Below are 43,347 nucleotides of genomic sequence, written 5' to 3'. Positions count from 1 at the left end.
GCTTGCTGGACACGTCGTAGGTCACGCGGGAGATATGCTCTATCTCGTTGATGATGCGGTTGGAGACCTTCTCGATCAGCTCGTAGGGCAGCTGCGCCCAGCGCGCGGTCATAAAGTCGACGGTTTCCACCGCGCGCAGCGCCACCACATATTCGTAGCGGCGGCCGTCGCCCACCACGCCCACGGACTTGACCGGCAGGAATACCGCAAACGCCTGGCTGGTCTTGTGGTACCAGTCCGCCCTGTGCAGTTCCTCGATAAAAATCGCGTCCGCCTCGCGCAGGATATCCGCGTATTCCTTTTTCACTTCGCCCAGGATACGCACGCCTAGCCCCGGGCCCGGGAATGGATGCCGGTATACCATGTCGTAGGGCAATCCCAGTTCCACGCCGATCTTGCGCACCTCGTCCTTGAACAGCTCGCGCAACGGCTCCACCAGTTGGAGCTGCATTTCCTCCGGCAGGCCGCCCACGTTGTGGTGGGACTTGATCACGTGGGCCTTGCCAGTCTTGGCGGCAGCGGATTCGATGACGTCCGGGTAGATGGTGCCCTGGGCGAGGAACTTCACATCCTTGATCCTGGTCGCCTCGCGGTCGAAGATTTCGATGAAGGTGTTGCCGATAATCTTGCGCTTGGCCTCCGGTTCGTCCTCGCCGGCGAGGCGATTTAAAAATTCATCCTCGACGTCGACGCGGATGACTTTGACCCCCATATTCTCGGCGAACATCTTCATTACCTGGTCGCCTTCGTTTTTGCGCAACAGGCCGTTGTCCACGAACACGCAGGTGAGCTGGTCGCCGATGGCCCGGTGCAGCAGCGCCGCCACCACCGAACTGTCCACGCCACCGGACAGGCCCAGCAGCACCTTTCCGCCGCCCACCTGTTCGCGCACGCGGGCGATGGAATCCTCGATAATATTTTCCGGGGTCCAGAGCTTTTCGCAGCCGCACAACTCGATCACGAAGTGTTCGTAGATGCGCATGCCCTGCAAAGTGTGAGTCACTTCCGGGTGGAATTGCACACCGTAGAAATTTTTCTCCGCACAGTAGATACCGGCGATGGGGCAGGATTCCGTGGAGGCCATCAGCTCGAAGCCGGGGGGCATTTCGCTGACCTTGTCGCCGTGGCTCATCCACACATCCAGCAGGGCATTGCCCTCTGCATCGAGGTGATCCCTGATATCGTGCAGCAGCGCCGACTGGCCTTCCACCTTGACCTGGGCGAAACCGAACTCGCGGATATTGCTGCCCTGCACCGCGCCGCCCAGTTGGTGGGCCATGGTCTGCATGCCGTAGCAGATGCCCAATACCGGCACCCCCAGTTCGAACACCGCCTGCGGCGCCCGCGGCGAGCCCTCTTCGGGGACCGATTCCGGACCGCCGGCGAGAATAATGCCTCGGGGATTGTACTCGCGGATTTCCTCGCCGCTCATATCAAAGGCGCGAATCTCGGAGAACACTCCCAGTTCACGTACGCGGCGGGCAATCAGCTGGGTGTACTGGGAGCCGAAGTCGAGGATCAGGATGCGGCTGGCGTGGATGTCTTGGGTCATGGCTTACTCAGAATTTGCGAGGAGAGTTCCTAAACCACAAACGGACCCGGAGGTCCGTTTGTAAAAACTTGGTGTCTTTTGTAGGAGCGGCCCATGGCCGCGATCGAGGTTCGGCTTAGCCGGGGAAATCGATCGCGGCCATGAGCGGATGGCCGCCCCGCCGCTCCTACAGTTGGTCCCGAGTCCCGGTCCCGGTCCCGGTCCCGAGAAAAATTATCTCCCATTGATCGGGTAGTTGGGCGCTTCCTTGGTAATCTGCACATCGTGTACATGGGACTCGCCCATCCCCGCGGCAGTCACCCGCACGAACTGGGGCTTGGTGCGCATGGTCTCGATGTCCACGCTGCCGGTGTAGCCCATGGCGGAGCGCAGGCCGCCCATCATCTGGTGCACGATCACGGACAGCGGCCCTTTGTAGGGCACGCGTCCCTCGATGCCCTCCGGCACCAGCTTTTCCGCGCCCTTGCTGGCGTCCTGGAAGTATCGGTCGGAGGAGCCCTGGTTGCGGGACATGGCGCCCAGGGAGCCCATGCCGCGGTAGGATTTGTAGGTCCGCCCCTGGTACAGCTCCACCTCGCCCGGCGCCTCCTCGGTGCCGGCAAACATGGAGCCCATCATCACCGCGTGGGCGCCGGCGACGACGGCCTTGGAGATATCGCCGGAGAAGCGGATACCGCCATCGGCGATCAGCGGCACGCCGGTGCCTTCCAGCGCCTTGGCAACTTCGGCGATGGCGGTAACCTGCGGCACGCCGATACCGGTGACGATGCGGGTGGTGCAGATGGAGCCGGGGCCAATACCCACCTTGACCGCGTCCGCGCCGGCCTCCAGCAGCTCCAATGCCGCCTCGCCGGTGGCGATATTGCCGCCGATCACATCCACCTGCGGGTGCATCTGCTTGATGCGCCTTACCCGCTCGATCACATTGCGCGAGTGGCCGTGGGCGGTGTCCACCACCAGCACATCCACGCCGGCTTCCACCAGGGCGGCAACCCGATCGTCGGTATCCGGGCTGGTGCCCACGGAAGCACCCACGCGCAGGCGGCCGTCGCTGTCTTTGCAGGAATTGGGGTACTGTTCCGCCTTATTGAAGTCCTTCACGGTAATCAGGCCGCGCAGCTCGAAATTGTCGTTGACCACCAGCACCTTCTCTATGCGGTGGCGGTGCAACAGCTCCTGCACCCTTTCCGGAGCCGCACCCTCGGGAGCAGTCACCAGGCGTTCCTGCGGGGTCATGATACTGGCCACGCTGACGTCCAGGTCGGTCTGGAAGCGCACATCGCGGCTGGTGACGATACCCACCAGGTTGCCCTTTTCCATTACCGGTACGCCGGAGATATTGTGGTGGGTGGTCAGGGCGATCAGTTCGCGCACCGTGGCGTCGGACTCGATGGTGATGGGGTCTTTCACCACCCCGGCCTCGAACTTCTTGACCGCGCGCACCGCCAGCGCCTGGTCCTCGATGGACATGCTTTTGTGGACGATGCCGATACCCCCCTCCTGGGCCAGCGCTATCGCCAGGCGCGACTCGGTCACGGTATCCATGGCGGCGGACACAATGGGGATATTCAGGGCGATATTGCGGGACAGGCGGGTCTTAAGAGACACATCCTTGGCGGTTACTTCGGAGTAACCGGGCACAAGCAGGACGTCGTCGAAAGTGAGAGCTTCGCGCGCGATGCGCAGACCGGATTCAGACATATGACACTCAAACCTCAGGGTGCGGGATTGGGTATCGGCGCGATTATAGCCGCAATCCCCATGCCGGAGAAAGCCCAATCGTGCTTTTCAGACAAACCACTTTTACCGGTTTATACATTGCTGCAATATTGGCCCGCAAAATTTCCATTCGGGAGTCCAAAATGCCAACCGAGCCGCCTAAAACCCATAGCAACCGCAGCGTCCTGTCGGTCGGCGACCTGAACCGGGAGGTCAGGCAGCTGCTGGAGGGCAGCGTGCCCCTGCTGTGGGTGAGTGGCGAGATCTCCAATTTCGCCGCTCCCACTTCCGGCCACTGGTATTTCACCCTCAAAGACAGCCGCGCCCAGGTCCGCTGCGCCATGTTTCGCGGCCGCAACCGCACGGTGCGCTTCCGCCCCGAAAACGGCCGCGAGGTACTGCTACGGGCCCGGGCCAGTCTCTACGAGGGCCGCGGAGAATTCCAGCTGATCGTTGAACATATGGAGGAAGCCGGCTTCGGCGCGCTGATGCGCCAACTGGAGCAGTTGAAAGCGAAGCTGCGGGCGGAGGGGCTGTTTGATCTGGAACGCAAGAAACTGCTGCCGTCGCTCCCCGCCAATATCGGCATCATCACCTCCCCCACCGGGGCCGCCATCCGCGACATGATTCACGTGCTCGGCCGGCGCCACCCCGCCGCCGAGATCGAACTCTGGCCGGTACAGGTCCAGGGCCGCGGGGCGGCGGAACAGATTGCCCGGGCCATCCGCCTGGCGGGGCAGTCGGGCCGGCACGACCTGCTGATCGTCGGCCGCGGCGGCGGCTCCCTGGAGGACCTGTGGCCCTTCAACGAGGAGATCGTGGCCCGCGCCCTGGCCGACAGCCCCATTCCCACCATTTCCGCAGTGGGCCACGAAACGGATACCACCATCACCGACCTGGTCGCGGACCTGCGCGCCCCCACCCCGTCGGCGGCGGCGGAAATCGCCAGCGCCAACGCCGCCGAGCTGGCCCAGCGGGTTCAGCGCGCCAGCCATCATCTGCTGCGCGCCCTGCGCCACCAGCTGCGCCATCTGCGCCAGCAGGTGCAACTCACCGGCAACCGCCTCCGCCACCCGCGCGAACAACTGCAGAATCGCGCCCAGCGTCTCGACCACCTGGAGATGCGCCTGGGGGTTGCCGCCCGCCGGGCCCTGGACACCCTGCGCCACCGCCTGGACAGGGGCCTGCGCGACTTCGCCGGCTGCCACCCGGAGCGCCTGCTGCGGGACCGCAGAGAGCAGTTGCAGTCGCACCGGGAAAAACTGCAGAGGGCGATACAACTGCGGCTGGACCAGGACCGAGACCGCCTGGTTCACACCGGCCAGTTGCTGCACAGCGTCAGCCCGCTGGCGGTACTAGAGCGGGGTTACGCCATAGTGCGCGACGACCGCGGCCGGGTGATCAAGGACGCCGCGGAGCTGCAGCCCGGCGACAGGGTGCACGCGCGCCTGGCGCGGGGCGAGTTCAGTGCAGAGGTGACGAAACCGGGACAAGCGGAGGGCGGGCACTAAGGTTCGCCCCTTGCGCTTTCGTTTATTACGCACCTGAGAGCCTCCTCCCCCCGGCGACCAACCACCCCGCAGCGACGCTAGAATTTGGCTGTCCCCGGCTGCCGGAGCCATAAATGCTTGGTCGCAGTATTCTCGTCTGCCTGCTGTTTACCGTCGTATTCGCCGCACTCGGCGGCTGCGGCGAGGCGAAGCTGAAACTCGACCTGGGCCCGGAAGAGGAAACCGTCCGGGAACCCACGCCCCGCGAGCGCTTCGCCTTTTCCAATTACCGTGAAACCGGCGACCTGGACAAGATCCGTGAGCGCGGGGTTATCCGCTTCGTCAGCCTGACCGGCCCCCGGGAGGATTACCTTCCGCGAACCGCGGTTGTCTCCCAGCAACATTTCGACCTGGCCAACAGGTTCGCCAAGCACCTGGGGTTGGAGGCCAAATGGATACAGGCGGACACGCCGGAACTGGCCATCGAACTGGTGGAACAGGGCTATGCCGACGTCCTCGCGGACAACTTTACCGAGACTGAAGAAAGGCGCGAGCGCATTCAGTTCTCGGTGCCGGTAATGCATGTCTACCAGCAGTTGGTAACCGCCGGAAAGAAGCCGGATATCGACGAACTGTCAGAGCTGCGCAATACCAGGATCGTGGTGCTCAAAGGCAGTGTGCACGTGAAAACGGCGCAGGATTTGATCGCGAAGTTTCCCCAGGCCGAGCTCACCATGGAAGCCCTGCCGCTGAATGACAACGTGGATGCGCTGATGGATCACACCCAGGAGCACCGGAATACCCTGGCCATATTCGACAGCAATGTGATCGATCGCATGCGCGACTATCGCGACGATATTCAGGTGATCGCCAATGTCTCCGAGCTGGACCGCATCGCCTGGGGCGCGCGGAAAAACTCTCCTTTCATGCACCTGGCCCTGAACAACTTCCTCACCATGAACCTGGTCAGGAGAGAATACAGGCGCGTCTCCGACTGGAAAGCCATCAAGGAATCCGGCGTTGTGCGCCTGCTCACCCGCAACAGCCCGTTCAGTTATTTCCTGTGGAAAGGTGTGCTGATGGGGTTCGACTACGATATGGCCAAGGCCTTTGCCGACCAGCACGACCTGGAACTCCAGGTCGTGGTGGTGCCCTACCAGTACGACATCGTAGAGTGGCTCGAGGAGGGGCGCGGCGATATCGCCGGTGCCGCCCTGAATATTACCCGGGAGCGGATCGACCGGGGTATGGCATTCAGCACCCCCTACCTGGAAATGCCGTTGCAGGTTGTCAGCAATAAAAAGGACCCCCCGATCGCCACCCTTATGGACCTCAACGGGCGCACCCTGACCATGCGCACGCATTCCTCTTTCATCGAGTACGGGGAAGTGCTGAGAGACAGCGGCATCGATGTCCAAGTGGAAATCGCAGACCCGGAAGTCTCCTACCAGCAGCTGATCGATATGGTGGCAAGCGGCGAGGTGGACGCAACCCTGGCGGACTCCAGCGGCATCGCCGTAGAGGCGGTTCTGCTTCCGGAACTACAGCCCGGCGCAGTGATCACCGACCCCCTGCCCCAGGCCTGGATGATGCTGGCGCAAAACACCGAGCTGCTGAAAAAGGTCAACGACTTTATAAAAAAATTCCGCAAGAGCGACGAGTACAAACAAAAATACAAGGCCTATTTCAAGCCCAATAACCGCTTCGCGCAGAGAATACAGGCGCGTATCGTACCGGGGCAGGATCTTTCCCCCTTCGATGCCCTGGTCAAGACCTCCGCCGCGGAACACAGTTTCGACTGGCGCATGGTGGTGGCGCAGATGTGGCAGGAGAGCAACTTCAACCCCAAGGCGGTTTCCCCGGTGGGCGCCCAGGGACTGATGCAGGTAATGCCGCGCACGGCGGAGGAAATGGGCTATCCCCCGCCGCTGTTCGATCCCGAACGGGGCATCCAGGCGGGGGTCAAATACCTGAACTGGGTGCGCGACCGCTTCGACCCCAGTCTCTCGCTGGACAACCTGCTGTGGTTTACCCTCGCCTCTTACAACGCGGGTTACGGGCACCTGCTGGACGCCCAGCGGCTCGCCGGGGAGCTGGGACTGGACCCCAACGTATGGTTCGGCAACGTCGAGCAGGCGATGCTCAAATTGTCGGAACCGCGCTATTTCAACAACGCCCGCTACGGCTATGTGCGCGGCGCCGAACCGGTGCAGTATGTGCGCAATATCAGCAACCTGTACAAGGCCTATACGGACGTGGCTCCCAGCGAAGTGGCGGCGCGGTGGCTGATGTCCGATATTATCCGCCGGGAGTCAGCACAATCTTGCCAATATGCCCGCTGGACTCCATCAGCCGGTGCGCATCGCCCGCCTGCCTTAGCGGAAAAGTGGCGGCAATCTGGGGACGGATTCTGCCCTCCTCGATCAAGGGCCAGACTTTCCTTTCCAGGGCACTGGCTATGGCCGCCTTCTCCTCCGCTGTCCGCGGCCTCAGAGTAGAGCCGGTGAGAGTCAGGCGCTTGAGCATCACCGGCAGCATATTCACCTGTACCCTGGCCCCCTGCAGGAAGGCGATGTTCACGATACGGCCGTCGCGGGCGGCGAGCTGGATATTGCGGTCGACGTAACCCCCGCCCACCATATCCAGGATTACGTCGGCGCCGTGGCCGCCAGTGGCCTCGCGCACCACTTCGACGAAGTCTTCCGACTTGTAATTGATCGCCCTTTCCGCCCCGAGCTTCTCGCAGGCGGCGCATTTCTCCGCACTGCCGGCGGTGGCGAATACCCGCGCGCCGAAGTTTTTACCCAGTTGGATCGCCGCGGTGCCAATGCCGGAAGAGCCGCCGTGCACCAGCAGTATTTCCCCCGCTTTCAATTCCGCGCGATCGAACACATTGCTCCACACGGTAAAGAAGGTTTCAGGCAATGCCGCTGCCTCCAGCATGGAAAGCCCCTCGGGCACCGGCAGGCACTGCGTGGCGGGCACAGCGACAAACTCCGCGTAGCCGCCGCCGTTGGCCAGCGCGCACACTCTGTCACCGGGCTTCCAACGCTGCACCTTATCCCCGAGTGCGACAATTTCCCCGGCAACTTCGAGCCCCAGCACCGCTGAGGCTCCGGGAGGGGGCGGGTACAGGCCCATGCGCTGCACGACATCCGGGCGATTGACGCCGGCGGCGGCGACCTTGATCAGTACCTCTCCGGCCGCGGGCTGCGGCTTCTCCCCTTCCGCCAGTTGCATCACTTCGGGGCCACCGTGTTCGGGCAGGTCGATATAGCGCATGGGGTTTTCTCCGCTGTCATTTCTCCGTAGCAGATAATGATCGCGGCCATGGGCCGCGATCAAGCTGCCGGATAATTTTATGCGGAATCAAAGATCGTAGGTCAACTCCACTCCCACCACCTGCCCCTTGTTCAGCGGGGTGAAGCTGGCACCCACACCGCCCAAAGTAATCGGCAGTTGGGTATTGTTGCCCTCGCTGACTTCGTCCAGCATGTTTTTGCCGAACAATGCCAGATGGTAGTTGCCCCCGCTGGGTCTGTAGCCGACGCTGAAATCCAGCATATCCACTTCGCTCAGCATTCCCCGGTTGTTGTCGGTATAGGGCGAGGCGTCACGGTGGTTGAAGTTGATGCGTGAAGTCAGGGTTCCGGCGGAGCCCAGCGCCAAGTCGTGCACCAGCCCCACGCCGTAGGTCCAGGGCGCGAGGCGCGGAATATCCAGGCCCAGATCCACCTCGTCGACCACGCCGTCGCCGCTGATGTCGCCGTTGACCCTGTCGTAATCACCGTCCACATAGCCGAGACTAAAAGATAACAACAGGCTGTCGCTGACCGCCGCCAGGGTCTCCAGCTCGGCGCCGCGGATAGTCGCGTCGGCGGTGTTGCGGATAATCTGCGCCACACCGGTCAGCGCATCCGGCAGGTTCTCCTCGCGCTGCATGTCGTCGATGGTATTGTGGAACAGCGCCATATTGGTCCTCAGGCGGCCGTCAAGCCATTCGGCCTTGGCACCGACCTCAAAGCTGGTCTGCTCTTCCTGGTCGGTGACCTGGGGCGGATATGGCATGCCCGTCGCCGGATTGATACCGGCGTTGCGGAAGTTATAGCCGCCGCTGCGAAAGCCCTTGGTCCAGAAGCTGTACAGCTGGGCGCTGTCGCTCAGGTTCCACTGCAGGCCCACCTTGGGGGTAAACGCGCTCCAGGACTCGCTGTCGTCAAAGTCGTAGGCGGCGCAGCCGTCCAGGCTGCAGAGGTTCAGCGGAATGGTGGCTATCTTCGCATCCTTGTCCTCGGTGGAATAGCGGCCGCCCAGGGTCAGTACCCAGGCGTCGTTCAGGTCGATATCAGCCTGGGCAAAGACACCGAGCGCCCGATGGTCCTGCTCACCGCCACCTGTAATGTCAACGCTCCCGCCCGCCAGCAACCGGTTCTCCAGGTAGGTGAGATCCTGGCTGAACCAGTAGACACCGGTGGTCAGGGCAGTGGCGCCGAAGCGGCCGGAATAGCGCAGTTCGTTGCTCAGTTGGCTCTGGTCGATCGCGGTGTTGGCGTGGAAGCCAAAGACCGGCAGGGAATCGATATCGCCGAGACCGTGGGCCTCGTACTCGCGCCAGGCGAGGATATTGGTAATGGTTCCGCCGCCGAAGGCCACGTCCTGATTGAACTCCGCGATCACCTGGCTCCACTCGTCTTCCTGGTAGCCCTCTTCATCCTGGGCCACCTCAAAGGAATCTTCGCTGTTGTCCCATTCGGTGATACCGAAGGCGCCCGCGATCTGCGTTGCGCTGGGGTAGACCACCGGACCATCGGGAGTGCTGATAATGAAAGGTTCGCTGCCGCGGTTCTGGGCCACGACACCGTCGGAATCCATACGGCCGTGCTCCATACGCACCAACAGATCCGCGGTTTCGCTCAGCTGCACACTGAAACTCGGGCGGACAAACCAGGTATCGGATGCACCGGCGTTGTCATTGCCGGTGGCCAGGTTTTCGAACCAGCCCTGGTCGTTGTTGTAGTAGACAGTCAGGCGTCCGTTGACGGAACCGGAGATAGCGCCGTTGACGGTGCCCGCCACTATGGTGTCCAAATTGTCGGTTGTGGAGACCTTGAAGCGGCTGGCAAACTCCTCGCTGGGCCTCGCGGTCTTGATCACCACCGCACCGCCGGTCACATTGCGCCCGAACAGCAGCCCCTGGGGCCCGCGCAGTACTTCGACGCCCTCGAGGTCGAACAGATCGGTTACGACACCGGCGTTGATCCCCAGGTACATACCATCGACAAATACTCCGACGGTTGGATCAATCGACGGGATTGAACTGTTGACACCCAGGCCGCGCACGGTGAAGTTGGCGGTATTCTTTACCGTACCCACATCGTCCAACTGCACATTCGGCATCTTGAAGGCGAGGCTTTCCAGATCCTTGGTCTGCAGGGCCTCCAGCTGCTCGCCGGAATAGGCGGTGGCCGCCACTGGCACCTCCTGCAACTTCTCCGCCCGGGCCCGCTTGCGCGCGGTGACTTCCACCTCTTCCATAATGGCGCTTACCGAGTTCTCAGCGGCGTTGCTGATACCCACGCCACAGGCGAACCAGAGTGCAGTGAACGAACAGGCGGAAGTTAATACCAGTCTGCTTTTCTCATCGAACGAACGTTCCATTGTTTTTTCTCCATTGCTCTGTTTTTTGTTATCCAACAGCAACAGAGTCACCGCGATCGGTACTACCCCACCCCGCTTTTGTTTTCGGGGCTCCGACGGGTAACCGCGTCGTGTCTCGGTACAGGCCCGCACCGGGCGGTGCGGCTACCTCAAGGAGCTTACAGGGTCGGATTTGGCAGCGAAAGCAAAATTAGGTGCAGGTTATACAGGTATAACAGGAAAGGGAGGATGATTCGGAAAAACGCTGTTACTGAAAGAATGCTACTGACTGCAGATGAACAGCTTTATCGGTATAGGACAAGCTCCAAGTTGGGGCGGGCTGACGACGGCGCCCCACGCAATAGCCTCGACGCCCCGGCACAGGCTTGCCAGGGGGGGAGCCTTTCAATGCTCCAGCGATCGCCCGCCTCTGCCAGGCGATAGACAAAGCGGTCGCGAGCCGGCGGCCGCCACCCTGCCAGAACTAATTCTTATTCCAGATTCCGTATGCAAGCCAATTTGTCATCACTTTCACAAATAAGAGCTATTGCCACTATCGATTTCCACTGCCTTTCAGGTACTCCTCCCGGCTTTTTCGATAATCGATCACATAGGATCGGCTCAACCGGTCGTGAAGGAGATTGCCGCCAAGAAAACAGTTGATAAACCAGCCGATCTTGAACAGCGGCAGGGTGAACATAAAACTGAAAATCCGCCACAGTCCGTGCAGGTAGCCGACGCGCTTGAAATGGCGGTCGGTGACCCGGTATCCCAGGAGATATTTGGCCGGCGTGGCCTGCCAGCGGGAACTCTCGGCGATCCAGGCCAGTACCAGATAGCCGAGGATGGACACAGAAAGGGCCGTGAAATTGGCGTCCCCCTCGGATTTCCCCATGGCCTTGATCATGACCACCGAGGTGGCGAGTCCCACAACCACATACGCCAGGAACACATCCAGCAGCAGCGCGAAAGCGCGGCCGAGCAGGTTGCCGAAGTAGTAATAGTCGAGGCTCTCTTCCGCGGGCCGCGGCTTCTGCTCCACCAGCTTCCTGCCGCCGCGCACACCCTGAAGCGGGTTCACCGACTGTGGGTCGCCCTGCATCGCGTCGAATACCGCATTGCACAGGGTTTCACCAAACTCCCGGTACAGGTAGCCGCGGTTTTCCGACCAGCCGAACAGCATGTCGGCGTAGATCAGGATATTGGCGGTGACCTGCGACCGGTATTCCTGCTTCCCGCGCTTCCACGGTGCCTCGGTATTGAAGCGCGCGATACGCTCGAACACTCCCAGCCCCAGATTCCAGTTGAACTCTTCCTCCAGCAGGTAGGAGCATTCGGCGAGAAAGTGCCAGTTCTCCTCCACGCTGATCACGCGACTGCTCTCCAGAAGCTCTTCGACCTGCCGCAACACCCGCTGGCATTCATCGATGCGCTTCTGCCGCTCGGTTTCCACGGCCGCGCTGTCCTGTCCGGGGGGAAGTTCAGGCGGTGATTCCCGCTCCGCGACGGCGGTCTCTTCCTGCGACGACGGCTGTTGTGTTTCCATTGCCGACTGGGGATCTTCCGCGGATTGAGCACTCTCGATTGCGGGCTGAGGGCTTTCTACCACCGGCTGAGGGCTCTCTACCGGCTGATGAGGGCTCTCCATTAGGGGCTGAGGGCTCTCGGCAATAGTCAGTGCCCGTTTATAGGCGCTGTGCAGTTGCTGGAATTCCTGCGGCTTTTCGTCGGGCCGGGTCTGCTTCAGTTTTTTCGCATAGGCGCGTTTGATTGCGCGCACATCGTCGCTGGGCTCGATGCCCAGCAGCGCCCAGGGGTCCATCAGATCCAGTCCTCGCCGTCCAGTTCGTCGAAGACTTCCTGCAGGCGGGCGCGGGCCTTTTTGATCTCTGCGGGGTTCTGCCTTTCCAGCATCCGGTCGAAGTTGCCCAACAGCCGGGCAATATATTCCCGCCGCTCGCCCAGGCTGGATTCGTAGAGGCGCTCGCCGCGGGCGATCAGCGCGCGGTTCTCCTCGTCCTCCCGCGGGTGGAATTTCAGTTTGGATAATTTCTGCAGTGCGCTGGCCTTTTCCTGTTCATTCAGCGCACCGGGGGAAAACTCGATCAGCTTGTTGTGGGTCTTGCCGGAGGAGACCACGGTGACATCCACCTCCAGCAGCCCGTTCATATCGTAGCTGTAGCGGATATCCACCGCCTCTTCGCCCTTGGGCGCCTTGGGTACGGGAACACTCATCTCCCCGAGATACACATTTTTCTTTACCAGGCGGTTTTCCCCCTGGTAGACATCGACGCGGACTTCGGCCTGGTTCTCATGCGCAGTCCACACCCGGCGCACCACACTGACGGGCACCACCGTGTTGCGCTCGATAATCGGCATAAAGTACTCACCCTGTTCCGGGCTGTCCTCGTTGATCACCCCGGTGCCCAGGGTATAGGGGCAGACATCGGTGAGCACGATATCGTCCAGCGCCGCGCTCCTGGATTTGAGCCCGGCCTGGATGGCCGCGCCCATGGCCACCACCGTATCCGGGTCCAGGTGGCAGGAGGGCAGACGGCCGAACATCCTTCCCACCATCGAGCGGAACAGGGACATGCGCGTGGAACCGCCCACCAGCACCACTTCGTCGATCTTCTGTGGCGGCAGGTGGGCATCGCGCATGGCGCGCTCGATGGGCCTCTTGCTGCGCAGCAACAGCGGTGTGGCGAGTTTTTCAAACCACTCGGCGTTGGCCGCCCATTCGATCTTCTGCTTGCCGATCTCCAGTTGCAGCCGCTGCTCCGGCTGCTGGCTGATGCGGCGCTTGGCGGTCTCCATCTGCATGGTCAGGTTCTGCAGTTGGCGGGGCGACAGCTGGTCCCTGCCCATTCCCTGCTCTTTCAGTATGCTGTCGATCATCGCCTCGACGAAGTCCTCGCCGCCGAGGAAATTGTCCCCGGCGCTGGCGTGGACCTCCATGATGCCGTCGAAGAACTCCAGGATAGAGACATCGAAAGTGCCGCCGCCCATATCCAGGATCAGGAAGTTGCCCTCGCGCTTGTCGTGCAGGCCGTAGGCGATGGCCGCGGCGGTGGGCTCGTTGATCAGCCGCTCCACTTTCAGCCCGGCCAGTTCGCCGGCGAGCTTGGTGGCGTGGCGCTGGTTGTCGTTGAAGTAGGCGGGCACGCTGATGACCGCTTCGGTAACGGCTTCTCCCAGGTGAGTTTCCGCATCCTCCTTGAGGGAACGCAATACCAGTGCGGACAGCTCGGTGGCACTGAACATCTGCCTGCCCAGCGCCACCTTGTGATCGGTACCCATCAGCCGCTTGAAGGCGGCCACCGTGCGATCGCTGTGATTGATCAACCGCTCCTTGGCGGTCTTGCCCACCACCAGCTTGCCGGCGGAGTCCAGCCCCACCACCGACGGCGTGAGTACATCCCCAAGGCGATTGGGAATCAGCGTGACCCCCTCTTCCCCCAGAACGCCACAGGCACTGTTGGTGGTGCCCAGGTCGATACCGATAACAGCCATAGTTGTCCTTGTTAAATGGTAACTACTCACCCCTGTAACACTAAGCCAAGGCCTGGGCGGCCCTGCTACCGGTAGCCGTTCGTTCAACAGCCTCATCGGCAATCGTTTCTCGAACGGCTCCCGGTATCAGGGCCTTCGCATCAAACTCCGGTATTCTTTTCCCGAGTCCCGAAGGCGAGTAGTTACGTTAAATGTTTGGAATTATTTAGTTCGCGTTATTTATGGAAATACCCTGCTGTCAGGGAGAAAGCCGCTCTATCGTCCAGGGCCCGCTCTCTTCCCGCCGATAGACAAAGCGGTCGTGCAGCCGGCGGCTGCCGCCCTGCCAGAACTCCACCGTTTCCGGCACCACCCGGTAGCCACCCCAGAAATCCGGCAGCGGCACCTCGCCTTCGCCGTACTGGGATTTGATCGCCTCGAACTGCTTCTCGAGCTGATCCCGCGACGACAGTACCTCACCCTGGCGCGACGCCCAGGCGGCCAGTTGGCTGTCCCGCGGACGGGTGCGAAAGTAGATGAGGGCGTCCTCGCGGCTCAACTGCTCGGCGCGACCACAAACGATCACCTGCCGCTCCAGCGACTGCCAGGGGAAAAGGAGGGAGACCTTCGGGTTGGCGGCGATGTCCCGCGCCTTGCGGCTTTCCAGGTTGGTGTAGAACACAAAGCCGCGCTCGTCATAGCCCTTGAGCAGCACGATGCGCTGGGAGGGCTGGCCGCCGGCATCGGCGGTGGCCAGGCACATGGAACTGGGGTCCGGCAGCTCTGACTCCACCGCCTCGCGCAACCACTGGGTGAAATGCTCCATTGGGTCCGCATTCAGATCCTCGCGGCGCAAACCGCCGCGCAGGTAGTCCCTGCGCCACTGATCAATTTCCATCGTCGTACTTCCTTCGTTGCTGAGCGGCTAAGTGTACTGAGTCCGTGGATTTTTCCCAATCCACCCCCACCGCGCAATTTTTCTTGTTGCAGCCCGGAGCAATTGTCAATTATCCGGCGATTTTGTCCCACAATAAGCAGACTCTGCGGCCGCTTGCACCCCCTGCGCGCGCCCGCTAGGCTCCCGAGCACTTTTGAACAAGATGAAGGAAAAAAGCCGCCATGTCCTCTGCGCCCAGCTGTGCCCAGGTGCTGATGCACCTGCTGCGCGAATACCAGGTGGAAAAAGTCTTCGGCATTCCCGGCGTGCATACCATCGAGCTGTACCGCGGCCTGCCGGGCAGCGGCCTGCAACATATCACCCCGCGCCACGAGCAGGGTGCCGCGTTTATGGCCGACGGCTACGCCCGCGCCAGCGGCAGGCCCGGGGTCTGCTTTCTGATCACCGGCCCCGGCCTCACCAACGCCGCCACCGCCATGGCCCAGGCTTTCTCCGACTCGGTGCCCATGCTGGTTATCTCCGCGGTGAATCGCCGCGAGGACCTGGGAATGGGTCGCGGCCGCCTGCACGAACTGCCGCGCCAGAGCGACGTGAGCCGCGGCTACTGTATCTGGCAGCACTCGCTCACCGTGGCGGAACAGCTGCCGGAAGTGCTGGCCAGGGCCTTCCAATTGCTGGCGTGCAGCCGCCCGGGTCCCGTGCATATCGAGATCCCCATCGATCTGTTTTCAGCCCCCATGCCCGGCGAGTTGGAAGATTACCGGGCCCGCTCGCAGGCCCGGCTGCCCGCCGCCGCTGAGGGGGCGATCTCCACCGCCGCCGACTGGCTGCGAGGCGCCGAGCGCCCCGCGATCCTGCTGGGCGGCGGCGCCCAGGCTTGCGGCGCGGATGCCACGCAGATCGCGGAGAAGCTCGCCGCACCGGTCTTCCTGTCCCTGGCCGCCAAGGGCGTGGTCGACGAGCGCCACCCGCTGTGCGGCGGCGCCAACCTGAGTTTCGACTGCGTGCGCAAACGTATAGAGGACGCCGACGTGGTACTGGCGGTGGGCACCGAACTGGCGGAGACCGACCGCAATCTGGTGCGCGACAACTACGCTTTCCAGGGCAGGCTGATCCGCGTGGATATCGATCCGGCGCAGCTGGTGTGCAACGCCAACCCGGACCTTGCGATTCTCGCCGACGCGGGGGAAACCCTGAAACAGCTCAACGCCGCACTGCCCGAAGGCGACGCTGGTAAATGCAAAACCGCCGGGGACGAGGTTCGACAGCTGATCAGTGCCTGCCGCAACGAGTGGTGGCCCGGTTCCGAGGCCCGCTACCCCTGGGTCCAGGCCCTGCGCGAGGCGCTGGCGGAAGACGGCATACTGGTTACCGACTCCACTCAGTTGGCCTACAACACCAACTGCGCCCTGCCCCTGTACAGTGCCCGCAGCCATATCACCTGCACCACCGGCTACGGCACCCTGGGCTTCGCCCTGCCCGCCGCCATCGGCGCCAGGCTCGCCAGCCCGCGCGACGTGGTGGCACTGATCGGCGACGGCGGCCTGATGTTCACTCTGGGCGAACTGGCCACCGCGGTGGAGCAGCAACTGCCGCTGCCGATACTGGTGTGGAACAACACCGGCTACGGCGAGATCCGCGATTTTATGGATGAGGCCGAGGTGGCCCGGGAGGGCGTAGAGCTGCACACCCCCGATTTTGTCGCCCTGGCCAAAGCCTTCGGCGCCGGGGGCTGCCGGATCGACAGGCCGGAACAACTGGGGCCGGCGGTGGCCGACGCGCTCGCGGACAACAAACCCACCCTGATTGAAATCACCGCGCCCTGATTCGGCACCCTGTAGGAGCCTGCTTGCAGGGCAAAAATGCGCGTTTAGCGAGCACTGCTCGCTGCGCATTTTTGCGATCGGCCAAGGATGGCCGGGCCGGCGGCAGCTCCATGGACGGCTGCTTGGGTATGAGTTAGCTCGAAGCCCCGAGCATTCGCCTGCAAGCAGGCTCCTACAAGGGAATGCGGAAATAACCAACACGGAGCAAATCCATGACCGATTTCAGCAAACTGCACACCGACAAACTCTATATCGACGGCCAGTGGCAGGTCTCCGAAGGCGGCAGCAGCCACCCGGTAATCGACCCCGCCACCGAAGAGGAAATCTGCCAGGTGGTCGAGGGTACCGCCGCGGACGTGGACAGGGCCGTCGCCGCGGCGCGGGAGGCGCTCAAGTACTGGCGCAACACTTCCGCCACCGAGCGCAGGGACTATCTCAACGCCATTGCCGACGGCATGGAGAAACGCAGGGAAGACCTGATCCAGGCAGTCTCCAAAGCCCTGGGCTGCCCCGCCCATATCACCAAGTGGCTGCACGTGGACGGTCCCATCTACGCGGTGCGCTACTACGCCGAACGCACTTCGCTGATGGAAAAAACCGAAAAGGCCGGCCATTCCCTGGTGCTGCGCGAACCGGTGGGCGTGTGCGGCTTTATCACCCCCTGGAACTTCCCGCTGCACCAGTTCGCGGGCAAAGTGGCGCCGGCGCTGGCGGCGGGCTGCACCATGATCGCCAAGCCCTCGGAGAACACCCCGCTGCAGGATTATGTCATGGCGGAAATCATCCACGATGCCGGCCTGCCCGCGGGCGTGTTCAACCTGGTGCCCGGCGCCGGGCCGGTGGTGGGCGCGGCGCTGGCCGCGCATCCGGATATCGATATGGTGTCCTTTACCGGCTCCACCCGCGCCGGCGTGGAGGTGGCCAGGGCCGCCGCCCCCACCGTGAAACGAGTGACCCAGGAACTGGGCGGCAAATCGCCGCTGATCATCACTCCGGACGCGGACCTGGAGGCCGCGGTGCGCTGGGGCTGCGAGGATGTGTTTCTCAATTCCGGCCAGACCTGCACCGCGCTGACCCGCATGCTGGTGCCCGCGGAGCGCTACGACGAGGCGGTGGCCATCGCCAAACAGGTGGCGGAGGAAGTGGCTCTGGGCACCGGCCCGGATGCGCTTGTGGGCCCACTGTCGTCCGCGCGCCAGCGGGACATAGTGCGCGGCTATATTGAGAAGGGAGTGGCCGAGGGCGCGCGCCTGGTGGCCGGCGGCATCGAACCGCCGGAGGAATTTCCCAAGGGTTTCTACGTCAAGCCCACGGTGTTCGCCAACGTCACCAACGATATGACCATCGCCCGGGAGGAGATCTTCGGCCCGGTGACCTGCATGATTCCGTACAGGGATATGGACGAGGCCATCGCCATTGCCAACGACACCCAGTACGGCCTGGCCAGCGGCGTCTGGGCCCGGGACGCGGAGAGTGCCCTGCCGGTGGCGCGGCGCATCGAGGCCGGGCTCTGCTTCGTCAACGGCGGCGAATTCAATTACGACGCTCCCTTCGGCGGCTACAAGCGCTCCGGCAACGGCCGGGAATTCGGCGAAGCCGGCCTGGACGAGTTTGTCGAACTGAAATCCGTGCAATTGCCGGAATAAACTTCCGCGCCCCCTTCACAGGGGGCGGCGCTGTTGACTGTCTATCCGGACATGGCTATCTTTGCCTCCACATCAAGAGAGTGGCTGACGCCAACGCCAACCTGCCGACCGGGGCAAGGTGGTTTTCTCTTCATCGGCATCCACACCGATGAGAGAGATGGGACCCGCACCAATCGGGTAATCCAACCGGATAGGCGAACGAGTTCGCCGCTCCCACGTCAGCCCTCCAAGCGTTTTACTCAAGGTATGAGTATTGGAGGGACCATGTCCGCAGAACTGCAATCCAACAGCGAAGTCATCGAAATTCACATTGCCGCCCAGCGCAGCCGAACCGCCGTGCGCGCCGTACGGCGAACCGACCGGCAATTGCTGTGGCAGCTACTGTTCGACACCGCCGAAGAGGCGTTAAAATTCGCCACCAATTGTCGCGCCAGTGCCGAACCGGTGACGGCCCACAAGGCCTGCGAGCTGGCGGGATAACAACTAGCGTGGCTAGACTTGTGCCATAAGTCTGTAGGGCGGATAAGCGAAGCGCATCCGCCATGAATCCGCACCAGAAGTGGTGGATGCGCTGCGCTTATCCACCCTACGCGCCACAAGCGCCAAAATAAGGAGCTGACAACAATACCATGTCCAAGCCAGAGCAATTCCTCCAGCACCTGCGCGATGAACTGAAACAGATCGAAGCGGACGGCCTCTACAAACGCGAGCGCATCATCACCTCCCAGCAGGCCGCGCAGATCCAGGTCAACAACGAAACCGAGGTGCTGAATTTCTGCGCCAACAACTATCTGGGCCTGGCCAACCACCCGGACCTGATCCAGGCGGCCAAAGAGGGCCTCGACCAGTACGGCTTCGGCATGGCCTCGGTGCGCTTTATCTGCGGCACCCAGGATATCCACAAGGCGCTGGAATCGCGCCTGTCGGAATTTTTGCGCACCGAGGACACCATCCTCTACTCCTCCTGCTTCGACGCCAACGGCGGCCTGTTCGAAACCCTGCTCGGCCCGGAGGATGCGATTATCTCCGACGCCCTCAACCACGCCTCCATCATCGACGGCGTGCGCCTGTGCAAAGCGAGCCGCTACCGCTACGCCAACAACGATATGGCGGACCTGGAAGCCCAGTTGCGGGCCGCGGACCAGGCCGGTGCCAGGACCAAACTGATCGCCACCGATGGCGTCTTTTCGATGGATGGGGTGATCGCCAACCTGAAAGCCGTCTGCGACCTCGCGGACAAATACAACGCGCTGGTGATGGTGGACGACTCCCACGCCGTGGGCTTCCTCGGCGAACACGGACGCGGCACCCACGAGTACTGCGACGTGATGGACCGCGTGGACATCATTACCGGCACCCTGGGCAAGGCCCTGGGTGGCGCCTCCGGCGGCTTTACCTCCGGACGCAGGGAAATTATCGAACTGCTGCGCCAGCGCTCGCGCCCCTACCTCTTCTCCAATTCGCTGGCGCCAGCCGTTGTCGCCGCATCGCTGAAGGTGCTCGATATGCTGATGGAGGGCGGAGAGCTGCGCGAACAACTGCGGGAGAATTCCGCCTACTTCCGCCAGCGTATGTCCGAGGCCGGCTTTACCCTGGCCGGCGCAGACCATCCGATCATCCCGGTGATGATCGGCGACGCCGCCCTGGCCCAGCAGATGGCCGACAAGATGCTCGAACGCGGTATCTACGTGATCGGCTTCTTCTACCCGGTGGTACCCAAGGGCCAGGCCCGCATCCGCACCCAGATGTCCGCCGCGCACACGAAGGAGCAGCTCGACCAGTGCATCGATGCCTTTGTGGAAGTGGGCAAAGAGCTGAATATCATTTGATCCAATTCCGATCGCGGCCATGGGCCGCTCCTACAGAATGGCTACTCACATTGTAGGAGCGGCCCATGGCCGCGAACGATCTCAAACGCTGGCACAGACCATCCGCACGGCACAGAACAATGAAAGCACTCTCGAAATTAAACTCCGAGCCCGGCATCTGGCTTACCGAAATAGCACCCCCAACCCCGGGCCACAACGACCTGCTGATCAAAATCCGCAAGACCGCCATCTGCGGCACCGATATGCATATCTACAACTGGGACGAGTGGTCGCAGAAAACCATTCCGGTCCCCATGGTGGTGGGCCACGAATATGTGGGCGAGGTAGTGGGCATGGGCCAGGAAGTGCGTGGCTTCGAAGTGGGCGACCGCGTTTCCGGCGAGGGCCATATCACCTGCGGCCACTGCCGCAACTGCCGCGCCGGCCGCCGCCATCTGTGCCGCAACACCTACGGCGTGGGCGTGAACCGCCAGGGCGCCTTTGCCGAATACCTGGTGATTCCGGCACTGAACGCGTTCAAGATTCCGGAAAATATCTCCGACGACCTGGCCTCGATTTTCGATCCCTTCGGCAATGCGGTGCACACGGCTCTCTCGTTCGACCTGGCGGGCGAGGACGTGCTCATTACCGGTGCCGGCCCCATCGGTATTATGGCCGCGGCGGTGGCCCGTCACGTGGGCGCGCGCCATGTGGTGATCACCGATATCAACGACTACCGCCTGGAGCTGGCGAAAAAAATGGGTGCGACCCGCACGGTCAATGTCAGCAAAGAGAAGCTGCCGGAAGTAATGCGGGAAATCGGCATGACCGAGGGCTTCGACGTGGGCCTGGAAATGTCCGGTGTGGGCGCCGCCTTCCGCGATATGCTCAGCGCCATGAACCACGGCGGCAAGATCGCCATGCTGGGCATTCCCCCGGGGGAAATGGCTATCGACTGGAGCCAGGTGATTTTCAAAGGTCTGATTATCAAGGGCATCTACGGCCGCGAGATGTTCGAAACCTGGTACAAGATGGCCAGCCTGATCCAGTCCGGCCTGGACCTGACCCCGATCATCACCCACCAGTTCGGAATCGACGATTTCCAGCAAGGTTTCGACACCATGGGCTCCGGCGAGTCCGGAAAAGTCATCCTCAACTGGCAGTAGCCCCCCCTGGGACCGCGGAGCTCCAGCTCCGCAAGCGGGCCAGAAGGCCCGCCCATTTTCTTGCAGAACTGGAGAAACAGCTCTAACCGACACGGTCCCCACAACAATAAACCGCGGCCATTGCCCGAGAGAATCAGGATATGGAGAAAGGTAACCCGACTAATCTGGTAATGCTCCCTGGACTCGATGGCACAGGTATTTTGTTCCGCCCTCTGTTGGCCGCCCTGCCGAAATGGGTCCGCCCCAGGGTCATCGCCTATCCAGAAGACCAGCGGCTCTCCATCGCAGAATACGCAGACCTGGTAATCCGGCAATTGCCGCGCGACGGGTTCACCCTGCTTGTGGAATCCTTTTCCGGTCTGGTTGCCCTGGAGCTGATGGCCAGGAAATTACCCGGACTCCAATCGATATTGTTTGTCGTCACCTTCGCTGCCCCCCCGCGACCGCGACTTCTCAATCTCGCGCGCCTGCTGCCCGGTACCGGCTCGGCAATACGGATCGTCCCCGACTTCCTGTTGCGGCATTTCTGCCTCGGCAAAAGCGCATCCGCCACAGAACTATCCCTGCTTCGCGAAGCCTTGGCCGCGGTAAACCCCGCGGTACTTCGCCATCGCCTGTCACTGATAGCGAGCTACCGGCCGGTTGAAATAAAGCCACAACAAGCTCCCTGCCACTACCTCCAGGCAAGCGGTGACCAACTGGTACCGCCGACTGCCGCCCGGTGGTTTGGGGAACATTTGGAATCCTGCCAACTGGACTCACTGGAAGGGCCGCACTTACTCCTGCAGACCAGGCCCAAAGCCTGCGCGGAATGGATTGCGGGAAAGATAAGGCCGCTCGCCGAACCAGCGGACGATACGACTCCACAATAAAAGCTTTCCACAACAAAAACAGGTAAAAAGCAATGCCTGAAAAAAGGACTGAAAACTGCCGCGCTCGACATCGTGGAGACAAATCCACATGGAGCTTCCTTTAAGCCGGAGGAAATAACGCTGTCACTTTTAATTCCACTCGCTATAAATTGGAGGTCGGACTCTAATGGCACTGACTTAAGCGCAAATGGCTTTATTTGTAGGGTGGATAAGTGAAGCGCATCCACCAGTTACAAGGCCTGGGGCGGCGGATGCGCTTCGCTTATCCGCCCTACGGGAGCCGGAAACCCCTTAAGTCAGTGCCATCTCTTCCCATCCACCGCGACGGGGGCAAGCATCCTGTGCACCCCGCCCGTTAATGCCTAAACTTGTGCGTGTCTGCAAGTTCGCACTTTAATGACCATGCAGACAGTTAGAGCCGGGAAGAAGATGGTGGAAAACGCCATAGGTTTTTCGGCGGCCGCGGGGCACTCGAAACAGCAACACCATGAGGGTTGAACGATGCATGCTCGAGTCAAAACACTATTGGGTTTTACCACTCTGCTTTTATCCGGCCTGGTACGGGCGGATATCACCATTGAAATGCACGCCGTAGACAAAGATGGCGTCGGAAAACCGATCGGCCAGGTAGTCGCCAGCGAAACGAAATACGGCGTCGTGTTTACCCCCTCCCTCACCGGGCTGACGCCGGGGCTGCACGGCTTCCATCTCCACGAGTTCCCCAGCTGTGAGCCCAAGGAAAAGGACGGCAAGATGACAGCGGCGCTGGCGGCGGGCGGACACTATGACCCGGCCAAAACCAAGCGTCACGGTCCTCCCTGGGGAGACGGACATCTCGGAGATCTTCCCGCTCTATTTGCCGACCCCAAAGGAAGTTCCACCAGCCCGGTACTGGCCCCCCGGCTGAAACTTTCCGATCTGAAGGGGCATTCACTGATGATTCACCAGGGCGGGGACAACTATTCGGACCAGCCAAAGCCCCTGGGTGGAGGCGGCCCTCGTGTCGCCTGCGGGGTTATCAGCACATCCAAATAGTATCGGGCAATCCCGCCCTACTTGGGTCACCTGCCGGGGATTTGCCCAATCTGGAAATCCCCGGACACAGACTATTCGGATAACCTGGTAATCAGCCAGCCGCTGCTGGTCCCCTGCACCAGCAGGGAAAACAGCACCACGCCGAACACCATGGACTGCACCGCCCACCAGTAGGGCAGCTCCATGGGGATGGACAGCACCAACGCGATGGCAATCACCCCGCGCAGGCTGCCCCAGCCCAGCAGCAGGCGCCAGGGCTTGGAGATTGGCGGCCCCACGAATCGCGCCAGGGGCGCAACCGTAAATATCGCCAGCGCACGCCCACCGAGGGCGGCGGCAATGGCGATCAGCATGGCGAACCAGTGCTCACTGAACATTTCAAAAGTAATGGTCAGCCCCATGATCACGAACACCACGCCGGTGAGCGCCAGCGCCAGCCACTCCCAGGTGAACGCCGCCCCCACCAGCCGGTCTTTCTCCCGCAACTGCAGCCCGGCGCGGGCCACGATGGCACACACCATCACCGCGAGAATACCGGACACTCCCGCGATCTGCTCCGCCAGATAAAAGCTGCCGAAAGCGGCCAGTACCAGGACCATCAGCGCCGACCCCACGGCTTGCAGGAACAGCACCAGGGCCACCGTCGCCAGGCCGCACAGCGCCCCCAGTGCCAGCCCGCCGATAAAGCTCCACGCAAAATGCAGCATCGCACTGCCGAACGGCTGGGCGGCACCCTCCACTGACTGGGTTGCCAGGCCGAGCACCAGGCCGAAAAGCACTATCGCGGCGGTATCGTTGAACAGGCTTTCCCCCTCCATCAGGATCAGCAGATCCTCCCCCGTACCGCGGCTGCGCAGTTTGGCGACCACCGCTACCGGATCCGTGGTCGCCAGTGCCGCGCCGGTCAGCAGCGCCGCCGTCCAGGGAAAGCCCGCGGGGTGATGGGTACCGTAGTAGAGCAGCGTCGCGGCAATCACCGTGAAGACGGCCACGCCCAATATCGCCAGCAGCAATACCGGCCCCAGCCAACGCTTCAGCGCCCGCGGGTCCAGTTGCCACGCGGCCTCGAAAATCAGCACCGGCAGAATGACGAAGAACACCAGCTGGTTCAGGTTGTACACCCGCAGGACTGCGTCGTAGTCGATCACCGGCGGCAACAGCCCGGCGAGCACTCCGGCCGCCAGGCAGCCCAGGGCATAGTCAATGTGCAGGAGGCGCGCCAGCACCAGGCCAAAAGCCACCGCCATCAGCAGATAGAGCACTTGACCGACTAAGGTTGTCACCATGACATTCGGTTCCCTCCGCTATGTCCATGATCTTCAGTGTATGCGCGATTGACCCCGCTTGCGCGGAAGCGGCCCTCAATTTAAACTGTATACATATACAGTTATTAAAGTGTAGCCGCCATGGCAGAAGAGGACATCGCCAACCCATCACAAGCCCGCAAGGGCCGGGGCGCCGCCAGCAATCTGGCCGGCCGCTTTGCCACCCGGGTGAGCCGGCGGGAGAACGACGGCTGGCAGCTGGAGGAGGAGCCGCCGGAGAGGCTGCTGACCGAAGCCATCGAGGAAAAGGCCCGGACTATTATCAGCAGCAACAGCTCACCGGATCTGCCCTTCAGCCAATCGATCAACCCCTATCGAGGCTGCGAGCATGGGTGCACTTATTGCTACGCCCGCCCGTCCCACGCCTACATGGACCTGTCCCCGGGGTTGGACTTCGAGAGCAGGATCTTTTTCAAACCCAACGCCCCGGAACTGCTGGAAAAAGCCCTGCGCAAACGCAACTATGTGTGCAGCCCCATCGCCCTGGGCACCAATACCGATCCCTACCAGCCTCTGGAAAGAGACAAGCGGATTACCCACCAGCTGCTCGAGGTGATGCAGCGCTTTCACCAGCCGGTGACCATAGTGACCAAGAGCCAGCTGATCCTGCGCGACCTGCCGATTCTGGCGGAGATGGCACAGGACGGGCTCGCCCAGGCAGCCATCAGCGTAACCACGCTGGACAACGAGCTGAAAAGGAAACTGGAACCGCGCACCGCCGGTCCAGCCGCTCGCCTGCGCACACTGGAGACCCTGAGCGACGCCGGCATCCCCACCGCGGTGCTGGCCGCGCCCATGATCCCGGCGCTGAACGACAGCGAACTCGAAGCCATTCTCGGTGCCGCGCAAAAGGCCGGTGCGGAATTCGCGGCCTATATCCTCCTCCGCCTGCCCTACGAGGTGGCGCCACTGTTCCGCCAGTGGCTGCAGGAACACTATCCCGAGCGCGCCACTCATGTGATGAGCCTGGTGCAGCAGAGCCGCGGCGGGCGCGACTACCGCAGCGACTTTTCCCAGCGCCAGACCGGCACCGGCGTCTTCGCCCAGCTGCTGCAACAGCGCTTCCGCGTGGCGATTCAGAAACTCGGGCTGAATCGACGCAGGCTGGCATTGGATTGCGGGCGCTTCTCGCCGCCTCCCGCAAGCGGCGAACAGCAGTCGCTGTTTTGAGGGGTTCAAATCGCTGCGCTCGTTCGCCTGCAAGCAGGCTCCTACAGGGAACTCCATTCGATTCTTGAGCCCGAGTCATTACAATAGGCGGCCGGAATTTCCGCGAGGCCACCCTTGAACAACTGGTTTGTCTATCTGATACGCACCCGCAGCGGAGCCCTCTATACGGGGATTACCCGCGATGTGGAGCGCCGCTTCGCCGAGCACGCCAGCGGCAGCCCCAGGGGCGCCAAGGCGCTGCGCGGGCGCGGTCCGCTGACCCTGGCGTTCCAGCACGCGGTTGCGGAAAGATCGGAGGCCCTGCAACTGGAGATGCGGATAAAAAAATGGCCCAAGGAAAAGAAAGAGGCACTGGTGGCCGGCGATACCGCGCTACTGGTCGAATGCCAGAGCGGATCGCCCTGATTCGCTAGTAGACCACCCCCGTGTACACCTTCTTGGGGCCAGGGAAGCTGTCGAACAGGGCCCGGTGGGAGCCAGCCCCCGGATCGAGTCCAGGGTAGGCTCTGCTGGCGAATAACGGCGTTCCCATTTAGCACCGCCTTTTCGCCTGCAGGGCAGGCTCCCACAGCAGACGCAGTGCACAACCAGGCGAACGGCGTCTCGACCTGAACTCCGAAACCTTAGATCAACCGCGGCTTCATGATCTCCGCAATCCACGCCATAAACACCTGTACCCGCCTGGGCAGGTGGCGGCGGTTGGCGTACACCAGCGACACCGGCATGGGCGCGGGCCGGTATTGCGGCAGGACCTCCTCCAGTTCCCCCGACTCAAGGTAGGGGTGCACGCCGGCCTCCGGCACCTGGATAATCCCCAGCCCCGCCCGGCAGGCCTCCAGGTAGGCCTCGGTATTGTTGACGGTAATCGCGCCCTCCATGGGCAGGAATTTTTCCGCGCCCGGCTCCCGCGGGTCGATATACTCGAAACCGGGGGGCCGCGCGCCGAGGGACGGCACATAGTGAACCAGCCGGTGCCCGGCCAGCTCCTCCAGGGTGCGCGGCGTGCCGCGTTCCGCCAGGCACTCCGTGCTGGCACAGCTCACCATCCGGTAGTGACCCAGCGGCTGCGCGATCAGGCTGGAATCCTCCAGGGTGCCCACCCGCAGTACGCAATCGAATCCCTCGCGCACAAGGTCCACAAAGCGATCGGTGCTGCTCAGTTCGATCTCCAGGTCCGGGTGCCGGCGCAGGAATTCCGGCAGCCGTGGGATCACCAGATCCCGCGCCACCGACAGCGGCATATCCACACGCAGGCGCCCTTTCAGCGCCGCGGTATCCTCGCGGAACAGGTTCTGCAGGTCGTCCATATCCGCCAGCAGGTCCCGGCTGCGCTCGTAGAAAACCCGGCCGTCCTGGGTCATCTGCACGCTGCGGGTGGTGCGGTGCAGGAGCCGGGTGCCGAGCAGGTTCTCCAACTGCTGCACCGCGCCGGACACGCTGGCCCGGGACAGGCCCAGGCTGTCCGCCGCGGCGGTAAAACTGCCCTGCTCCGCCACCCGCAGGTAGATCTGCATGGACTCCAGTAGCTTCACGGCCCGCCGTACAATTGTTCAAGAATAATGAACAGTCTAGTGTAGTGTAAGGTACTAATTGTGTATATCAGAGCCCCCCAAATTGTTCACAGTTAGGCGCAGCTCGCAGGGAATGGTCATTCCATTTTCAAGAGCTGCAACGCAGCTGTGGACCCTCTCTACCAGGTGAAGAGGGGGGCTCCCTTCGGGCGGGCCGCTAAGCAGCCATCTGCGGCGTTGCATTTGCTTGACATAGATGACTATGCCGGCGCAAATGCGCCTTGCATCTGGCCGCTTAGCGGCCCGCTGATATATACAATTAGTACCTTACACCACACTAGGCATTTCTTAGCTAATGTCGATCGCGGCCAACGGCGGAGGGCCGCCCCGCCGCTCCTACAGGGGTCTTTGCCTTATACAACCTCGCAAAGGTCACCAGGGAATGTCGCTGCCGTCGTAATTGATAAAACGGCCGCTGTTTTCCAGGCCGGTATCGAGCAGGATTTTCTTCAAACCGGCGACACTCTCCTTCGCGGAGATCAGCGCATTGGGCCCGCCCATATCCGTCTGCACCCAGCCCGGATGCAGCGCGAGGACACTGATGCCCCGCTCGCGCAGGTCGACGGACAGGCTCTTGACCACTTGGTTCACCGCGGTCTTGGAGGAGCGGTAAAGATAGCCCCCGCCGGAACCGTTGTCGGCGATACTGCCCACCTTGCTGCTGATCACCGCGATAACCCTGCGCCCACTTGCGGCCACATTGTCACAAAAGGTTTCCGCCAGCCTGTAGGGCGCGAGCGTGTTGATCTCCAGCACCTTGCGCCACTCGTCCAGATCCACATGGCCGAAAGTTACGCCCTTGGGGCCGTAGTAACCCGCATTGCTGACCAGTATGTCGATGGGCCTGCCCCGCAACTCGCGGCCCAGCTCCGCCATCTGCCGGGAGTCGGTGACATCCAGCGGAAAAACCTCCAATAGCGGATACTGCTCCCGCAACGCCTTCAGCGCGCCGGCGGAATCCGGGTCGCGGCAGGTGGCCAACACCCGCCAGCCGTCGGCGACAAACTGGCGGGACAGTTCCAGGCCCAGGCCGCGGTTGCAGCCGGTGATAAGGATAGTACCGGGCATAACAGCTCCTTCAATGGTATTCTTGCACCGTCCGATGATAACAACTGCCTGCCAATGTACTACTCACTGAGCGATCTCTTCTGGCTGTTCCTGTTCGTCCTCGCCGGCTGGTACCTGTGGGCCGGCATGGCGGCCAAGGAACAGGCGCGCCGGGCCGCCGCCAGCCACTGCGCGCAACTGGGCGTACAGTTGCTGGACGACACCGTGGCCCTGATGCGCACCCGCCTCAAGCGCGACAGCCGCGGCCAGGTGCGCCTGCAGCGCAGCTACGAATTCGAGTTCACCTCCACCGGCGAGCACCGCTACGCCGGGATCGCCGTGCTGCACGGGCGGCGCATAACACAGATACAACTTTCCCCCCACCACCTCGCCTGAACGGAGCACAGATGAAACGCGGAATCTATCGCCACTATAAAGGCGAGCGCTACGAGGTAATGGAAGTGGCCACTCACAGCGAAACCGGCGAGCGGCTGGTGGTCTACCGCGCGCTCTACGGCGACTACGGCGTCTGGGTGCGACCGCTGGAGATGTTTGCGGAAAACGTGGAAAGGGACGGCGAACTGGTGCCGCGTTTCCAACTGTTTCAGGAATTTGACTAGCGCGACCGGGCGCCATTAATGTTGCCGCACTCCGTCAACCGATCCAATAGATAAGGCCACCCATCGGTGAACAATAAAAAAATAATGATCTACGGCGCCTACGGCTATACCGGCGAGCTGATCGCCCGCGAGGCCGTGGCCAAGGGCTATCGCCCGCTACTGGCGGGGCGCAGTTCGCAAAAACTGCAGCCGCTGGCGGAAGAATTGGGACTGCCGGCCATGGCGGTCGGTCTCGACTCCAGCGAAACCCTGGAGCGCACCCTGCGGGATATCGACGTGGTGATCCACTGCGCGGGGCCCTTCTCCGCCACCGCCGAACCCATGATGCTCGCCTGTATCGCCAGCCGCACCCACTACCAGGACATCACTGGCGAAATGTCGGTCTACCAGCTGGCCCACAGCATGAATGCGGAAGCCAAAGCCGCGGGGGTGGTGCTCTGCCCGGGAACCGGCTTCGACGTGATTCCCACCGACTGCCTGGCGGCGGCGCTGCACAAGGCGATTCCCACCGCCACCCACCTGAGCCTGGGCTTCGATTCCGACTCCTCTCTCAGCCCCGGTACCGCCAAGACCTCCATCGAGAGCCTGGGCGTGGGCAGTGCCATAAGACGCAACGGCGAGATCGAGATTACCGGCCACGCCGAAATCAGCCGCACCATCGATTTCGGCCGCGGGGAGAAATTCGCCGTCGCGATTCCGTGGGGCGACGTGGCCACCGCCTACTACTCCACCGGGATTCCCAATATCGCCGTGTATATTCCCATGAGCCCGCGGCGCGCGAAAAAAATGCGGCGCATGAACAAATTCCGCTGGCTGCTGCGCAAGCAGTGGGTGCAGGACTGGCTCAAGCGCAAGGTGGACAAATCTGTACGCGGGCCCGGCGAGGAAAAGCGCGCGGAACAGCAGACCTGGATCTGGGGCGAAATACGCCACGACCGCCGCGGCGAGCGCAAGATCGGCCGACTGGTCACCGCCAACGGCTACGATGTCACGGTGCACGGCTCCCTGGCGGTGATGGAATTCCTGCTCGACTACAAGGGGCCCGGCGGCTACTTTACGCCGTCGAAACTGTGCGGCTACGAACTGGTGGAGCGGCTACCCGGTTCCGGGCAGATCAAGATCGGTATCGATTGAACCTATGGCGCCCGGTGCGCACGGCGCACCCTACAGGCGCCCGAGTCCCGAAGGCGAGGCCCCTGGGCGGCCCTGCTGCCGGTAGCCGTTCGTTCAACAGCCTCATCGGCAATCGTCTCTCGAACGGCTCCCGGCATCAGGGCCCCCGCATCAGGCTCCGGTATTCTTTCCCGAGTCCCGATATTTCACAAACCTGACATAATTCGGTCAATTCCGCGCAATACAAGCTTCGTACCTTGGCCCCATGCGAAGCTTACCTGTCACTCTGAAAAGCCTGGACGTGTCCCTGGTACTGCATATGGCGGAGCGGGCGATGCGGCCGGCGTCGCGCAAACGCTACCTGTGGCTGTCGAAATCCGCGGACGGCTGGCTCTACCTGATCTCCCCCCTGATCGTGGCCCTGGCCGGCACCGGGGCGGCTGCAGTCCAATTTTTCTACCTTTGCGGCACCGCCTACGCGGTGGAGCGCTCCCTCTACTGGACCATCAAGAACACCACGCGGCGACTGCGCCCGCCTCAGGCGATTCCCGGCATGCGTTCGGTCATTGTCGCCCACGACCGCTTCAGCCTGCCCTCCGGGCACACTTCCGGCGCCTTTCTGTTCATCACCCTGCTCTCCCAGGCCAGTAGTCCGCTGTGGCTGCTAGGCTATTTTTGGGCCGCGGGCGTGGGCACCTCGCGCGTTGGCCTGGGCGTACATTTTCCCACTGATGTCTGTGCCGGCGCCGCCCTTGGAACCAGCGTCGGCCTGCTAATTTGCGGAGCCTTTTTGTGAAAATACTCTATGGAGTGCAGGGTACCGGCAACGGCCATATCTCCCGAGCTCGCGCCATGGCCGGTGCGCTGCAAAATCACCCGGACCTGGAAGTCCAATGGCTGTTCTCCGGACGCAGCCCCGACAAACTGTTCTGTATGGAAGCCTTCGGCGACTACTGGTGGCGCGAGGGCCTGACCTTCGTGCACCGGGAGGGCCAGTTGGACGGCATCGCCACCGCCAGGCAACTGCACCTGCGCCGGCTGCTGCGGGATATCCGCGAACTGCCGGTGGACGATTTCGACCTGGTGATCAGCGATTTCGAGCCGGTCACCGCCTGGGCCGCCAGGCGCAGGGGTAGGCCCAGCGTGGGGCTGGGGCACCAGTACGCGTTCAACTTCCCGATCCCGGCGCCGCGCTACCGGTGGCTGCCGCGGGCGGTTATGCGGGTCTTCGCGCCGGTGCAGAGCAGTCTGGGCATGCACTGGTACCACTTCGGCCACCCGATACTGCCGCCCATCGCCCAGCCCCACGGGCTGCCCGGCAGCGGCGGGCACATCCTGGTGTACCTGCCCTTCGAACACCATGGCCCGATGCTCGGGGAACTGGCGCAACTGCCGGAGCGGTTTATCGTTTACGGCGCCCCGGAGGACCTGCCCGCGGCGGAGAATATCCAACTCAAGGCCCCCTCCACAGACGGCTTTCAACAGGACCTGGCCGAAGCGCACGCGGTGATCTGCAACTCCGGTTTCGAGCTGATTGCGGAAACCCTGGCCCTGGGCAAGCCCATCCTGACCCGCCCCTTGGCCGGCCAGTTCGAGCAGGAGGCCAACGCCCGGGCGCTGAGCGAGCTCCAACTGGCCCGGGTGGTGGAGCGGGTGGACGCCGCTACGATTCGCGACTGGCTGGACAACGATCCCGCCGGGGTGCGCATCCAGTGGCCGGATGTGGCCGGCGAGATAGTGCGCTGGATCGCCGACGGCCGCCGCCAGACACCCGCAGAACTGGCCAACAGCCTGTGGGAACAGGTAGTGCCGGGACGCGGGAGCAGCGCCGCAGAGCTCGCCCGGGCCGAGGCGGAGTAACCGTTGAGAGCCTGTTTGAAGTCGTCGCAAATTGAGCCCCCCGGCGGGGCCGGTAGGCTCAACGCCAGACTCCAAACAGGCTCTAAACAGCGCGATTGTTCGATCACCGATGCTCTTATACACTGCGTTGCGGACATAATCGCTTCCAAAGAACTCATCCATGAATCAGACCCAGGCGCTCGACCTGCTCAAACTCGGCGAAAATGTTTTCCTTACCGGCGCCGCCGGCTCCGGCAAGACCTGGCTGCTGAATACCTACATTCACCATCTGCGCTCCCACGGGGTCGATGTCGCGGTCACTGCTTCGACCGGCATTGCGGCAACGCATCTGAACGGCAAGACCATTCATTCATGGTCCGGCATGGGCGTGCGCGACCACCTCAGTGAAGGCGACCTCAATACGCTCGCAGCCAGCCAGCGCATCAAGCGCAATTATCGCAGTACCGACGTGTTGGTGATTGATGAAATTTCCATGTTGCATCCGCACCAGCTCGACATGGTAGATCAGATCGCGCGTCGCCTGCTGGACCCATCGAAGCCATTCGGTGGATTGCAGGTGGTACTGTGCGGTGACTTCTTCCAGTTGCCGCCGGTATCGCCAGGGGCGCGTAGCAGTGCCAGCGTTCGACCTGCTGAAACAGCAGGAAGATATTCTGCTGAACCGCTTTGGCGGATCCCGCGAAAAGATTGCGATCAAGCCGGGACGCGCATCCGGCGCGAAGAAAAAGAAACCGCCGACCCGTCTCGCCACGAAGGAAATGCTGGAGGAAAAACTGTCCTTGCAGGAAATCGCCGACAGGCGCGGGCTCACCCTGGGCACCATCCTGAGCCACCTGGAGAAACTGAAGGGCTCGAACCAGTTACCCGATATAGAATACCTGAAAGCATCTCTATCGGAAAACGACATCGCCACCATTCTCGCCGCCTTCAAAAAATCCGAAGACGGCACGCTCACCCCAATCCATCGCGAGTTCGATGGCAAGTATTCCTTCGAGGATCTGCGACTAGCTCGCCTGTTCGCATGGTGAACCGGTTTGAGAAGAAGTTTCCGGCAACGAGTATATCCTTCACGATCTCCTGTAGAGTGATATCGTATTAAAAATCCCCTGTAGGAGCGGCCGCTGGCCGCGATGCCGAGCTGGAGCTCGGCGTTCCCAGGGGACCGTTAGAGGGTGACTTTGATTTCGGTGCCGCCTTCGGGCAGGGATTTCGCGGAAATCTCGCCCTGGTAGCTCTCGACGATATCCATCACTACCGCCAGGCCAATGCCCTGCCCCGACTGCTGCTGGTCGGCGCGCACGCCGCGCCGGGTGACCTGCTGCCACTGCTCCTCGTCGATACCGGGGCCGTTGTCGGCGACGCGGAGTTGCAGCCCGCGCCCGTCGTCGCCGTTGCGGATATCCACGTCCAGCTTGCCGGCGCCGTACTTGTAGCCGTTGTCCAGCAGGTTGCCGAGCAGCTCCATCAGGTCGCCTTCGTCGCCGTAGAAGAGCGTATCCTCGCTGCACTGCAACTCCACTTCCGCGGGTTTTTCCCGATAGACTTTTTCCAGCGCGTCGAGAATTTTCTTCACCAGCGGTGCCACCGGCACACCGCGCAAAATAGATTTTGGCGAACTGGCCACCGCGCGCTGCAGCTGGTAGCTGATAATGCTGTCCATACGCTGCACCTGCTCGATCAGGCTGGTGTAGGCGGCACGCGGATCGCGGGAAAAATTCAACCCCTTCATCACTGCCAGCGGTGTTTTCAGGCTGTGGGCCAGATCCGCCAGGGTGTGCCGGGTCTTTTCCCGCTGGCGACGCTCGTTTTCAATCAGCAGGTTGAGGTTGTCGGTAAGGGGTTTGAGCTCGCGGGGAAAATCTCCCTGCAGGGTGTCGCTCCCCCCCTGCTGCATTCTGTGCAGCGCACTCGCCACCGAGCGCAGCGGCGCCAGGCCCCAGCGCAATACCAGCCACTGCAGCAATACCAGCAGCAGCGCCCCCAGGCCGAGCCAGCGCCAGATGGTGGAGCGGAACTGCTCCACCTGCGCCGCCAGCGGCGCCGCGTCTTCCAGCACCACAAAGGTAAACCGCTGTTCGTTGTCCAGCCCCCAGGCCACGCCCTGGAGAAAACTGCTGTACTGGACACCCTCTCCCCCCTGCAACTCCAGGCGGGTGTATACCTCGCGCCCCTGGGGCAGCGACCGGCTGGGCAGTTGCGGCAGGGTCAGGGCCGAGGCGGAGCGCCAGATTACCCGGCCCTGCTCATCGATCACCGCGCCGATCAGGCCGGAATCCGGCTGGTTGAAACGCTCCTCCGGCAGCACCGGCGGAAATCTCAAACCGCCGCCGTCCGGCTCCGCCACCGCCAGCAGGGTGTATACGTGCAACTGCAGCTCCCGCGCCTTGGCCTCGTCCAGAGAGCTGCGGTAGGCGTGCTCCAGCACCCCGGAAATCAACAGCAGGAATACCAGCAACATCAGGGTGGTGACCAGGGACAGTCGGCCTTTGAGGGAGTGAAGCCAGAAGGAGAGCACGCAGCGCTATTCCGGTACCAGGAAACGGTAGCCGCGCCCGCGCAGGGTTTCGATGGGCTTGATCTGCCCGGCGGCGTCGAACTTCTTGCGCAGGCGGCCGATAAACACTTCGATCACATTGCTGTCGCGATCGCAGTCCTGTTCGTAGATATGTTCGGTGAGCACGGTTTTGGAGACCACTTCGTCCGGGTGCAGCATCAGGTATTCCAGTACCTTGTACTCATAGGAAGTGAGATCGAGCTCTTTGTCGTTGACCGTCACCCGCTGGGCACTGGTGTCCAGGACAATGGGACCGGCCTTGATCGCCGGAGAGGAAAAGCCGGCGGAGCGGCGCACCAGCGCATTGAGGCGCGCCAACAGTTCTTCGGTGTGGAAGGGTTTTACCAGGTAGTCGTCGCCACCCGCCTCCAGGCCGCGCACCCGCTCCTGCCAGTGACCGCGGGCGGTGAGGATCAGGATGGGAAAGTGCCTGCCCTCGCCGCGCAGGGTCTCTATCACCTGAATGCCGTCCAGCTTGGGCAGGCCCAGATCCAACACCGCGATGTCGTAGGGGTACTCGCGGCCCAGATAGAGCGCCTCTTCACCGTCCGGCGCCTCGTCCACGGTGTAGCCCGCTTCGCGCAGGGAGGCGGCCAGTTGTTGGCGCAGTACCTGTTCGTCTTCTACCAGCAGTGCCCGCATCACCGTCTACCTCACCTGTTTAGCGTGAAATACGCCCGCTCTGTTTATCCACATAGACCACATACACCTGGCTCTTGTCGGACAGGCCCTTGATGCGGTACAGGCTGCGGCCACCTTTCTGCACTTCGGAAATCGCCAGTATCTTGCCACCGTAGCGGCGCTTGACTATTTCCGCCGCCTGGTCGCGGGAAATGCCGTTATTTTGCACCCGGAGGAACTCCGCTTGATACCGAACGGAGCCGTCCATCAGTTCCACATGCAGTTCCGCATGCAGCGGTGCGGCGGAGAGGCTGAGTAACAATGCCAACACAACAGAAGTCGGCGGAAGTGCAACGCTAACTGATTTCACGAATAGTGCTCCTGTAACAACCGCTCCCCGAGCCTCCCTGTTAAAAAGCCGGGGCTACGTCGACCCGAACCCGGATTCTATCCCCGGGATGGCGGTCAGTGCGAGTCATATAGTGGCGACCATTATAGCGGTAGCGCACGTCGTAGCCGACCAGTTCGCGACGGGTGGTGTATTCATCCACCACCTGGCAGCGCTGCTCGGTGACGTAGCGGGTGTGGCCCTTGCGCCGGCTCAGGTCATGGCCGATGGAGGCGCCCAGGGCCGCCCCCGCTACCGCGCCCACTTGTTTGTTGCGCTTGTGGTGACCCAGTTCATTGCCCAGCGCGGCGCCGATGATACCGCCGATAATAGTGCCGGTGGCGGAGCCGCCGCGCTCCCGGTAGGCCACCTGCTCGTCCCAGCAACGGGTGCGGGGTTCGCGCACCTGGATGTCGGTGTACACCGGGGTGACGTCGGTGACCCGGGCGTAATCGTAGGAATCGCCGTAATTGTCGGGGTAGTATCCGTAGTCGCCGGAAGCGGCGGTCGTGCTGAAGCCCACGAGGCCGGCCACCAGGCCGGCGAACAGGAGGTTTTTACGGATTTGCATGGTGGTTCTCCCTTTGTCCGATGGGAGCACTCTATTGGGGAGTGACTGAATTGAAGCTGAACTGCGCCCGCGGCTACCAAATTCCGGTCGGTCGCCGCCGGGCAACCGGCGCCGGCGCTGTTCCGGCGGCAGAGCCATCAAGCGGTGGCCGGCCTCGCGCAGCCGGAGAATCGGTTAACAGGGCACAGCGAAGCAATGCATCAATCACTCTGCAAGGCATCGATAGGATTCAACCGCGAAGCCTTGATCGCCGGATAGACGCCGAACAGCAGCCCGATGGCCGCACAGACGGAAAAGGACAGCAGTATCGCGCGCAGTGACCAGGAAACGGCCCAGCCGGCATAGAGGGCGATGACCTCCGAGAGCAGCACCCCGAAGAGGATGCCCAGCAGGCCGCCGAGGACGGCGATGGTGAAGCTTTCGATCAGATACTGGGTGCGGATATCCCGCCGGGTGGCGCCAACAGCGCGCAGCAGGCCTATCTCGCTGGTGCGCTCCAGTACGGTGGCGAGCATGATGTTCATGATGCCGATGCCGCCCACCAGCAGAGAGATGCCGGCGACACAGGACATGACGATATTGAAGATGGCCTGGGTCTCCATCTTCTGTGCCATCAGCGCCGCCGGCACCACCACGGTGAAATCCTTCACCTTGTTGTGGCGGCGGTTGAGTAGATGGGTGATAGCCCGCGCCGCCTCCCGGGCGTCGGTGCCGTCGGCGAGTTGGAATTTGAGCTGGCTCACCTCCGCGGCGAGCGGTTGATGGGGAAAGCGCTGCGCGGCGGTGGTGAAGGGAATAAAGACCTGGTCCTGCTCCGCGCCCAGGCGCACACCCTCGAATTCCGTGCCCTCGACAAAGGGCGAATCCAGCACGCCGATCACGTAAAACCAGAGATGGTTGACCTTGATGCGCTCGCCCACCGCGGGGCGCCCGGAGAACAGCTGTCGCGCCACTGACTCCCCCAGCACCGCCACCTGGGCGAAGTGCTGTTCGTCCCCGTCGCTGATCAGGCGGCCGGCAGAGAGCCGGAAGGGCGACATGCGGAAAAAGGCCGGACTGACGCCGGTGGCCACCGCCTCGCTCTTGCCGAAGCGGCTGAACAGGCTGTAGGTCTCGATGGATTTCTGCGCGGCGAAGGCCTCGACGAAACCCAGTGTGGCCAGTGCCGCCTCGCCGTCGCGCAGGCTGAGGCCGGCCGACTGCTTGCGCTGTTCGTAGAGCTCCTCCCGCTCCAGTTCGGGGCTCTGCACGATCAGGTTGTTGAGCCCCATGGTCTCGATCATGCGCAGCGCCTCGCGTTCGGCGCCCTTGCCGATATTGAGCATCGCAATCACCGCGCCGACGCCGAAGATCATCCCCAGCAGGGTCAGCAGTGTGCGCAGCTTGTGCTGGGACAGTTCGGCGAGCGCCTCGCGAAAGCTGATGAGCAGGGCCCGCCCGCTGCGGGGCTGAACTGAAAACAGGGCCGAAAACAGACCCGCGAGGGAAAACCCTGCGGAGTCTTTTTCCCTCTCGTTTTGTCCGGCCGCGCTCATTGCTCCACCTCATACAGGGCGATGCGGTCACCGGGGGCCAGCCCTCCGGTGACTTCGATATGGGTCGGCGTAGCCCGCCCGGGGGTCACATCACGGCGCTGGAAGCCGCCCTGCCGATAGAGGTAGACGTAGGCCCCGCCGCTGTCCCGGAACAGGCTCTGCGCCGGAATCTCGATACACTTCTCGGGCCCGGCGACCCGGATTTGCGCGCGCACACCGCGGCCGAGTTTGAATTGCTGCGGGTGTTGCTCGTCGAAGGCGGCCACCACTTCGTAGTATTTCTGCGGGTTGCCCCGTACGATGGAGGCCGGCGCCGCACTGACGCTCTTGATTGAAGCGGCGAAGCGCTGCTGTGGCTGCGACTCGGACCAGACGGTAACCGCCTGCCCCTCGGCGAGGCCGATGGCCTCCCGCTCGGGCACCCACAACCGCGCCTGCATCACGCTGATATCCGGCAGATTGGCCACCTTGTGCCCCGGCCAGATCTGGCTGCCCACCCGGGGTTTTTCCCCGCGCCAGTTGGCGGCATAGGTGAGCAGACCGTCGTGGGGTGCGACGATTTCCAGCTCGGACAGGCCCTCGTCCAGCCGCGCCAGCTTCGCACCGTGTTTCTGCTGCTGCACCGCGAGCACCTCCACCTCGCCTTCGGCACTGGTGGCAAAGCGTTGGTTTTTCCAGCCGAGATAGTCGAGTTTCGATTGCAGGTAGAGAGCGTCGAGCTGGTCGTCGAGGATCTCCAGGCGCGACATTAGGCGCTCATCCTCTATGGCAAAACGCTCGGCGAAATCCTTTTCCACCGACACCTGGCCCATATCCGTCAGTATCGCACTCTGCTCCGCCTCCAGGGCGCCGCGCTTCTCGCGCAGGTCCTCCTCGGCCTGGGCCAGCTCGCCGCTGGTGACACTCCGCTGTCGGCGCATCCGCTCGCCGCCGAAGCGCACTATCACATCGCCCTTTTTAACTTGTGAGTACTCGGGCGCCAGCCAGGCGATAAATTTCGGCGGGCCCGACACCGGTGCCTGTATGGCGGTGGCAGACTCCGCATCCAGTTCGCCCCGCGCGGACACCAGCGCCTCCCGCTCGCTGTAGCGGACGTGGTACAACAGCGGCTCGGCGCTTTTGTCGGCGCAGCCCACCAGAAACACCGCCGCGCCCACGGCCCATACAAGTAGCGACGTAACTACTCGCTCCTCGGGGCCCGGGAAAGAACGCCAGCGCCAGATGCGAAGGCCCCGATGCCGGGGGCCGTTTGTGAAAAGCGCCCGCGGCTGAAAAAAAAGCCCGATGAGGTTGTTGAGCAAACGGCCACCGGCAGCGGGGCCGCCCAGGCCTCTCTTACTGGAAAGGGATGAGTAGTTACGCAGCGACTTCACTTGGCCTCCCCGACGCTCGTCGCCAGTTGTTCGCCCGCGGGGGTCTTTACCGAGAGGGACACAGTCATGCCGGGTTTCAAGGCCCCGCCGCCGCCCTCCTCCAGGCCCACCAGCAGGTCGATCACCCGTCGCCGGTCGCCGCTGGCGCGATCGCGCACCACGCGGCCCAGCTCGACGATGCGGCCGCGTCGCGTCATCCCCCGCGCACCGTCGATCACCACCTCGACTTCCGCTCCGGGAGCCAGGTAGGGCTTGTCCACTTCATCGGCCTGGGCGCGCACCTGCATCCGGCTCAGGTCGGAGATCTGCAACACCGGCTGGCCGAAACGCACCGACTCTCCCTCGGAGGGCTTTTCCCCGTTCCAGTTGGCGACATACTGCACCAGGCCGCCGATAGGCGCCTTGACCTTGAGCTTGTCCACCTCCGCCTGCAGCACCGCGACCTCGCCTTCAGCCCGCTCCACCTTGTGCCTGGCCATGGAAATTCTCAGGGCACCGGTGCGCTTGTGCATCCCGGCAAGCTCGCGGGCCAGTTGCAGGTCGTTGCCGGCTATCTCGAAATCGATGGCCGCCTTCTCGCGCTCGTTTCTCGACAGGGAATGGTCGAGAATCCCGGCGCGGCGTTCGGCCTTTTCAAACTCCGCGCGCTTTTCCTCGATGGCCAGGATGTCATCCTTGACCGTCTGCTCTTCCTTCAGGATGGTGTTGTTGAGTTCGCTGCGCAGCTGCTTCAGTTCCGACTTTTTTTCGATCAGTTTTTCGCGCACCGGCTTATCGTCGAACTCCACCACCACGGTCCCCTTTTCCACCAGGGAATTTTCCGCGACCATGCGTTTGATACTGTACTGCCACATGCGCGCAATCGACGGCGGCGCCACCTGGACGGAGCGCTCGGATTCCAGTTCGCCGGGGATCGGCTGCAGGCCAACCCGCTCCGCCGCGGAAAATTTTTCGCCCTGCTCCCCGCTGCAGGCGACGAGGAGCAGTGCCAGCAGGGCCGTTTGCCTTTTCACTATTCGGCCCCCGGGAATTCAATGCGCACCCCCATGCCGGGCAACAGCTCCGCCTCCGGCATCCCGGTGAATTTGAACACCAGCCGGTAATAGAGCCCAGGCTCCTGTCGCTGCTGCGGCTGGGTGGCGATATCGGTGAGCCGGGCGCGGAAACTGCGATCGAGGCGGGAGTCGAAGACGAGTTCGGCCGCCTGCCCCTCGCGGACGCGGTCGATATCTATCTCGTGCAGCCAGGCTTCGATGTAGAGGTCGCTCAGGGAGGGAATCTCGGCGATCAGCCAGCCGGGCTGCGCGGTCATACCCACGAACACCCGTTCTCCGGTCCAGGGGTGTTTGCCGTAGAGTACCGGGCCGGCGCGCTCGGCGCGCAGGGTCATGGATGCCAGCTGGGCCCGCTTGTACTCCAGTTTGGCCTGGGAAGCTTCGATTTTGATTCGCTGCTTCTTCGCGGCGACTTCCCGGGTCAGCTTGGCCTGGGCCAATTCTTTTCGCGCCTTGCGCACCCTGGCCTCGGCTTCCTTTTTCGCCACCTGGTAGGAGTCGTACTCGTAGACACTTAAATACTGTTTGGGCACGGCGGCATCGATGCCCGCCTTTTTCAGCAGTAATTGCTCGCGCTCGAGAGCGAACTTTTTCTCCAGCACCGCCTGCGCGTTCGCGCTCTCATCTTTCTGCAGTTTTTCGCGGGCGGTATCCAACGCGACAGTTTCCGACTCGATTTCCCCCTGGATGGCCGCACCGTCGAAGACCGCCACGATTTCGCCCGGCTCGGCCACCTGCCCTTCCGGCATCAGCCACTGGACCTCCACCCGCCAGTTATCGGTCATCGGGGAGAAAAAGGGCTGGCTCTTCTCCGCCCGCAGCTCTCCTCCTAGTAGCAGCGGCGCCTCGCTGGCCAGCGCCGGCACCGACACCAGTAACAGGAGGGCTAGGCGCAACATTTCGAGTCCTCCACCACTGCACCGTCGCTCATACGGATAACGCGCTGCGCGCGTCCCGCCACTTCCCGCTCGTGGGTAACCAGTACGATGGTCTGCCCTTCGCGGTGCAGAGCGCAGAGCAACTCGAGAATTTCTTCGGAGGTCCTGCTGTCGAGATTGCCGGTGGGTTCGTCGGCAAAAATGACTTTCGGCCGGTTGATCAGCGCCCGGGCGATGGCGACCCGCTGGCGCTGGCCGCCGGACATCTCGAAGGGGCGGTGATCGACCCTGTGGCCGAGCCCCACCCGCTCGAGCATTTCCACAGCGCGTCCATCAGCCGCCGCGGCGCCCGCATCGGAAAAACGCAGCGGCAACATAACGTTCTGCCGCGCGGTCAGGCGCGGCAGCAGGTGGAAGGTCTGGAAGATAAAGCCGATGTGGCGATTGCGGATGGCCGAAAGGGATTCATCGTCGAAGCTCCCCACCTCGCGCCCGTCGAGCCAGTAGTGGCCGGATGTCTGCTGGTCCAGGCAGCCGAGGATATTCATCAACGTCGACTTGCCGGACCCTGACGGGCCCATCACAGCGACGAATTCGTTTTTTTCGATATGCAGGGAAACCCCGGAGAGCGCCACCACCCTGGCATCTCCGTCACCGTACTCCCTGAACAGCTCCTTTATTTTTATCACGCGTCGATCCGGTGTGAGTCCTTTCACATCCGACTCCGGTTTAAAATGATCGGCCGAGGTTAATCAATTTACTCCGCAGGGGCAATATGCGCCGGGGGCGTGGCGGAGAGATCCGATAACGGACCTGACATCTGCACCTTTCGCTAAACCACAGCGTCACGCCGGATGACGCCGCTCTCGCCAAAGTGCCGCGAACACTTTGCAGAAGGCGCATAAATCTCCTTCATCTCTCATTCTGAAGTAAATCCAAGCTTTGCTTGCCAAGCATTATTTGGTACGAACGTATGATTTAAACCACACTCAATCCCTCGCAATGCCACGCCGCCTGCCAGCAGCTCAGCATTTCAACCGCTGAATTCAAGAGCCATAAGCTTCTATTTACGGAAAGTATCGCGTAACTTATTGATTTTCCGAGAGGTTACTTGTATTCAATTGCCAGGTGTATAATCAGGCGACTTGAGCCCCGGGGCTCTATAATTCCGGTTAAAATTTGATCAATATTGGGTAAACCCTTGAATTTTAAAGGAATGTAGACTCCTGATTTTGGAAGGGGCGGTAAATAGTAGCCAAGGAGATATAAAGCCCCAGGCTTTTGAATTAACTGTTAAGCGTACATATGAAAAGCATATACGATCTGATCGACCTGATTAGCAAAAGGACCGCAATGTACACGGGCGAGTGTAGGCTATCTAATGTAAGATCATATTTAGATGGGTATTCTCATGCTATTGATAAGCCCGAGTTCTTAGCTGATTTCCCCAATTTCCACGATTGGGTTGCCAAGAAGTACGGATTCTACGAATCCACTGCGGGGTGGCAGAATATGATACTAGCCGTCGAGTTGGGTCTTAAGCCAAACAGCTTTAGCTGGGTAGGTTTTGCTGATGGGGCAAATGACGCAATCCATGCAAAGGCGGTGGTAAGATTTTTTAGGCTTGTTGGTGAATACAGAGCTCGCTTAACGAGTGGCTGCATTTGACGCCGCGAAGCGGCGCAAATGAGCCAGGCGTTGGGCGATGCATGAACAAGCTACTTTTAATAATCATTTTGTTGGCGACGTCCGTTGGAGTGCTAGCGGAAGGCAATGAATCGATATTATGGAGCTCTGAAAGAGCCGCTGTTGCTTTCTGCATTACCGAGGAGAAAGTAACGTGTTATGTGGTGTCGGGACAGAATGTAACCGATGTGAGCCAAGTAGAGATGGCCAATATCGGAAAGCTTGGCCGGAGAACGAAGAAAGAATATGACAAAGTCATTACTTCTCCAACGGAATGGCATCACAGCCAGGGGGATGAGTTAATGGTTTTATTCACTACTCAAGCCTGGATTTCAGGGCAGCGGTACTTTGCTACAGAGCCCGTCTTTGTAAAAAATGGCGAGTATGTGCAGCGGTAATTCGCCTAACCAAGCGCAGCACTACGCAGCCTTCGGCTGCCGGACGCTCGCAAGCTCGCGCCGGTGTGCGCGGCGTTAATTGCGACGTGAAGTCGTATAAATTTCTGTTACATACTCTGAAAAATCACAGGAGGTAGTTTCTCAGAAAGATGTAACCCGATGTTCTGCCATCGGTTTCCTACCGGCACATGCGTGGAGAGTAATTTCCGGGTGTGAAGCTGTCGGGACAATGTAACCTGCGGGCCTTGCCCGGGAGAGAAGACCGCGAGGAATTCTCAACTCTGCCAGCACCAAGGCGGTAAGGGGCTAGGAATGGATAGTATGGCCAACCCAGGTGAACTGCTGCACTCCCGTTATGCGCAAGAAGCCTAAGGTGCTGACAGGCTTTAACCAAAAGGTGCGTGGACAGGCTGGCGGGCTTTTAACGTCCCGCCACGCAGA

Annotated in this window: 36 protein-coding genes, 2 pseudogenes and 1 riboswitch; of the genes and pseudogenes, 19 read left to right on the top strand and 19 right to left on the bottom strand. The window is 62.0% G+C overall.

The window, feature by feature from the left end:
• Together guaA and guaB are read right to left on the bottom strand one after the other, a co-directional pair.
• A partial coding sequence (guaA, locus tag ACRC0P_RS13235; RefSeq protein ID WP_438631667.1) for a glutamine-hydrolyzing GMP synthase occupies positions 1 to 1,552 on the bottom strand: 1,552 nt, incomplete at its 3' end.
• Between the two features lie 213 nt (positions 1,553 to 1,765).
• A complete protein-coding gene (guaB, locus tag ACRC0P_RS13230; protein ID WP_438631665.1) occupies positions 1,766 to 3,253 on the bottom strand; it encodes an IMP dehydrogenase in 1,488 nt (495 codons plus the stop codon).
• A 161-nt stretch (positions 3,254 to 3,414) separates the two neighbouring features.
• On the opposite strand from guaB, the gene xseA reads away from it, so the two are divergent.
• Entirely contained in the window at positions 3,415 to 4,782 is a 1,368-nt protein-coding gene (gene xseA / locus ACRC0P_RS13225) for an exodeoxyribonuclease VII large subunit (RefSeq protein WP_438631663.1), read from the top strand.
• 113 nt (positions 4,783 to 4,895) lie between these two features.
• Positions 4,896 to 6,842, top strand: a pseudogene (locus ACRC0P_RS13220) (transporter substrate-binding domain-containing protein); the annotation flags it as partial.
• 217 nt (positions 6,843 to 7,059) lie between these two features.
• On the opposite strand, the gene ACRC0P_RS13215 reads toward ACRC0P_RS13220, so the two are convergent.
• From ACRC0P_RS13215 to pdxH, 5 genes are all read right to left on the bottom strand, one after another.
• Positions 7,060 to 8,043 carry an NAD(P)H-quinone oxidoreductase gene (locus ACRC0P_RS13215; RefSeq protein ID WP_438631661.1) on the bottom strand — a complete coding sequence of 328 codons (984 nt, stop codon included), beginning with the start codon at positions 8,041 to 8,043 and terminating at the stop codon, positions 7,060 to 7,062.
• Between the two features lie 87 nt (positions 8,044 to 8,130).
• Positions 8,131 to 10,419 (bottom strand): TonB-dependent receptor, encoded by a 2,289-nt coding sequence (locus tag ACRC0P_RS13210; RefSeq protein ID WP_438631658.1) that lies wholly within the window; start codon positions 10,417 to 10,419, stop codon positions 8,131 to 8,133.
• Between the two features lie 532 nt (positions 10,420 to 10,951).
• A complete protein-coding gene (locus ACRC0P_RS13205) occupies positions 10,952 to 12,220 on the bottom strand; it encodes an RDD family protein (protein WP_438631656.1) in 1,269 nt (422 codons plus the stop codon).
• Entirely contained in the window at positions 12,220 to 13,911 is a 1,692-nt protein-coding gene (locus ACRC0P_RS13200) for an Hsp70 family protein (protein WP_438631654.1), read from the bottom strand. The genes ACRC0P_RS13205 and ACRC0P_RS13200 overlap by 1 nt, the downstream gene beginning before the upstream one ends.
• A gap of 238 nt (positions 13,912 to 14,149) precedes the next feature.
• On the bottom strand, positions 14,150 to 14,788 hold the full coding sequence (gene pdxH / locus ACRC0P_RS13195) for a pyridoxamine 5'-phosphate oxidase (RefSeq protein WP_438631652.1): 639 nt from the start codon (positions 14,786 to 14,788) through the stop codon (positions 14,150 to 14,152).
• 221 nt (positions 14,789 to 15,009) lie between these two features.
• On the opposite strand from pdxH, the gene ACRC0P_RS13190 reads away from it, so the two are divergent.
• The 7 genes from ACRC0P_RS13190 to sodC all read left to right on the top strand — a co-directional run bounded on the left by ACRC0P_RS13190 (position 15,010) and on the right by sodC (position 23,141).
• Positions 15,010 to 16,614 (top strand): 5-guanidino-2-oxopentanoate decarboxylase, encoded by a 1,605-nt coding sequence (locus tag ACRC0P_RS13190; RefSeq protein ID WP_438631650.1) that lies wholly within the window; start codon positions 15,010 to 15,012, stop codon positions 16,612 to 16,614.
• 212 nt (positions 16,615 to 16,826) lie between these two features.
• The gene (locus tag ACRC0P_RS13185) at positions 16,827 to 18,260 is read left to right on the top strand and encodes an aldehyde dehydrogenase family protein (protein WP_438631648.1); all 1,434 of its coding nucleotides are present in this window, start codon (positions 16,827 to 16,829) and stop codon (positions 18,258 to 18,260) included.
• A 64-nt stretch (positions 18,261 to 18,324) separates the two neighbouring features.
• Positions 18,325 to 18,455: riboswitch (SAM-I-IV-variant riboswitch) on the top strand.
• Positions 18,456 to 18,524: 69 nt separating this feature from the next.
• Positions 18,525 to 18,740 carry a hypothetical protein gene (locus ACRC0P_RS13180; RefSeq protein WP_438631646.1) on the top strand — a complete coding sequence of 72 codons (216 nt, stop codon included), beginning with the start codon at positions 18,525 to 18,527 and terminating at the stop codon, positions 18,738 to 18,740.
• A 149-nt stretch (positions 18,741 to 18,889) separates the two neighbouring features.
• A complete protein-coding gene (locus tag ACRC0P_RS13175) occupies positions 18,890 to 20,089 on the top strand; it encodes a glycine C-acetyltransferase (protein WP_438631644.1) in 1,200 nt (399 codons plus the stop codon).
• Positions 20,090 to 20,208: 119 nt separating this feature from the next.
• Positions 20,209 to 21,234 carry an L-threonine 3-dehydrogenase gene (gene tdh / locus ACRC0P_RS13170; RefSeq protein ID WP_438631642.1) on the top strand — a complete coding sequence of 342 codons (1,026 nt, stop codon included), beginning with the start codon at positions 20,209 to 20,211 and terminating at the stop codon, positions 21,232 to 21,234.
• 140 nt (positions 21,235 to 21,374) lie between these two features.
• On the top strand, positions 21,375 to 22,106 hold the full coding sequence (locus ACRC0P_RS13165; protein ID WP_438631640.1) for an alpha/beta fold hydrolase: 732 nt from the start codon (positions 21,375 to 21,377) through the stop codon (positions 22,104 to 22,106).
• 501 nt (positions 22,107 to 22,607) lie between these two features.
• The gene (gene sodC / locus ACRC0P_RS13160) at positions 22,608 to 23,141 is read left to right on the top strand and encodes a superoxide dismutase [Cu-Zn] SodC (RefSeq protein WP_438631638.1); all 534 of its coding nucleotides are present in this window, start codon (positions 22,608 to 22,610) and stop codon (positions 23,139 to 23,141) included.
• A gap of 71 nt (positions 23,142 to 23,212) precedes the next feature.
• Here the strand turns inward: sodC and ACRC0P_RS13155 are convergent, their stop codons facing one another.
• Positions 23,213 to 24,427 (bottom strand): cation:proton antiporter, encoded by a 1,215-nt coding sequence (locus ACRC0P_RS13155; RefSeq protein WP_438631636.1) that lies wholly within the window; start codon positions 24,425 to 24,427, stop codon positions 23,213 to 23,215.
• Positions 24,428 to 24,547: 120 nt separating this feature from the next.
• Between ACRC0P_RS13155 and ACRC0P_RS13150 the strand changes: the two genes are divergently transcribed.
• Complete coding sequence (locus tag ACRC0P_RS13150) at positions 24,548 to 25,636, top strand: PA0069 family radical SAM protein (protein WP_438631634.1); 1,089 nt, start codon at positions 24,548 to 24,550, stop codon at positions 25,634 to 25,636.
• Between the two features lie 114 nt (positions 25,637 to 25,750).
• On the top strand, positions 25,751 to 26,041 hold the full coding sequence (locus tag ACRC0P_RS13145; protein ID WP_438631632.1) for a GIY-YIG nuclease family protein: 291 nt from the start codon (positions 25,751 to 25,753) through the stop codon (positions 26,039 to 26,041).
• Positions 26,042 to 26,259: 218 nt separating this feature from the next.
• On the opposite strand, the gene ACRC0P_RS13140 is transcribed toward ACRC0P_RS13145, so the two are convergent.
• Positions 26,260 to 27,168, bottom strand: a complete 909-nt coding sequence (locus tag ACRC0P_RS13140) for a LysR family transcriptional regulator (RefSeq protein WP_438631630.1) — start codon at positions 27,166 to 27,168, stop codon at positions 26,260 to 26,262.
• Positions 27,169 to 27,579: 411 nt separating this feature from the next.
• Positions 27,580 to 28,275 carry an SDR family oxidoreductase gene (locus ACRC0P_RS13135; RefSeq protein ID WP_438631628.1) on the bottom strand — a complete coding sequence of 232 codons (696 nt, stop codon included), beginning with the start codon at positions 28,273 to 28,275 and terminating at the stop codon, positions 27,580 to 27,582.
• A gap of 54 nt (positions 28,276 to 28,329) precedes the next feature.
• Here ACRC0P_RS13135 and ACRC0P_RS13130 point away from each other — a divergent pair, with 54 nt between their 5' ends.
• The 7 genes and pseudogenes from ACRC0P_RS13130 to ACRC0P_RS13100 all read left to right on the top strand — a co-directional run bounded on the left by ACRC0P_RS13130 (position 28,330) and on the right by ACRC0P_RS13100 (position 32,875).
• A complete protein-coding gene (locus ACRC0P_RS13130) occupies positions 28,330 to 28,650 on the top strand; it encodes a DUF3301 domain-containing protein (protein ID WP_438631626.1) in 321 nt (106 codons plus the stop codon).
• 11 nt (positions 28,651 to 28,661) lie between these two features.
• Complete coding sequence (locus ACRC0P_RS13125) at positions 28,662 to 28,874, top strand: DUF1653 domain-containing protein (RefSeq protein ID WP_438631624.1); 213 nt, start codon at positions 28,662 to 28,664, stop codon at positions 28,872 to 28,874.
• 66 nt (positions 28,875 to 28,940) lie between these two features.
• On the top strand, positions 28,941 to 30,008 hold the full coding sequence (locus tag ACRC0P_RS13120) for a saccharopine dehydrogenase family protein (protein WP_438631622.1): 1,068 nt from the start codon (positions 28,941 to 28,943) through the stop codon (positions 30,006 to 30,008).
• 244 nt (positions 30,009 to 30,252) lie between these two features.
• Complete coding sequence (locus tag ACRC0P_RS13115; RefSeq protein WP_438631620.1) at positions 30,253 to 30,783, top strand: phosphatase PAP2 family protein; 531 nt, start codon at positions 30,253 to 30,255, stop codon at positions 30,781 to 30,783.
• Positions 30,780 to 31,847: an MJ1255/VC2487 family glycosyltransferase gene (locus ACRC0P_RS13110; RefSeq protein WP_438631618.1), complete on the top strand. Its 1,068-nt coding sequence runs from the start codon at positions 30,780 to 30,782 to the stop codon at positions 31,845 to 31,847. The genes ACRC0P_RS13115 and ACRC0P_RS13110 overlap by 4 nt, the downstream gene beginning before the upstream one ends.
• Positions 31,848 to 32,007: 160 nt before the next feature.
• Positions 32,008 to 32,517: pseudogene (locus ACRC0P_RS13105) on the top strand (AAA family ATPase); the annotation flags it as partial.
• Positions 32,417 to 32,875 carry a helix-turn-helix domain-containing protein gene (locus tag ACRC0P_RS13100; RefSeq protein ID WP_438631616.1) on the top strand — a complete coding sequence of 153 codons (459 nt, stop codon included), beginning with the start codon at positions 32,417 to 32,419 and terminating at the stop codon, positions 32,873 to 32,875. The pseudogene ACRC0P_RS13105 and the gene ACRC0P_RS13100, both read left to right, overlap by 101 nt.
• 137 nt (positions 32,876 to 33,012) lie before the next feature.
• Here ACRC0P_RS13100 and ACRC0P_RS13095 read toward each other — a convergent pair whose 3' ends face one another.
• The 9 genes from ACRC0P_RS13095 to ACRC0P_RS13055 form a co-directional block, all read right to left on the bottom strand.
• Positions 33,013 to 34,362 carry an ATP-binding protein gene (locus tag ACRC0P_RS13095; RefSeq protein WP_438631614.1) on the bottom strand — a complete coding sequence of 450 codons (1,350 nt, stop codon included), beginning with the start codon at positions 34,360 to 34,362 and terminating at the stop codon, positions 33,013 to 33,015.
• A 6-nt stretch (positions 34,363 to 34,368) separates the two neighbouring features.
• Positions 34,369 to 35,043 carry a response regulator transcription factor gene (locus ACRC0P_RS13090; protein WP_438631669.1) on the bottom strand — a complete coding sequence of 225 codons (675 nt, stop codon included), beginning with the start codon at positions 35,041 to 35,043 and terminating at the stop codon, positions 34,369 to 34,371.
• Positions 35,044 to 35,062: 19 nt separating this feature from the next.
• On the bottom strand, positions 35,063 to 35,392 hold the full coding sequence (locus tag ACRC0P_RS13085; RefSeq protein ID WP_438631610.1) for a PepSY domain-containing protein: 330 nt from the start codon (positions 35,390 to 35,392) through the stop codon (positions 35,063 to 35,065).
• Positions 35,393 to 35,432: 40 nt separating this feature from the next.
• The gene (locus ACRC0P_RS13080) at positions 35,433 to 35,981 is read right to left on the bottom strand and encodes a glycine zipper 2TM domain-containing protein (RefSeq protein ID WP_438631608.1); all 549 of its coding nucleotides are present in this window, start codon (positions 35,979 to 35,981) and stop codon (positions 35,433 to 35,435) included.
• Positions 35,982 to 36,181: 200 nt separating this feature from the next.
• Positions 36,182 to 37,516 carry an ABC transporter permease gene (locus ACRC0P_RS13075; RefSeq protein ID WP_438631606.1) on the bottom strand — a complete coding sequence of 445 codons (1,335 nt, stop codon included), beginning with the start codon at positions 37,514 to 37,516 and terminating at the stop codon, positions 36,182 to 36,184.
• Positions 37,513 to 38,673: an efflux RND transporter periplasmic adaptor subunit gene (locus tag ACRC0P_RS13070; RefSeq protein WP_438631604.1), complete on the bottom strand. Its 1,161-nt coding sequence runs from the start codon at positions 38,671 to 38,673 to the stop codon at positions 37,513 to 37,515. The genes ACRC0P_RS13075 and ACRC0P_RS13070 overlap by 4 nt, the downstream gene beginning before the upstream one ends.
• 212 nt (positions 38,674 to 38,885) lie before the next feature.
• Positions 38,886 to 39,902 carry an HlyD family secretion protein gene (locus ACRC0P_RS13065; protein ID WP_438631602.1) on the bottom strand — a complete coding sequence of 339 codons (1,017 nt, stop codon included), beginning with the start codon at positions 39,900 to 39,902 and terminating at the stop codon, positions 38,886 to 38,888.
• Positions 39,902 to 40,843 (bottom strand): HlyD family secretion protein, encoded by a 942-nt coding sequence (locus ACRC0P_RS13060; RefSeq protein WP_438631600.1) that lies wholly within the window; start codon positions 40,841 to 40,843, stop codon positions 39,902 to 39,904. Before ACRC0P_RS13060 ends, ACRC0P_RS13065 begins: the two co-directional genes overlap by 1 nt.
• On the bottom strand, positions 40,831 to 41,538 hold the full coding sequence (locus tag ACRC0P_RS13055) for an ABC transporter ATP-binding protein (protein ID WP_438631598.1): 708 nt from the start codon (positions 41,536 to 41,538) through the stop codon (positions 40,831 to 40,833). The genes ACRC0P_RS13060 and ACRC0P_RS13055 overlap by 13 nt, the downstream gene beginning before the upstream one ends.
• A 993-nt stretch (positions 41,539 to 42,531) precedes the next feature.
• Here ACRC0P_RS13055 and ACRC0P_RS13050 point away from each other — a divergent pair.
• Positions 42,532 to 42,906, top strand: coding sequence for a hypothetical protein (locus ACRC0P_RS13050; protein ID WP_438631596.1), 375 nt, complete (start codon positions 42,532 to 42,534; stop codon positions 42,904 to 42,906).
• The last annotated feature ends 441 nt before the right edge of the window (positions 42,907 to 43,347 follow it).

The sequence above is a fragment of the Microbulbifer sp. genome (assembly GCF_051659245.1).
Lineage (GTDB): Bacteria > Pseudomonadota > Gammaproteobacteria > Pseudomonadales > Cellvibrionaceae > Microbulbifer.
The sequence above is the reverse complement of the archived record's forward strand: the minus strand, read 5'-3'. Positions and strand labels throughout refer to the sequence as shown.

What these genes read in the sequence shown, in the direction of transcription:
- ACRC0P_RS13155 (WP_438631636.1), bottom strand. Translation starts at nt 24,427, where the DNA reads ATGGTGACAACCTTAGTCGGTCAAGTGCTCTATCTGCTGATGGCGGTG.
- ACRC0P_RS13200 (WP_438631654.1), bottom strand. Translation starts at nt 13,911, where the DNA reads ATGGCTGTTATCGGTATCGACCTGGGCACCACCAACAGTGCCTGTGGC.
- ACRC0P_RS13060 (WP_438631600.1), bottom strand. Translation starts at nt 40,843, where the DNA reads ATGTTGCGCCTAGCCCTCCTGTTACTGGTGTCGGTGCCGGCGCTGGCC.
- ACRC0P_RS13185 (WP_438631648.1), top strand. Translation starts at nt 16,827, where the DNA reads ATGACCGATTTCAGCAAACTGCACACCGACAAACTCTATATCGACGGC.
- ACRC0P_RS13125 (WP_438631624.1), top strand. Translation starts at nt 28,662, where the DNA reads ATGAAACGCGGAATCTATCGCCACTATAAAGGCGAGCGCTACGAGGTA.
- sodC (WP_438631638.1), top strand. Translation starts at nt 22,608, where the DNA reads ATGCATGCTCGAGTCAAAACACTATTGGGTTTTACCACTCTGCTTTTA.
- ACRC0P_RS13130 (WP_438631626.1), top strand. Translation starts at nt 28,330, where the DNA reads ATGTACTACTCACTGAGCGATCTCTTCTGGCTGTTCCTGTTCGTCCTC.
- ACRC0P_RS13115 (WP_438631620.1), top strand. Translation starts at nt 30,253, where the DNA reads ATGCGAAGCTTACCTGTCACTCTGAAAAGCCTGGACGTGTCCCTGGTA.
- pdxH (WP_438631652.1), bottom strand. Translation starts at nt 14,788, where the DNA reads ATGGAAATTGATCAGTGGCGCAGGGACTACCTGCGCGGCGGTTTGCGC.
- ACRC0P_RS13180 (WP_438631646.1), top strand. Translation starts at nt 18,525, where the DNA reads ATGTCCGCAGAACTGCAATCCAACAGCGAAGTCATCGAAATTCACATT.
- ACRC0P_RS13090 (WP_438631669.1), bottom strand. Translation starts at nt 35,043, where the DNA reads ATGCGGGCACTGCTGGTAGAAGACGAACAGGTACTGCGCCAACAACTG.
- ACRC0P_RS13210 (WP_438631658.1), bottom strand. Translation starts at nt 10,419, where the DNA reads ATGGAACGTTCGTTCGATGAGAAAAGCAGACTGGTATTAACTTCCGCC.
- guaB (WP_438631665.1), bottom strand. Translation starts at nt 3,253, where the DNA reads ATGTCTGAATCCGGTCTGCGCATCGCGCGCGAAGCTCTCACTTTCGAC.
- ACRC0P_RS13190 (WP_438631650.1), top strand. Translation starts at nt 15,010, where the DNA reads ATGTCCTCTGCGCCCAGCTGTGCCCAGGTGCTGATGCACCTGCTGCGC.
- xseA (WP_438631663.1), top strand. Translation starts at nt 3,415, where the DNA reads ATGCCAACCGAGCCGCCTAAAACCCATAGCAACCGCAGCGTCCTGTCG.
- tdh (WP_438631642.1), top strand. Translation starts at nt 20,209, where the DNA reads ATGAAAGCACTCTCGAAATTAAACTCCGAGCCCGGCATCTGGCTTACC.
- ACRC0P_RS13215 (WP_438631661.1), bottom strand. Translation starts at nt 8,043, where the DNA reads ATGCGCTATATCGACCTGCCCGAACACGGTGGCCCCGAAGTGATGCAA.
- ACRC0P_RS13165 (WP_438631640.1), top strand. Translation starts at nt 21,375, where the DNA reads ATGGAGAAAGGTAACCCGACTAATCTGGTAATGCTCCCTGGACTCGAT.
- ACRC0P_RS13080 (WP_438631608.1), bottom strand. Translation starts at nt 35,981, where the DNA reads ATGCAAATCCGTAAAAACCTCCTGTTCGCCGGCCTGGTGGCCGGCCTC.
- ACRC0P_RS13075 (WP_438631606.1), bottom strand. Translation starts at nt 37,516, where the DNA reads ATGAGCGCGGCCGGACAAAACGAGAGGGAAAAAGACTCCGCAGGGTTT.
- ACRC0P_RS13175 (WP_438631644.1), top strand. Translation starts at nt 18,890, where the DNA reads ATGTCCAAGCCAGAGCAATTCCTCCAGCACCTGCGCGATGAACTGAAA.
- ACRC0P_RS13135 (WP_438631628.1), bottom strand. Translation starts at nt 28,275, where the DNA reads ATGCCCGGTACTATCCTTATCACCGGCTGCAACCGCGGCCTGGGCCTG.
- ACRC0P_RS13205 (WP_438631656.1), bottom strand. Translation starts at nt 12,220, where the DNA reads ATGGACCCCTGGGCGCTGCTGGGCATCGAGCCCAGCGACGATGTGCGC.
- ACRC0P_RS13050 (WP_438631596.1), top strand. Translation starts at nt 42,532, where the DNA reads ATGAACAAGCTACTTTTAATAATCATTTTGTTGGCGACGTCCGTTGGA.
- ACRC0P_RS13150 (WP_438631634.1), top strand. Translation starts at nt 24,548, where the DNA reads ATGGCAGAAGAGGACATCGCCAACCCATCACAAGCCCGCAAGGGCCGG.